We start from the raw sequence: 50,271 nt of genomic DNA on the forward strand, positions 1-50,271 counted from the left end.
GTTCCTTACACATCATCGATTATCAAAATCTTGTTCAGTTTTCAAAGATCTAATCTTTTTTGCCATCGCCTTAACGACAACTATTTAATAATATCATTTATATTTCTTAATGTCAATAAGTTTTTTTACTTTTTTAACATTTAAATATTTAAGTGATATGCACATTTAACAGCGCAAGTAATAATATACCGTGTATTTGAAAAAATGTCAACAAAAAAAGGAAATTAATTGAAATTAATTTCCTCTTTTATTTATTCATCTTCTTCAGGCCTCATAGTTGGGAATAATAAAACATCACGAATGGATTGTGCATCTGTTAGTAGCATAACTAAACGATCAATTCCAATTCCTAAACCACCTGTTGGAGGCATACCATATTCTAGTGACTCAACAAAGTCATTATCTATTGGTTGAGCCTCATCATTACCTTGTGCTTTTTCGGCAGCTTGAGCTTCAAACCTAGCTTTTTGATCAATTGGATCGTTCAACTCAGTAAATGCATTAGCATATTCCATACCCAACACATATAATTCGAAACGATCAGTAAATCTTGGGTCATCAGCATTTTTCTTAGCTAATGGTGAAATTTCTAAAGGATGTCCATAAATAAATGTTGGGTTCTGAATCTTAGGTTGTACAAGATCTTCAAAGAATGCATTTATAATGTGGCCAACTTTCCAGTATTCTTCATATTTAACATGGTGTTCATCAGCCAAACTTCTGGCTTCTTCTAAACTCATTTCTTTCCAAAAATCTACACCAGTATATTGCTTGATAGCATCTACCATGTGAAGACGTTCGAATGGTTTGTTGAAGTCAATTTCATTGCCTTGATAAGTAATCTTACCATCATCAGAAACAACTTTAGCAGCAGCTTTAAAGATGCCCTCAGTTTCGTCCATAACATCATGGAAATCAAAGTATGCAATATATGATTCTAATTCAGTAAATTCAGGGTTATGGTCTGTGTCCATTCCTTCATTTCTAAAAACTCGACCAATTTCATAAACTCTTTCCATTCCACCTACGATTAATCGTTTTAAGTGAAGTTCAAGTGCAATTCTTAAATATAAATCGATATCTAAAGCGTTATGGTGAGTAATAAACGGACGTGCACTAGCACCACCAGCTTGGTTATGCAATACTGGTGTTTCTACTTCAGTACAATCCATTTCATTATCTAAAAAGTTTCTAATAGCTGAAATAATTTTGCTACGTTTTTGGAAACGGTCAAAACTATCACGATTAGAAATTAAATCTAAATAACGTTGACGATATTTTTGTTCTTTATTTTGTAAACCATGAAATTTATCTGGTAAAGGACGTAAAGCTTTAGAAAGGAATGTAACAGAACTTACCTTAACTGTTAATTCTCCCATATCAGTTTTAATAACTTGGCCTTCAATACCTAAATGGTCACCTAAATCTGAACGTTTGAAAATATGATATTTTTCTTCACCAATAACATCTTTTCTAACGTAAATTTGCATACGTCCAGAACGATCTTGAATATCGGCAAATCCAACTTTACCTTTTCCACGTTTAGCAACCATTCGACCAGCAATTTTAACGTGTTTATCTAATTCTTCTAATTTTTCTTTAGTTAAATCGTTATAACTATCATGTAGTTGTTGTGCTAAATTAGTACGTTCAAAACGATGACCAAAAGGATCAATTCCCTCTTCACGTAATTCGTCCATCTTTTGACGGCGGACACGGAGTTGATCATTCATTTGCTTTTCTTGTGCCACACTAAAACCTCCATAAGTTATTAAATTGTTATATTAATAATCATACCATAAAAATTACTAACAACATAAAATAGAATTTTAACTAATTATTTCTATCCATACGTTTTTGATTTTTTTCTAAAAACTTATCAAAAATATCTATCATTGCTTGTTCAGTATCTGCGCTATTCAAGGCTGCTCTAGTTCTAGCCGAGTGAGATATTCCTTTAAGATAATATGCAGCTTGTCCACGAAATTCTCTTGGGCCAACATTTTCACCTTTAACACCAACTAAACGATGCAAATGCTCTTTAGCAGTAGCTATCTTAGATTCTACACTAGGTTCTGGCAACATTTCACCTGTTTCTAAATAATGCTTAGTTTGTGTAAGCATCCATGGATTCCCTTCAACTGCCCTACCAATCATAACTGCATCCGCTCCAACATCTTCTAGCATTGTCTTGGCATCTTGTGGCGTAACAACATCCCCATTCCCCATAAAAGGAATTGTTAAGTTACTTGCTACTTCTTTTAAAACATTCCAATCAGAATGACCTTGGTACATTTGTTTTCTAGTACGACCGTGCATAGCAATTGCCGAAGCTCCAGCTTTTTCTGCAGCTAAAGCATTCTTTACAGCATAAATGTGATCACTGTCCCAACCAATGCGCATTTTAACTGTAACTGGTTTTTTAACAGCATCGGTCACATATGAAACCATTTCATAGACTTTATCTGGATCTAATAACCATTTAGCTCCAGCATCGGTTTTAACAACCTTATTTACCGGACATCCCATATTGATATCAATAATGTCAGCCGATGTTTTTTGGTCAACGAACTTAGCAGCTTCAACCAAAGTTTCTTTAGTACCACCAAAAATCTGAATACTCATCGGATGTTCTTTAGGGTCAACGAACATCATATCCAAAGTCTTTTTATTCTTGTACATAATTCCGCGATCTGAAATCATTTCACAAACCACTAAACCTGCACCAAACTCTTTACATATAATTCTAAAGGCCGGATTAGTGACACCAGCCATAGGTGCTACTACCAAACGGTTAGGGATTGTAACGTCTCCTATTTTCCATTCCATAATATTTTACCTCACTATTTTATTTTTCTTAATCTTTTGCAACTTTTCGTTTAGAGTCAGCGATGACTTTCATTGCTTTCAAATCATCTTCGCTATAATCATAAACATTTTGACAGAAATTACATACTACTTTGGCACCATGATCTTCTTTAATCATTGCATCAATTTCTTTAGCACCTATTCCAATAATTTTATTAGCAAATTTTTGTTTACTACAATCACATTTGAATTGAACCGGCATGTTATCCAATATTTTTAAATTGTCTTCGCCAAAGATAAGTTTTAAAACATCTTCAGGTTTTTGGTTAGATAAAATTAGTTCAGAAATCATTGGTAATGATTTTAAACGTTTTTCAAGCTTAGCAATAGCATCATCTGAAGCACCAGGCATAACTTGAATTAAATATCCACCAGCAGCTCCAATATTATTATCATCATTTACGTATACTGACACCCCAACTGCTGAAGGAATTTGTTCAGACTGTGCTAAGTAATAAGTGTAATCATCACCTATTTCACCGGATACCAATTGAACTTCACTAGTATAAGGTTCATTGCCACCTAAGCTCTTCATAACCTGCATGAAACCATTTTTGCCAACCGCTCCACCAACATCTAGTTTATGATGCTTATTTAATGGTATATCGACATTTGGATTGTGCATATATCCTTTAACATTACCGTTAGCATCAGCATCAACAACTATCATTCCAGTGGGACCATTACCATTAATCTTGATAGTCATAGTTTCTTTACCTTTTAAAACTGATGAAGCTAACAGCACACCACCAACAAGGCTTCTGCCTAATGCGGCTGAAGCAGTTGGCCATGTCTTATGTCTTTTTTGAGCTTCTTGAACTGTATCTGTAGCAGTAATTGCATACGCCCTAAACATTCCATCATTAGTTACACTTTTAGTTAAATAATCACTCATAATTATCCTTCTTTCGTTTATAGTCGTAAAAAAACGTGAGTGAAAGATTCGCCCACGTTTTTTCTTTAGTCCTTATCGGATTTATTATTTTCATCTTGAACGTCAGAACTAGAATTTTCTTGAGCTTTGTAATTTATGTCTTTAGCTTCTGAATCTTCACGTTCTTTTAATTGTTCTTTAGATTCTTCAAATGTTGCAGCATGTTCACTTGGAAATTCAGATTTATCATCATCTTCTGGCATTTTACCATCGTGATACAAGCTCAATATTTGCTTTTCATCTAAAGTTTCATACTTAAGCAATGCCTTAGCGATTAGTTCATGTTGCTTACGGTGAGATTCAATAATTTCACGTGCATTTTCATGAGCTTCGTTAATAATACGACGAACTTCTTCATCAATTTCAGAAGCAGTACGTTCCGAGTATTTTCTTCCAGAATATGGATCTTGAGAAGGACTTTCTAATTGAACAGTTCCAATTTTTTCACTCATTCCATATTGAGTAACCATTGCTCTAGCTAAATTAGTAGCTTGTTCAAAATCGTTAGATGCCCCTGAAGATTCTGAATTGAATATAATTTCTTCAGCAGTTCTACCACCCATCAAACCAGCAATTTGTTCCATAGCATTTTTCTTAGACATTAATTGTTGGTCTTCGCGAGGTAGCATGATTGCGTAACCTCCAGCACGTCCACGCGGAACTATTGTAACTTTATGAACTACTCGAGCATCATTCAATACTAGTCCAACAATGGTATGACCAGCTTCATGATAAGCAACTGTTTTTTGTTCTTGTGAATTAACAACTCGACTCTTTTTAGCTGGGCCCGCAATTACACGATCTTCAGCTTCATCAAGTTCATCTGGCCCAATTTCAGATTTGTCTCTACGTGCAGCTAACAATGCAGCTTCATTTAATAAGTTAGCTAAATCAGCACCAACAAATCCAGGAGTTTGTTTAGCAATTTCCTTTAAATCAACATTATCAGCTAATGGTTTAGACTTAGCATGTACTTTTAGGATTGCTTCTCTTCCACGTACATCCGGACGTCCCACTAAAACTTTACGGTCAAAACGACCTGGTCTAGTTAAAGCTGGATCCAAAACATCAGCACGGTTAGTAGCCGCAATAACAATTACGCCTTCGTTGCCACTAAATCCATCCATGTCAACTAATAATTGGTTTAGGGTTTGTTCACGTTCATCGTGACCACCGCCCATTCCAGCACCACGTTTTCTACCTACTGCATCAATTTCATCAATAAAAATAATTGCAGGGGCAGATTTTTTAGCTTGTTCGAATAAATCTCTAACTCGACTAGCACCAACACCGACAAACATTTCAACGAAATCAGATCCGGAAATTGAGTAAAATGGTACTCCTGCTTCACCAGAAACCGCTTTAGCTAGAAGTGTTTTACCAGTACCAGGAGGTCCCTCAAGTAAAACACCATGTGGAATTTTAGCACCTAATTTGGAAAACTTCTTAGGGTTTTTCAAGAATTCAACAACTTCTACTAATTCTTGCTTTTCTTCTTCTTCTCCTGCAACATCTGAAAATCTTACATTATTGTCTTTACTAGTTGTTGGTTTGGCCTTGCTCTTGGAGAACTTCATAATTCCACCTTGACCACCTTGACCGCCAGCTTGACTCATCATGTAAAAGAAGAATACAAAAATAAGTACTAAGGGAAGAACTGATACTAAAAGATTTACCCAAAAACCGTTAGTTTCAGCTGCTTTAGCTCCCATTTTTATGTTATTTTTTCTGGAATAATTGGTAATTTCAGAAATAGTACTATTGTTTTTCAAAACAGTAGTAGTAAACGAAGAAACTTTGGTAGTACTTCTAGAATTACCTAAGGAAAAGCCATAATTCTTACTTGATTCAGCGTTTTGTTCAGTTCTGTATTGTCCAGAAACCTCATATACGCCACCCGAAGGTTGAACAGAAAAGTTTTTAACTTTGTTATTCTTTAAATCATTAACGAATTGGCTTGATTGAATTGCTTGACTTTGACCAGAACTATTTCTACCACCAATGGCAAAAAAGACTCCCATCAAAATTAGCAAACAAACAATATAGAAAAGACTATTCCTGAATATTCCTTTCCCTTTATTATTCATTAACTGCCTCCTCTAAAAAGTGCTGACATTGCAAAAATCAGCACGTAATTTATTATCATCATTATATCACGATAAAAGTGATACGTTATATTATGATATACAATATCATAACAAAAACAAAGAAATTGAATTAATTTTTATTGGTCTGAATAAATTTTTGGCTTTAATACACCAACATAAGGAAGATTACGATATTTACCGTCATAGTCCAAACCATAACCAACAACAAATTCATTAGGAACTTCAAAACCAACATAATCAGCTTTTACTTCCACAACTCTACCTTCTGGTTTGTCCATTAAGGTACATACTTTGATAGAATTAGCACCTCGGTCGGCTAATAATTCTTTTAGGTACTTTAATGTACGTCCTGTATCAATAATATCTTCCATAAAAATAACATCTTTACCATTAACGTCAACATCAATGTCTTTAATTAATTTTACGGAACCAGAAGATTCAGTGCCACCATTGTAACTAGAAACGTCAATAAAATCTAATTTAGTATAAATATCCATTTCACGAACAATGTCAGTCATAAAGAAAATAGCACCTTTTAAAACTCCGATAACAATAGGTGTTTTCCCCTTGTAATCTTCAGAAATTTGCTGACCAAGCTTTTGACAAGCTTGTTTTATATCCTCTTCGCTATAAAGTGTCTTAAGAATATCGTTATTCATGTTCTTCCCCTTTCAAATTTATCCCTTTAACTACTAGAGTATAACGTTTATCAGAATAATTTAAAATAGTTGATTCACTATATCCAATTATTGATAAAACTTTTCCATCACTAGTTAGCAATGTTTGTGCACGCTTTCGAAAAATACTAAGTATTTTTTTGTTAATGAAAATTCGCTTAGCAGATTGATGGCCTCCACTTTTTAAAGTAATTTTATCATTTTTATTAGTTTGTCGCACTACTAAAGGCAATTGTTTATCGCTCAAATAAAAAGTGGATTGTCTATCAATAGAACCAACATTTTCAAATTTAAATTTATCATCGAAAATTCCAAATGAAAAACCGTTTACAGATTTATACCACTTATTAATTAAAAGTTTAAACGGTTTAGATACTTCATCAATATTTTTATCGCTAATACACTCAATTCTAAACACATTATAATTTTTAACTAAGTAAGTATTATTAATTAAATTAATCTTAGCCTGTGGTTTTCGAGAATTATGCAATAAATTTAAAATTTCAGACACAATTTTAGGTTTTAAACCATTAATTTTTTTAACTGAAAAAATTAGGTAAGCAATCAACGATTTTTGTACATAATTTGGATATAATAAAAATTTTGAAATAGTTATATTGCCCTCATCATCCGAAATAATATTTAAATTTTGTCTAAGTAAAAATTCATTAGTATTTTTCAAGTCAGATAATTCACTAGTAAACTGTCCGATATGTTCTACCGCGTTTTTATTTTCTTGTTGCATAAGTGGTAATATAACATTTCTAAAACGATTTCTTTGGACATCCAAATCCTTGTTAGTAGCATCCTCAAACCAAGTAATTTGGTTATCTATAGCAAATTGCTTAATTGATGGTTTATCAAAATTTAAAAGTGGACGAACTAAGTGGCCTTGATAAAAATTTCTTTCAACATCAATTCCAGACAAGCTAGCTATATAATTTCCTCGTATCAACTTCATCAAAACCGTTTCAGCTTGATCATTAGCATGGTGGGCAGTCATCAACACTTTAGAATTATATTTTTTCATAACATTTCTAAAAAATTCATATCTAAACTTTCTACCAGCTGCTTCAATTCCAGCTTTAGGATGTTGCTGCTTATCCCAAATTGATAATTCAAAGGTTAAATTATGTTTTGCACAATAATTTTTAATAAAAAGTTGTTCCTCTTCACTTTGCTCTCTTAACTTATGGTTTACATGTGCAACAATTATTTGGGGTTTGCAACTACTGGGCAATTTAGTTAATAAGTTCAAAAGTACCATTGAATCAACACCTGTAGAAACTGCCACTACAACTGGCTCACCCAATTTCCAATATCTATTTGTTTTAATTTGATTGATAAAATCGTTTAAAATTTGACTGCTTTTATTCAATTCAAAACCCTCTTCAAAAAATTGTTAAAATAAAAATGATTAAGGAAATTCCCTAATCATTTTTGGTTTTAACTACGACGGCCACCACGACCACCACGTTTACCTTCGGTGTTCTTTTTAATAGTAGCTAATCTGTTTTCACTTTCTTTTAGAAAGCTATTCATTAAATCATCGAAGTCTTTTTTCTTATGTTCGCCACCGTTATTATGACGATATTCTCCCTTAGAATGGTTGTTAAAATGACTGCTGCGATGGTGACCTTCACTATTACCCTTGTTAAATTCTTTCTTTTCAGAAGGAGCTTTTGCTTTTCTAATTGAAAGAGCAATCTTTCCATCATCACCAACTGAAATAACTTTAACAGTCACTTCATCACCAACTTTTAAAACATCGTGAATATCTTTGATAAATCCATCTGAAATTTCACTAATGTGAACTAGTCCAGTCTTATGATCACCTAAATCAACAAATGCACCAAAATTAGTAATTCCAGAAACCTTACCGGAAACTTTTGTTCCCACTTCAATAGCCATAAATAAAGAATATCCTCCTATAAAAATAAGTAATTTTAGTATATCACTTAATAATTAATTATTGTATATAAATAATTAATTTTGTGTAACATCCTTAGAAACATCTCCAGGCAAGCTATATACTGTTTCACCTTTTTTGGTGTAGTAATATCGCTCACGAATAAGTTGCTCCAAGTAATCATTATTATACAACTGTTTTACTTTCAAACGTAAGTTGCTTCTTTCAGCTTTTTGCTGATTTAATAATTGTGTTTGCTTTTTTTCTTGATTAATTAATTTCTGAGTTTGCATTTTAGTGTGAATAATTTGCACTATAAACAAAGTAAAAACAATTAGAAAGAATGAAATTATGATAATTGCGCGTTTTTTACGAGCTTTCATTAAACCGGCGCTGCGAATTTTTTTATTTCTAGTATAAGCATTATTTAAATGGCTAATTTTATTAGAACTCATTTTTCATTCCTCCATTGAAATCTTACATCTGTGAATAGTCATGTTCATAACTTTCATCTAAAACGCTATACATACGAGAAGCATCTGCTTTTTTGGTTGTTTCTAAAACTTCGTGTACCTGAATGGTTAAAGTCTTATTACCAAATTTGATAACAATTTTATCTTCTGGGTGAACATCAGTGGAAGACTTTGCAATTCTTTCATTAACTAAGATTCTACCCTTGTCGGATATCTCTTTAGCAATCGTACGTCTTTTAATAATTCTAGCTGTTTTTAAAAATTTATCTAGTCTCAAATTAACACCTCATTTATTCTTTAAATATTTACCTATAAATGGCATCGTGGCACATTCTTCACTGGTCAAAAGTTTCAACTTTATCGTAGTTATAAAATATAATAACACTCCTAGAGGTACTAATACTGCTAAAATCGACGTTGAAATTAAGCGATGTGAATTAATATTAACAAATAAGTTAATTAATTTTAAACTACAAATTTCAAAGATATACATAATCATTAAATTCAAGATTAGCTTAAAAGTATAACCTAAACCAAATACACTAGCATGAAGTTTTCTAGCAGACATACACCAGCTAACCAAAAATGCTAAAATCAATGCAATTAAAGTTGAAATACTGCCACCAATCAAACCAAATTCTACTACCATTAATTTGGTCATAATTATTTTGGCAAAAATTCCAAAAGTAATAGAAAACATTATTAATTTAAAATTACCAAAGCTTTGTAAAACACTACTATAAACTATAATTAAAGTCGCAAAAATAATGCTTAGACAATAAGTTCCAATGACAAAGCTACCTTGGGTATTACCAAATAAAACTGTATTTATTAATGGCATTAAACTAAACATGCCTACTGCAACGGCTGACGTTAATACCATGCTAATGTGCAGCACGCTAGTTAAAATTTTCTGAAAATTTCTAGGATTATCCTTATTTAAAACTAACGTTGGTAATAAAGCCGAAGCAAATGCCATCCCTATAACTAGTCCTAATTGCACCATGGGCTGAGCACGGTCATAAATCCCCTTAGCCATTTGCGAATCTATTGTAGACATTCCAAAGCCAATCAGATTTTTGCGTAGCGTAAATGAATCTACTAACTGCATTAACACCATAATTGAAGATGCTAAACAGATTGCTCCACCCTCTAGAATCATTATTTTAATTAATTTGGCATATGGAATAACCTTCTTTTTAGTTAACGATATAAATTGTTCTCTGCGATAAAAATAAAATAACGTTGCAATTGCAAACAATGCTGCAATTATAACTGACAACATAGCATATTGGTTCATAGTATATGGATCAAAAATACCTTTAGTATATAAGTATGCGACCAATAAAATAATTGTAACCCTAATGACCTGTTCAATAATTTGTGAATATGCAGTTGGATGCATTTCCATTTTTCCTTGAAAGTAACCTCTTCCAGTAGATAAAAATGGCATCGCTAAAAACATCCAACTAATGGATTTTATACCTGAACCTAGTCGCACATCCCCCATTGCAATCGCTATTGCGTTTGCAAAAGCATTTAAAACAATAAATACTATTATGCCTAAAATCGCTAATATTTTGAAAATTTGGATATTTAAAGCAACTTTATCGTTATCATCCTGCTGCCTAGCAATTAATCTAGAAATCAAAATGGGCAATCCACTAAGGGTTAAAGCTGTACCAATGCCATAAATTGGATATACCTGTTGATAAACATAAAAGCCAATATTGCCGACCATATTTTGAAATGGTACCCGATAAAAGGCACTTAATATTTTTGAAATAAAGGAAGCAATGGTTAATAGCATTGCTCCCTTCATTAAAACGTTCATTTGATTATTTTTCATTATTAGTTTTACCAATTTCCTGTTCAAATAAAGTTATCAACTCAACCAACCCATTGAGCCAATCTTTTAAGCTACTGTTGGGTTGGATAATAAGTTTAACTTGTATTTTATTATTATGGTCACTAATTGTCGACCTAAAATTGGTCTGTGAAATAAATTTTAATAATGTTTTATTATTTAAAGCATCGGTACCAGCTTTTGAAAAATTAATAATAATGTTATTACCTTGATGCTTTATTTGTTCAATTAGCGCAACATCAGCTAACATTTTTAATTTCCCAATTGATAATAAATTACTTACTGCTGTTGGATATTCACCAAATCGATCAATTAAGTCATCTTGAACTTCCATATATTGATCATTATTTTCCATTTGACGAATACGCTTATATAACTCAATTTTTTGTTGAGCATCACTAATATAATCTGATGGTAAGTAAGCTTCAATACCAAGCTCAATGGTTGAATTAACTTTATAAGGTAATTTTTTACCACGTTTCTTAGCTACTTCATCTGACAACATCTGTGTATATAAATCATATCCTACTGAATCTACAAAACCAGATTGTTGCTTACCTAATAGATTACCAGCTCCACGCAATGACAGATCACGCATCGCAATTTTAAACCCTGAACCTAGTTCTGTAAAATCACGAATAGCTTCCAATCTATTTTCAGACACTTCAGTTAAAACTTTATTGGGTTTGTACATAAAGTAAGCATAAGCTAAACGATTAGAACGACCAATTCGACCACGAATTTGATACAGCTGTGATAATCCCATATGGTCAGCATTTTCGACAAATAATGTGTTGGCATTCGGAATATCAACCCCGGTTTCAATAATGGTAGTAGTTACCAAAACATCATATTCACCATTAATAAAATCGTATAAAATCGTTTCTAGTTGATTTTCAGTCATTTGACCATGGATATAAGAAATTCTTGCATCAGGCAACAAAGCTTGTAAATGACTAACCGTTTCTTCAATGTCATTCACTCGATTATGCATATAGAAAACTTGCCCACCTCGTTGCAACTCACGTGTGATGCCTTCTCGAATTGCTCCAGCGTTTTCTTCCATTACGTAAGTTTGAATTGGATAACGATTAGCTGGCGGGGTTTCTATAACTGAAAGGTCACGTACTCCCATCATTGACATGTTTAAAGTTCTTGGAATTGGTGTTGCGGTTAGTGTTAAAACATCGACATTATCTTTTAACTGTTTGATTTTTTCTTTATGCTTAACTCCAAAACGTTGCTCTTCATCAACCATTAATAATCCTAAGTCATTAAATTTGATGTCTTTAGATAAGAGTCGATGCGTTCCTACAACGATATCAATGCTACCATCTTCAAGGCTCTTTTTAGTTTCATTGACTTGCTTACGACTTCTAAACCTAGATAAGACAGATATATTAACCGGAAATGATTCAAAACGATTTAACATCGTTTCATAATGTTGATGCGCTAAAACCGTTGTTGGTACCAAAAAGGCTACTTGTTTACCTGCTTCAACCGCTTTAAAAGCTGCTCTTAGAGCTACTTCAGTTTTTCCGTATCCAACATCCCCAACCAATAATCTGTCCATAGGATGTGGTTGCTCCATATCATGCTTAATTTCTTCAGCACTTCTTAATTGATCAGGAGTCTCTTGATATGGGAATTCGTCTTCAAACTTTTGCTGATATTCATCATCTTTAGGAAAGGCAAAACCCTTTTCAGCAGACCTTTTTGCATATAACGCAATCAAGTCATCTGCAATATCTTCAATTTTACTTTGAACTTTGTTTTTAGTTTTTTGCCATTCTGAACCGCCAAGTTTATTTACACGTGGATGTCGGTCTTCTGAAGATACATATTTTTGAATTAAGTTCAATTGCGTTACTGGAATGAATAATTGTGCATTATCACGATAATCAATCGTCATATAATCTTGGTGCTTACCATCAACTTCCATGGTTTGCATTCCCTTATATTGTCCAATTCCATGGTTAACGTGTACAACATAATCGCCCTGTTTTAAATCCGAATAGCTTTTTATGCGTTCCGCATTTGAAAAGGTTTGTCGACGTGGTTTTCGCTTGTTAACTTTAGCAAACATTTCAGACTCAGTAATTATAGCCAGTTGGGCGGCTTTAATTTCAAAACCGTTGTTCAAACTTTCAGGAATTATCTGAACTGTATGTTCTAAGATTTTGTCAGCGCTAGTCTGGACTGCTTTAATTTCAAAATCTTCTAATGTTTTATTAACCTTATCAATTCTAGCAACATCCTTGACCATTATAACTACTGTGTCTTTTTGCTTTTTCCAACGGTCAATTTCAGTTTTTAACATTGGCATTTGCCCAAAGAACTTTTGCATGGGTCTAACTTTCAAATCAACAATTTGAGCTAGTTTCATGCGTCCTAAGCCTTTTTGAAACATTGATAATAACATTTCTGTTTGCTTTATACGCTTAAATAGTTTTAAAAAATCCCATCCTAGGTTCAAATTAGGTAAAACTTCAGCATTTTCAATTTTCATTTTCAACCAATTCTGTTCATCAGCTACTAGCTGACGATTAGAATCTAGTAAACGACTATAGTCATCAAAAACAACTAATCCACCATCTGCTAAGTATTGAAAAATAGAAGCTGATTTGGAAAATAAATATTTAGAGAATAATAATGCTTGCGAACTAACAATGCCTTTTTTCAAGTCACTAATTATTGGCTGAATATTATTGTTTAATTGATGGGATAAATTATCATCTTGCATATCATCTAACTGATTTAACAACTCAGTTTCAATATTTTTAGCAGCCCGTTTTTTCTCAATATCTTTAAATATAAAATCACTAGCTGGAATCACTGAAAATGAATCCAAATTATCAACACTTCGCTGGTTGGAAGCATCAAAAAAGCGTAGTGAGTCAATTTCAGTATCGAAAAAATCAATTCTGATTGGATATTCACTATTGAGTGGATAGATATCAACAATAGAACCTCTAATTGAAAATTCACCGGGTGCGGAAACCATTTTTTGTGGAATATATCCCAAGTCAAATAATTCGCCACGTAGTTTAGTGATGTCGTAATCACTACCAACTTTCAGATGAAGACAAGCATTCTTAAAATCTTCTGCAGCGGGTAAGTAACGCCTCGTTCCTGATATAGAAGTAACTATGATTGCCGGCCTATTACTTTGTAAAGCCATCAAAGCCTCTACTCGTTGCAATTTAAACTGAGGCGAACTAGTAGCAATTTCAGCGGCTAATAATTCTTCAACTGGAAATTCAAAAACTTCATTTTCCGGTAATAAGTTTCTTAAATCTTCCGACAAGCCATTAGCATGTGCCAAAGTGTCAGTAACTACTACCATTTGTTTTTTAGTATCCTGCATTAAATTAGCTAAAAACATGGTCTTAGCAGAACCGGATAATCCAGTAACTAATTGTCGCTGTTCAGGTTTTAGTTCGCTTTTTATTTTTTTATAATCTGCTAATTCTGTGAAAAATTGACCCAGTTTCAAATTAAAAGCTCCCTTTCACCAAAAACTTAGTTATAAGTATTTTCTAACTTATTAAAGTCAACCGCATCTACCCAATCTAATAAAGCCTTGTTAGCTTGAACTTTAGCTTCATCGAAATGTGGCTTTTGTTCGGTTGTAAATTTACCTAATACATAATCAACCACACTTTGTTGCTTAGGATGGTCAGTTCCAACTTTAATGCGGTAAAATTTATCAGTTTGTAAATGTGCAATTAAACTTTTAATGCCGTTATGCCCACCTGCTGATCCATGACTTCTAAGACGAATTTTACCAACTGGCAAGTCCATATCGTCATAAACAACAATTAAATCTTCAATATCTAATTTATAAAAATCCATCAAAGGTCTAACAGCTCGACCGGATTCATTCATGAAGGTAGTTGGTTCAACTAAAATAACTTTTTCACCATTAATCATCCCAGAACCTACCTTAGCATTCATCTTAATAGTTGATAAAGTTATATTATTTTCCTCTGCAAAATCATCTACAACTGAAAAACCAGTATTGTGTCTGGTTCCATCATATTGTGGTCCAATATTTCCTAATCCCACAATCATTTTCATAATAAAACAATCTCCTTTGCATTTAAGTAATTAACTGTAATTATAGCATAATCAAAATTAGCTACTAACTAAGCTAATTAAAGCTGGACATGGTATAAAAACTAAAGTTTAATTCAACGATTTAAATACAAATCCTTTAGAATTTATAATTTCATGATATAATTTTTATTGGAACTTTAAATTTGATTTTGAAGGGATGGTTTATTGTGGCTTTAAAACATCAAAAAGTCGTTTTAGTTGGTGACGGTGCCGTTGGTTCATCATACGCATTCGCTATGATGCAACAAGGAATCGGTGAAGAATTCGTCATCGTTGATATTATCAAAGATCGTACTGAAGGGGACGCATTGGATCTTGAAGATGCTCAAGTATTCACTGCTCCTAAGAACATCTACTCAGGTGATTACAGTGATTGTAAGGATGCTGACTTAGTAGTTATTACTGCTGGTGCACCTCAAAAGCCTGGTGAAAGTCGTTTAGACTTAGTAGGTAAAAACTTAAAGATTTTATCTTCAATTGTTAAACCAGTTGTTGATTCAGGCTTCCAAGGTATCTTCCTTGTAGCTGCTAACCCAGTTGACATCTTAACTTATGGTGTACAAAAACTTTCAGGTTGGCCAAAAGAAAAAGTTGTTGGTTCAGGTACTTCATTGGACACAACTCGTTTCCAAGTTGCTGTTGGTAAAAAGTTAGGTGTTAACCCTGCTGATGTAAATGCATACATTATGGGTGAACATGGTGACTCAGAATTTGCTGCCATTGACGAAGCTACTGTTGGTTCACGTCCATTATTAGACGTTGCTAAAGAAGCTGGTCTAAGCAAAGATGACTTACTAAAACTAGAAGACGAAACTAGAAACAAGGCATACACTATCATCAACAAGAAAGGTGCTACTTTCTACGGTGTTGCTACTGCATTAATGAGAATTTCTCGTGCTATTTTACGCGATGAAAACTCAGTATTACCAGTTGGTGCACCTATGAATGGTGAATATGGCTTGAACGACATCTACATTGGTACTCCAGCTGTAGTTAACGCTTCAGGTATTGCTAAGGTTATGGAAGTTCCATTAAGTGAAGATGAAAAAGCTAAAATGGCTGCTTCAGCTAAGACATTAAAAGAAACTGCCGAAAAAGGTATGGATTCTTTAAAATAATAGATAATAGTTAATTTAATAACTGTTAACTAACAAAATAACCGAGCTATCTGATTAGGTAGCTCGGTTATTTTTATTTAAAAATACAGGTGAAAAAAATGTTACATAATCGAAATTTTAATTACTTATGCATAGTAATAAGCTTTATAGCCATGCTAATTTTAACCGCGGCTTCCCCTATTTTTAAAATTAATAGTGCTTGGGATGCTAATATGATGTTTACAGTGGGTAAAAGTATTTGGCACGGAATGTTGCCATATAAAGATTTATTCGATCAAAGAGGTCCGCTTATTTATTTCATGCACAGTATTGCTGCGTTAATTTCATATAAATCTTTCTTGGGAATTTATATTTTTGAATCCATTGCACTATCTATTGATTTAATTTATATTCATAAAATTATACGAAGCTTTTTCAAAAATAATTTCGCAAAATGGACCACTTTTTTAATAATTCCCATTATGTTTAATTCTTACTTTTTTGAAAATGGTGATTTACCAGAAGAATTTATCACTCCCATGATTATAATCATGATATATCAAAGTTTAAAATACGATATAGATACCATGCCTAATCACCTATACATTTTACAAGCAATGTTTGTAGGAATTGCTTTTTGGACCAAATATACTTTAATTGCACCCTGGATTGGCTTTTTTGGATATATATTTATGTATTTTTTAATTCATAAAAAATATAAGAAAATAATCAAAATAATATATAACTTTTTAGTTGGATTCTTAATAATTACTACCCCTATAATATTATTTTATTGGTTCAATAAAGCCCTGCATAGTTTGTTTTATGTTTATTTTTATTTGAATTTAAATTACTACCATAAAAACTCTTTTACTCCAATCAATGTTATTAAGAACACGATACTCTTTCCATTTGGAGGTAAAGAAAATGCGATAATGGCTATTTTATTTGTGATTGGCATTTCTTATGTAATAATCAATCACAAAAAAATCAATAATTTATGTTTAATATTATTAACCTTAGCTACTGACTTAATTGTTATTATGGGGGCCAGTAACAACTATCGATATTATTTAGTTGGTCTAGGTGCATATTTGATTTTCTTTATTTTAGCTTTAGCACATTTTTCAACAACATTGTCATTTAAATTAACTAAATTTAAAATAATAATGTTTATATTAACATGCCTTGTTTTAACGACTATAACCAATAACTCACTAAATTTGGCAATTAAACAATTTCAAGGTAAAAATACTTTTCAATTAAAATATGCAAAAATTATCAATCAAAGTTCTGATAAATCACTATTAAATTATGGTAATTTAGATGTCGGAATTTATACAGCAGCTGGTATCATTCCAAAAGACAAATATTTTTCACAAATTAATATGACAGCTTACAAAGTAGTCCATAACAGCCAATTAAAATATTTAAAACACAAAAAAGATAACTTTGTTGAAATAACTGAATCAGTAGATGATAAAAATAATTTTAATGTAGAAGCAAGTCCTTATCTAATAAAGAATTACCAATTAGTCGCACAAACAACTTCTAGCTTTGAAAATAGTAATTTCAAAAATAAATTATATAAATTAAAATATTAGAATTATTTTTATGATAGAATGTGTTTATGAGAAAATTTCTAATTTAAGGAGTAATGTCTATGTTAATGAAATCGTTGGTCAAACCTAAAAGTCGATTAACTACCCTAAATGAAAATGCAACTTTAGAGGAAGCTTTAAAAGTTCTAGAAGATTCAGATTTTAGATGTGTTCCAGTCTTAGATACAACCGGAAACATTTTTAGAGGTAATATTTATAAAATGCATATTTACCGCCACAAATCACGCGGTGGTGATATGCAACTACCAGTAACTACTTTATTAAAAAATGCTACTAAATTTGTAAATATTAATTCAGCCTTTTTCTATGTCTTTTTCTCCATTAAAGACTTACCATATATTACAGTCTTAGATAATAATAATAATTTCTATGGGATTCTCACTCATACAAGATTATTAGATATGTTATCACAATCCTGGAATGTTAATATAGGAAGTTATGTGGTTACAGTATTATCACATGGTGATCGTGGAGATTTAGAAGGTATGTCTAAGATTATTAGTAAATATACTTCAATTGCAAGTGTCATTAGCTTAGATGCTCAAGAAGGCGAACTAGTTCACCGTGTAATGTTTACATTACCAAATTCAGTCGATAAAGAATTATTAAGTCGTATTACCGCGGCACTAGAAAGAAAATCATTTAGAGTGGCTGAAATTGAAGATTTACATGACGAATATTAATTAAAGAAAAGAGAGCTCGCTAATGCGAACCCTCTTTTTATGTATAAGATTATTTTCTTCTACCTAAACCGACGCTCAAACTGAGCGAATTATCAATTAATTTCATTGTTTTCTCGTCTAAATTAGCAACTTTATCATGCAATCTTTGTTTATCAATGGTTCTAATTTGCTCTAATAAAACAACTGAATTTTTTTCAATTTTAGTCTTTTTAGAACTAATTCCAACGTGTGTAGGCATCTTAGGCTTTGATATCCTAGCTGTAATTGCTGCAACAATAACAGTAGGACTATAATGATTTCCAATATTATTTTGGATAATCAAAACCGGACGCATTCCACCTTGTTCCGAACCTACTACAGGTGACAAATCTGCATAAAAAATATCGCCACGTTTTATTTCTACTTTAGACATCGTGACATCCCCTGTCTAGTTTAATTCATTTTTTCGATATTTATCTAATTTTATTTCAGCATCATCTTCACAATCATTAAATTCAGAAACTATTTCTTTGTTCAAAGAAGCCATTTCTAAGTAACCTGTTATCATAGACTGTATAATTTCATCATCAGTAAAATATGACTTCTTAATAAGAACTTTAACATTACTATCAAAGCTGAAAGATAAATCATTAACAAAATTATCTAATTCTTTAGAAATATTTTCATTAAATACTACTGAGAAACTATTTTTGTTATTGAATGTCATATTTTAAGTACTCCTAAACAAAATATTATTAACTAATGTAAATGAGCTATACATAAAATCGTGGCAAACGATTACTCAAATTACAGGATACTTCATAATGGATAGTATCACAATACTGGGCAATATCAAATAGCGTAATGGTTTCATTATTACTACTACCTATTATAACAACTTTAGTGCCTGTGTTCACTTGGTAAGGCAATTTAACCATAAACTGATCCATACATACTCTTCCAACAATTTTACACTTAATACCATCTATTAAAACATAAAATCCTTGCATCTTACGACTAAATCCGTCAGCATAACCAATCGGCACCGTCCCTATCCACTCATCGCTTTTAGTCGTATAAGTAGCTCCATATCCAATTGAATATCCTTTGGAAACCAATTTACAATGAACTATCTCAGATGTCAATGACAAAGCTGGATTTAATGGGTATGGCAAATCTATATCATTACCAGATGGATTCAATCCATATATTGCCACTCCAAAGCGAATCATATTTCCGTTACATTCACTATGCCATAGGCTAGTTGCTGAATTAGAAACATGGACGTATTTAGGATTGAAGTTAGTTAGTAAAAAAGATTTCATTTCGTTAAATCTATTTAATTGCTTATCAAAATAACTGCTATCCTTGGAATCAGCTGTCGAAAAATGAGTAAAAATACCTTCAACGTTAAGATCAGAATGCTGTTTTATATATGAAACAACAGTTTCTAATTCTGACACACTTTGAAAACCAATTCTACCCATTCCAGTATCTAAAGCTAAATGTAACTGCAATGAACCCTTAATACACTCAGCTTTCATCAATTTTTCGGCTTCTTGTAACCACTTTAGAGAAGATACTGCAACGGAAATGTTGTTTTCAACAATTATCTTAACATCTTCAACACGACTAATACCTAGCACTAAAATTGGTTCACTGATGCCAGCTTCACGAAGCTCTAGGGCTTCATCCAAAATAGCTACGCAAAATCCGTCAGCACCCGCTTTTTTGGCTACGTTAGCAACTTCTATTGCGCCATGTCCGTAAGCATTGGCCTTAACTACCGCAAATAGGCTAGTATCAGCATTTAATTTATCTTTTTCAGTTTTAATATTTTTAAATATAGCATTTTTATTAATGACAATTTGAGCATTTCGATGCAATCCAACAGCCATAATATTACCTCACAATTATACGTAATAACATCTATTGTAATTCTATGAAACAAAAAAAGCTATTAATTTATTAATAAATTAATAGCTTTTTAATTAGTCTTTATGCTTAATTGTAAAAGACTTGTTAGGGCGTTTTGAATTATTATTCTTGTTGTTTCTATGACTATTATTGTGGCTATCACCATTGTTCTTAGAACGACGATCATTATGACGTCTGTTGCCACCGCCATTACCATAGCGTTTATGGAAACCGCCTCCACCGCGACGTTTGTTTCTACCAAACTTATTGTGACCACCCTTGCGGTTTGGTAAAGGACGTTCAGGAGTTATGTGAACCTTAACTTGATTTCTAGTCATTTTACTTAAAAGTAATGCCACTAAATCTTTAGCATCATATTCTTCTAATAATTCATCAGCAGTCTTAGAAAATTTATCTACTGATAATTTTTTAAGTAGTGAGCTGATTTCTTTACTTGCTACAGAAAGTTGTCCACTAAGAGCTTCATCAGCCGAAGGTGGCTTAAGTGGCATCATTCTCACTTTAGTAAGTTTTTCAACATCTCTTAGATAGCTAATTTCATTAGGTTCAACAAAAGTCATTGAAACACCATGGTTTCCGGCTCTACCAGTACGACCAATACGGTGAACATAACTTTCAGAATCTTGAGGAATATCATAGTTGTATACGTGAGTAACTCCGGATACATCGATACCTCTAGCTGCGACATCAGTTGCAACTAAAACATCAATTTTTTCATTTTTAAATTCACGTAAAATTTGAGAACGACGATTTTGAGTTAAATCACCATGTAAGCCTGCAGCAGAATAACCTCTTAAAAGAAGTCCCTTAGCTACTTCGTCTACACGACGTTTAGTACGACAAAATACAATCGTTACCTTTGGTGCTTGAATATCAAAGAAACGAGTCATTACATCAAATTTTTCGAATTGTTTTACTTTAATGTAGTATTGATCAATTAAGTCAGTTGTAACTGCCTTAGCTTTGATAGTAATTTGTTGTGGGTCTTTCATGAACTGTACACCAACACGTTTAATTGGTTGAGGCATAGTAGCTGAGAATAACAATGTTTGTCTTTCTTCAGGTACTTGTTTGATGATACTTTCAATATCATCCAAGAATCCCATATCTAACATGTCGTCAGCTTCATCTAAAACTAATGTTTTAACATGACCTAATTTTAAAGTACGACGGTTAATATGATCTAACAGTCTACCAGGAGTACCAACAACTACTCTTGGATGTCTTTTTAACGTGCTAATTTGTCTTCTAATGTCAGAACCACCGTATACGGCAGCAACATCGATACCCTTAAACTTACCAAACTTCTTGATTTCACCTTGAGTTTGAATGGCTAATTCACGAGTTGGTGAGATAATTAATGCTTGTACGTTAGGGTTGTCTAAATCGATGTTTTCAATGATTGGCAAACCAAAAGCTGCAGTCTTACCTGTACCAGTTTGGGCTTGTCCAATAACATCTTTACCCTTTAGGGTTAATGGAATGGTTTCCGCTTGGATTGGAGTAGCTTCCTTAAATCCCTTTTCTTCAATTGCTTTTAATAAATCTTCAGATAATCCTAATTCTCTAAACTTCAAATATGTTTCCTCCTAAACGAAACATTTCTGAACAATACCATAACTAGCCTGAAAAAAATCCGTTTTCCAATAAAGCACTAGTTATTTGATTGAACAAAATCTATAATTGTAAAACACGTAACTAAAACATATTAAACCTTTTACTACAAATAAGCAAATAAACTATTTTTTATTCGTTAAATGGTTCAATACTTTTTCCAAATGAATTCCATGACTAGCTTTCAATAAAAGTTCATCATCTTTAGAAACATTTGCATCTAAATCATCATTTAAATCTTTTAACTGATTTTTATCATAATAAATTACCATACCATCTGGATACATTGGCTTTAGTCTATCATAAAGTAATTTAATATCATTACCTATCAAGTAAACTTTATGAATTGATTTAACGTCAAAACTATCAGCTAAGGATTCATGCAATTCTTTAGATTTACTTCCTAATTCTAACATATCACCTAAAACAACGATTTTATTTTTATTGGAATCATTTTCGGTAAATGCTTTTAAAACTTGCCTAACTGCGGTTGGGTTGGAGTTATAAACGTCACTAAGGATTTTTTCCCCTTTATTTCCTTCAACCCATTCTGCTCGGTTTTCGGTAACTTGTAATTTATCTAAAGCTTGTTGCAAATTATTAGTTTGAATATGATACAAATCACCTACGACTAGAGCTGCTAAGGCGTTGTTAACATTATAACTGCCTAACATGTTAATGTTAAACTGTGTATCTTCCCATTTGTTAGCCTGAAACTTAATAGATTGGTCAGAGTTGTCGATAGATTCAACATAGTAATCATTATCATGACCGTTACCAAAGGTGAATTTTCTAAAGTTCAAATTGCTAGCACGTTCGCTTAATAAGGGTTCGTCACCATTATAGATAAAAGTTCCGTCAGCTTTTAAACCATGTGTAATCTCCATTTTAGCATCAGCAATTTTATCACGAGTACCAAAAAATTCAATATGAGCTTCACCTATCATCGTAATAACTGCAACATCCGGCTGAACTAAACGACTTAAGTAATCTAGTTGACCTGGACGATCCATACCTATTTCAATTACTAACATTTCAGTGTTTGGTTCCATCGATAACACCGTAATTGGAACTCCAATTTCATTATTAAAATTGGCATGTGTCTTAGTAACATTAAATTGAGTTGATAAAATTGAAGCTATCATATCCTTAGTAGTAGTTTTACCATTACTTCCAGTTACTGCGATAACTCTAGGATTAATCTTAGTCAAGTAATATTTAGCCAACTCTTGCAAAGCATCTAGAGTATCATCAACTTGTAAAACTGGAAAGTCTAATGGTAAATGCTCATGATTGTTTTGCCATAAGGTTGCAACAGCACCATTTTTAATGGCGTCATTAATATAATCATGACCGTCATTATTATCCACCAATGGAACAAATAATGCTCCCGGCTTTAAATTACGACTATCAAACGCAACACTCGTAACTTCAATTTCTTGATATTTACTAACATCGCTTTTTGAGTCCACCGCTCGATTAATTTCAGCAAGTGACATTTTCATAACAAATAGAACTCCTAATTTTAAATATTTTATACAGTCAAATTATTAAATAATTATATCATGAAAAACGTAGTATTTTAAATCTGCGTATTTCTTGGAACTTTAGAAAAGATAGTTTAAGTCAATTGATTCAAACTGAACCGTTATGTTTAGCTTCCAAGTGGAATGATTAATATCATAATCCAAACTACCAATTTTAATAGCACTATCATAAAAACTGTTAACATCATTCCAAGTATATTGATACTCTGATCTATCTTCTAAAAATAAAGGTATATGATAAATTCGATTTTTTTCACTAGCAAGATCAAAAGCCACTAAAATTCCATCGTTACTTAGTTTAACCAATTTTAAAATAATATCATTTGGAACGTCTTTTACCACAAGCGGTCTAATAAATACGCGCTTACCGTTGTGGGTATAACGTAAATGACGTTTTAAACTAACATCTAGCACATGATTAAAATCAGAAAACTTACGGTAAAAAGTTTTTACTAAATTATGCCTAATATCCATGTATATATATCTGTTTTGTAACTTAGAAGAAAAAGGATAAAGCATTGGAACTTCCATATGTCCTAAGTAAAGCAGACTGGCAATTTCGCTATCTAACATAGAATCTAAATCATCGGCACTCTTAAAGTCAATTATTTTTTTATTCGTTATTTGTTTATTAAGAAAAAAACTTCTTACAGCACTTTTACCTGTAATGGTACTAAAACGTGTATGACTATTAATACTATTGGCATTTTCTCGATCATCATTTAAAAGCAAAATATTGTCAGGCATTTCATCAATCCCGTTAACAAAGTCAGCCGAATTAATACCATGAGAAATAACCATATTGCGCACAAGATTAGAATTAATATAAATAAAATTACCGCGCATAATTTTCCACTCTTTCTCAAAATTTCACAACTATTATTTTACTACTATATTAAAATAATTTCTTAAAAAGATTATTTATTGTGCATAAATTTTATCAATACTACTTTTAGAATATTCCGTAATATCCACTAAAGTACCTCTAATCATCAACCTACCCACACCGGTAGCATCACAAGTTATAAGTGTTACAATTTTATTTTTAGTATCATTTATAACTGACAAATCAGTAGCTTTAATAAACTTTCTTTGATAAATACGATACTTATAAATTTTATTCATATCAGTTAAATAAACATATTGTCCAACTTTAGCTTTGTAATAAAGTGGGCTAAATAAAACTTTTTTATCTTCCATGTGATGACCAGCTAATGGGAAATTGCCGATTCCCATTTTCTGATTATCACGCATAGTACCAGCAGCCAAAGCTAGCGTATTATTATCAACACCCTTGCCTATCGGTAAATCAATGCCAATTTTTGGAATAATAATTTTACCGATAACTTTAACATTAGATTGATTTAGTTTAGCTTTAACTACTCTTGGAAAGTCAACTGATTTAGCTTTTGAAAAATCAAAATTAGCTGGTTTGTTAATATTTTTTTGTACAACTGATTGGGTAATAGTTGGGTGATAAGTTTTTGTTATTAAATTACTAATTTGGCTGTTAAAAATTAAAATTAAAGACAATACTACTATTAAAAATAATAGTGACACTTTTAAAATCTTTTTCATACAATCACCTACTAAATTTGGGTACAAAAAAAGAATACCAAGTCGTAAAACATGATATTCTCACAAAAATTATTTGTTTGTAAATCCATATTTTTTGTTGAAACGGTCCACAGCACCATCGGCTTGTGTGAATTTTTCACGGCCAGTGTAGAATGGATGTGAATCTGATGAAATTTCAACACGTACTAATGGATAAGTATTACCGTCATCCATCTTGATAGTTTCGTCAGAGTTAACAGTTGAACCAGCCATAAATTTAAAGCCAGTACTTGAATCTTGAAATACTACTTGATGGTATTCTGGATGAATTCCTTTTTTCATAATTATATCGCTCCTTTGCCCTGAATCATTGGCTGAAACAGAGATTATCGATTAGTTAACTTAACTTAAGTAGTTTAACACTATTATAAAATTCTATCAATACCTATTAACAATTTAGTCTATTACATATCATCATTCAGTAGCTCTACATCAGCATTTAATTCCGTTAATTTATCTACAATATTATCATATCCACGCAAAATATTATCGGCATTATAGATTGTAGTAGTTCCCTCTGCCATAATACCTGCAATAACTGCTGCAGCACCCGCACGAATTTCTCCTGCAGATACTTCTTGACCAGTTAATTTATCAGTATGTTCAATGACAATTGAACCATTTCTATATTTAATATTAGCGCCCATTTTAGACAATTCAGGAATATGCTTAGTTCTTTCTGGATAAATGGTATCTGTAATAATACTACGACTATTGGCTTTTAATAATAATGGAGTTATCGGTTGTTGTAAATCAGTCGCAAAACCTGGATAAACCATTGTTTTAATTTCTGTGCCTTTAAAATGGTCACACTTTGGTACGAAAATACTGTCTTCGTTAACTTCTAAATCGACACCCATTTCCAGTAACTTAGCAATAAATGATTCTAAGTGTTCTGGAATCACATTGTGTACTGTTACGCCATCACCACAAGCAGCTGCTAATGATAAATAAGTACCTGCTTCAATCCGATCAGGTATTACAATATGTGTATTTTTAGCTTCTAATTTTTCAACACCTTCGATGCGAATAACATCAGTACCGGCACCTCTAATTTTAGCTCCCATGTTGTTTAAAAAGGTTACGATATCAATAATTTCAGGCTCTTTAGCAGCGTTTCTAATAACTGTAGAACCTTTAACCTTAACCGCTGCTAAAATAGCATTTATAGTTGCTCCTACTGAAACTAAATCTAAAAAGATTTGAGCACCATGTAAGCCGTTTTTACCAGCCTTTATATGAACCGTACCGTTATTGTTAGTAACATCCGCTCCTAAAGCTTCAAACGCTTTGATATGCTGGTCAATTGGTCTAGGCCCAATATTATCTCCACCTGGAAAGCTAAGCGTAGCTTCACCAAATTTACCTAATAAAGCCCCCATAAAGTAATAAGAAGCTCTTAAACTTTTAATCGCCTTACTAGGCAAAATATTTTCAACAATATTAGTCGGATCAATCGTCAACATTCCATCAGCAAACTCAGAACGCACATTCATCGATTTTAAAATTAACATTAAATTGTGAACATCTAATATATCTGGAACCATATTCAATTGTACTGGGGTATCAGCTAAAATAGCAGCAGGGATTAGTGCTACCGTGCTATTTTTTGCGCCACCAATTGTAACATCCCCTGATAAACAAGTACCCCCGTGAATTATCATTTTAGTCATGCTCAAATTCCTCACTTATGTTTTTACCAAAATATAGCAAACATTATAATCATAAATAAATAATGGCTAAAATACAATAGTTTATAGTAAATTCATAAAAATGTAATAAAAAAATCGTAAAACAAATTTACGATTTTTTAGAATTATTATTCACCATGTTGTTCAAATGCTGCATCAACGAATGCCTTAAATAGACCTTCTGGTTTATTTGGACGAGATAGGAATTCTGGATGATATTGACATGCAACAAAGAATTTGTTCTTTGGAATTTCAACAACTTCTACCAAATGATTATCTGGAGAAGTACCAGCAATAACTAAACCGTTAGCTTCCATAGGTTCTCTATAAGCATTGTTATATTCGTAACGGTGACGGTGACGTTCAGAAATTTCTTTTTTGTTACCATAAGCAGCAGCTGTAACTGTACCTGGTTTTAACTTACATGGGTAAGCACCTAAACGTTGAGTTCCACCCATTTCGTTCAAGTCAGCTTGATCAGCCATCAAATCAATAACTTTATGCTTAGTATCTGGATTTAATTCAGTAGAGTTAGCATCAGCATAGCCTAATACGTTACGAGCAAACTCAATACTTGCAATTTGCATTCCTAAACAAATACCGAAGAAAGGTACGTTGTTTTCACGAGCATATTTAACTGCTGTAATCATTCCTTCAGTTCCACGGTCACCAAATCCACCTGGTACTAAAATACCATCAGCATCTTTTAGTTTTTCTTTAACGTTGTCTTCTTTAATAGTTTCAGCATCCATCATCTTAAGGTTGATTTTAGCATTTAATAAATAGCCAGCATGCTTAAGTGATTCAGCAACTGAGATGTACGCGTCCTTTAAAGCAACGTATTTACCAACTAATGTAATATTAACTTCTTTATCAAGGTTTTGAACTTTAGTTTCCAAGGCCTTCCATGCTGACATATCAGCTGGTGCAGATTTAATACCAAAGTGATCAACAATTTGTTGATCCATACCTTGTTTTTGTAACATTAATGGAATTGAATATAGCGTTGGTGCATCTAATGATTCCACTACTGCTTCTGGCTTAACATCACAGAACAAAGCAATCTTTTTACGCATTGATTCATCGATTGGTTGTTCACTTCTAACTACTAGCAAGTTAGGTTGAATTCCCAAACCGCGAAGTTCTTTCACACTGTGTTGAGTTGGTTTAGTTTTCATTTCACCAGCGGCTCTTAAATATGGAATTAAAGTTGTGTGAATGTAAAATACATTATCGCCACCAACTTCAGCTTTCATTTGACGAATAGCTTCTAAGAAAGGAAGAGATTCAATATCACCAACAGTTCCACCAATTTCAGTAATAACGATATCAGCATCTGAAACTTTAGCAGCACGCATAATTTTTTCTTTAATCATTCCAGTAATGTGTGGAATAACTTGAACCGTAGCCCCTAAATAATCACCACGACGTTCTTTTTTCAATACTTCTTCATAAATTTTACCAGTAGTTACATTAGAATATTTATTTAAATCATTGTCAATAAAACGTTCATAGTGACCTAAATCAAGATCAGTTTCTGTACCATCATTAGTAACAAACACTTCACCATGTTGGTAAGGACTCATTGTCCCAGGATCGACGTTAATGTATGGGTCAAACTTTTGGATTGTGACATTTATGCCACGATTCTTTAATAGACGACCAAGTGAAGCAGCAACAATTCCTTTTCCTAGTGAAGAAACAACCCCACCAGTAACAAAAACATATTTAGTCATTTATATAACTCCTCATAAAATTTATTTAGGGTAGAATATTTTTAAATCAAAAATATAAAAACTCCCTATTCATCGAGAATAGGGAGCCAATGATTAATTTTTTCGATCAATTGTCCTCACAAATTAAATTGTGAAGCGCCCAAAGAATATAATACATAATTAAAAATAATTCGTCAAGATTTTTTATGATATTTTATTCATCGTCATCGCTGTTTAATTCTGATAAGTCGCCTTCAATACCATCGGGTAGTTCAGAGTCGTCATCATTAATATCATCTAAATCTTTATCATATTTATTATCAACATCGTCATCAATGTCTGTATCTTCAAAATCATCATCTTGATCTTCAGGATCATCGTCATCGTAATCAATAACGTCATCATCATCTGAAGCATCTGCCAAGAATGCGTTAACTTTACGTCTTTTTTTAGTTCTAGGACGATCAATATCTTCATCTTCTGGGTGAACAGTAGCTTCATCGATAGATTCATAAGGGTACCAAGTTCTTAGTCCCCAGAGATTATCACCTAAAGAAATAAAGCTACCGTCGACGTTCATATCAGTATAAAACTGAACCAATCTTTTACGAATTTCTTCGTCAGAATCGCCAAGATATTGTTGGATTTCGTTTGCTATATCAGCAAATGCCATAACGTCACCACGTTCCTCAAGAATAGCATGAGCAACTTCAACCATGGATAATTCTTTTTTATCTTTACCTTCCAAGGATTTTAATTTCAAATTGGTACACGTCCTTTCACAAATCTAATAAATATAATACTCGCTTAGACCGCAAATTGCAATCTAATCTTATAACGACCTAGTATATCATGATGGTCAGATATTATATAGTCAATCGATAAACTTCCTTTTTCACTTTCATCTTTAAATTCTAAATGCGACGTAAATACTTTAATATCTATTTTCCCATAAGGTGTCAAATATTTAGTTGGAATAACTTGGCCTTGATTAAAAAACAACTTAGTATGCGTTCCTGCAGCTTTACGTGTTAACTGAATAGCTTCACTATTACGTGGAATTTTAATCGTTACGGGAACTGATGCGTTATTATTTTCATTATATCTAATATACAAAGCGTCATTAATCTCAACGATACTACCATTTACTTCAAATTCAAAGGTGTTGCTTTCACTATTTTGTTCAATTTGTGTACTCAAGTTAATTTTAATTTGTTGGTTTCTAGAACGGTGCATTAATACCCTTCTTTCACATCAATAGTCTACTTAATTATAAGCTTAGTCCATTCTATATGCATTAATTTTAGTAGTCAATACAACGTTTTACATATAAATTTTGTTATAATGTTATGTAAAATAATATATCTTAAGGAGGTATTTGTTTGGCATATAAAGACCGATTGCTACCTCGTGAAAAAGTTTTTAGAGACCCCGTGCATAATTACATATTCGTTCAACATCATGTAATTCTAGACTTAATTAATACTCCGGAATTTCAAAGATTAAGACGAGTAAAGCAATTGGGGCCCACCTCATACACTTTTCATGGTGCTGAGCATTCTAGATTTTCACATTGTTTAGGTGTTTATGAAATAACACGCCGCATATGTGATATTTTCCAAAGAAACTTTCCTAGTAAACAAAATAATGATGGATTATGGGATGATTCTCAACGATTAGTTGCACTATGTGCAGCTTTACTGCATGACTTAGGACATGGTCCCTACTCGCATACCTTTGAACATATTTTTCATACAAACCACGAAGATATTACACGTCGAATTATTACTTCACCTAACACTAACGTTAATCGAGTGTTAAAAACAGTTAGTGCAGATTTTCCAGAAAAAGTAGCGAGCGTCATCAATCATACTTATCCTAATCCACAAGTTGTACAAATGATTTCTAGTCAATGTGATGCTGACCGTATGGATTATTTATTAAGGGATGCATATTATACTGGTGCTCAATATGGGACTTTTGACTTAACAAGAATTTTAAGAGTTATGCGTCCCTATGACGGTGGAATTTGTTTTGATATATCTGGTATGCACGCGGTTGAAGACTACATAATTAGTAGGCTTCAAATGTATATGCAAGTTTATTTTCATCCCGTTTCAAGATCGATGGAAGTAATTTTAAGTCATTTATTATTACGCGCAAAAGAACTGTCAAGCAAGCTGCCAACCGATTCACCTAGTACTCCTTATATGTTGATGCCATTCTTTAATCATCATTTTGATTTAAAAGACTATCTGAAATTAGATGACGGCGTTTTAAATACTTATTTCTTACAATGGTGTGATAATCAAGATGCTATCTTATCTGATTTGGCTCATCGCTTTTTAGATCGTAGGCCTTTTAAATCCACTAAATATAATGGACAAAATAAATATTTAATTAAATCTATGAAAGAAATCATTAAAAAAGTTGGCTATGATGTAAAATATTATACTGCCACGAATAACAGTTTTGATTTACCATATGATGCATATGATCCAAAAAAGAAGCATCACACTACTCAAATTGAATTAAGACAAAAAGATGGTTCTCTAGTCGAATTATCGACTATCTCACCTTTAGTAAAAGCCGTTACTGGAAAACAATTAGGTGATGAACGCTTCTTCTTCCCTAAAGAATTATTGAGTACTGATAACAATATTGAAATTTTCCAACCCTACTACGAAAAATTTCAAAGCTTTATTAAAAATGACCATATAATTAATCAAAAAGGAGAACGATAATGGATATTAAACTAATCGCAATTGATATTGATGGAACATTATTAAATGAAGAAAATCAATTAACTACTGAAACTATTAAAGCTGTCCAAGAAGCTAGAGACAATGGCATCAAAGTTGTTTTGTGTACTGGCAGGCCTTTAACCGGAGTAAAACCCTACCTTAAAAAGCTAGGTATCTCTGGAAATCAAGAATACGCTATTACTTTTAACGGATCACAAGTTCAAGATAGTAACGGGCGCGTTATCGAAAAGTATGCTCTAAAGCATTCTGACTTTAAAGAAATTGAAAAATTAAGTCATGAACTAAAAACAAATTTTCAAATTGAAACTAATGATTACATTTACGCTACTAACCGCGACTTAAGTCCGTTTTCAATTACAGAAAGTTATTTGGTTAACATGCCCATCAGAGTAAGAACCCCTGAAGAAATAACCGAAGATTTTGACATTATTAAAGCCATGCTAATCGCTAATCCAGATGTTATCGATAATGCTATGGAAAACATTCCTGATGATTTAACTGAAAGATTATCAATGGTTAGATCAGAGCCTGTATTTATTGAATTTATGAATAAAAACGCCACTAAAGGTAAGGCTTTGCATAAGTTAGCACAAGACTTAAATATTACTTCTGAAAATGTTATGGCAATTGGTAATGAAGGTAATGATATGTCTATGATTGAATATGCTGGAAAAGGTGTAGCAATGGGTAACGGTATTCAAAAAGTAAAAGACGTTGCAGACATTATCACTAAATCTAATAAGGAAGATGGCGTTGCTTATGCTATCCGTAACTATGCATTAAAATAAATATAAATGAAAAAGCGCAACTACATTTGTAGTTACGCTTTTTATTTATATTGTAATTAGAACACTTAATACAGACAAGTATAAACCTGATAACAATAATATAGTATCTAACCTACCAATTCTAATCGGTTTATTTTTTAAACGACCTATCTTATTATAAGGAATTTTTTCATTTTCATTTCTAACGTTATCACCCTTCCGATGAAATACACGCCAGCCGGTAAATAATCCACCATGAAAAACAATTATGCATAAAGATACGATAATTAAAAACATTCCTAACATAAAATAAAAATTACTAGTAAAAAGTGTTATTCGAGAAACAAAACGAGCCAAGATAGCAAATAAAGTAGTTAAGATGAATAAAATAGTTAAAAAGTAGCGTTTACCTTTGATTACTTATCATCCCCGCGAAATCTATTGCTAAATAATGGACTAACTGGTTTGTTTTCGTTAACTCTGATAATAGCATCTCCAATTAATGGAGCTACTGATATTTGCTTGATTTTATCAATTTGTTTTTCTTCAGGTAAACGAATTGAGTCTGTAACCACTAATTGCTTGATTGGTGATTTTTCAATACGTTCAATTGCTGGACCAGATAATACTGGATGTGTACAACAAGCATATACTTCTTTAGCTCCAGCATCAATCAACGCTTGAGCACCTAAAGTAATAGTTCCAGCAGTATCAATCATATCGTCAATCATTAAACATGATTTGCCCTTTACATCACCAATAATGTTCATAATTTCAGCCACATTAGCTTGAGGACGACGTTTGTCAATAATAGCAATTGGAGATTTCAAGAATTCGGCTAAAGCTCTGGCACGAACAACTCCACCATGGTCAGGTGACACAACTACATCATCTGAATTCCAACCGTTATTCATAAAGTAATCAGCTAATAGCGGTGCTCCCATTAAATGATCAACTGGAACATCGAAAAAGCCTTGAATTTGAGCTGCATGTAAATCTAATGCCACTACACGAGTAATACCATCAGTTTCTAGCATGTTAGCAACTAACTTAGCAGTAATCGGTTCGCGTGAACGAGCTTTACGGTCTTGACGAGCGTAACCATAATAAGGAATTACCACGTTGATAGTTTTAGCACTAGCACGTCTTAAAGCATCAATCATAATCAATAGTTCCATTAAATTATCATTTACTGGAGCTGAAGTAGATTGGATAATATAACAATTATCACCACGAATACTTTCTTCAATGTTGATTCTAATTTCGCCATCGCTAAATCTATCGACTGAAGTTTCAACTAAGTCTACACCAACGCGTTTAGCAATTTTTTCAGCTAAAGGACGATTGGAATTTAATGCAAAAATCTTCAATTTAGGGTCAGAATATTTTTCAGACATAAGTTCCTCCAACTATTATTCATTGTTTTTTTACCATTAATCGCTGACTAACAGATATAATTCTACATCAATTCTACACTAAAAACATAACTTTTTCATGCAAAAATTATAACATTTATAACTTAGAATTATTAATTATTATATGGTAGCTTTTTAAAGTAACCAGACTTATTAGTTTGTCTTTGTCTAGCTATAGCCATGTCATATTGTTTAACGTCATCTGTGATGGTAGAACCAGCTGCTATAAAGGTGTGGTCTTCTATTTCTACTGGGGCAATTAAATTAGAATTACTACCAATAAAACTATCATCACCAACATTAGTTTGATGTTTATTGGCACCATCATAGTTAGCAAAAATAACTCCACAACCAACGTTGATATTTTTACCAAGATGAGCATTACCAACATATGTTAAGTGTCCAACTTTAGTACCCTCATCAATTTGAGCTTTTTTAACTTCTACAAAGTTACCTAAATGAACTTTTTCACCAATAACTGTTTGTGGTCTTAAATGACTATATGGTCCAATATCAGAATTATCCATCATTTCAGATTTTTCTAGTAATGAAGATGTAACGGTAACGTTATTATGAATATTGCAATCTATAATTTCAGAGTTAGCTCCAATTTTACAATCATTGCCAATTACTGTATTACCATGAATTTGCACCCCTGGTTCTACTACTGTATCTTGACCAATTTTAACCCCTAAATCAATATATGTGTTTTCAGGATTAATAATTGAAACACCATTTTTCATATGATAACTATTAATCCTATTTTGCATAACTCTGGTTGCATTTGATAAGGCAACTCGATCATTTACTCCCATAGATTCGCTAAAGTCATCCGTTTCATATGCAGACACTTTTAAGTCATTAGCTTTAAAGATTTCAATTACATCAGGTAAATAATATTCACCCTGTGCATTGTAATTTTTAACATCTTTAAGTGCATTAAAAAGTTGACGATTGTCGAATATATAAACTCCCGTATTAATTTCATGAATCTTTTGTTCATCATCGTTAGCATCTTTTTGTTCTACAATTTTTTCAACATTTCCATTGTCACTACGTACAATTCGACCATAACCAAAAGGATTAGGAGCGTGGGAAGTCAATATCGTAGCAGTTGCTTTTTGTGATTCATGATAGTTAAATAATTTATCAAATGTTTCAGATTTAAATAGTGGTGTGTCACCACTAACTACCATGGTAGAACCATCTAAGTCGGCCAATAAGTCAGCTGTTTGTTTCACAGCATCCCCGGTTCCCAGTTGCTCCTTTTGTAATACATATTTGGTACGGTTACCTAATGTTTTTTCAACGTCTTCAGCCCCATACCCAACAACTGTAACTATATTGTCCATGTTGTTAGCTTCTACCTGGGTCAAAACGCAATCAACCATCGTCTTACCACAAACTCGATGTAAAACTTTATACAGTTTTGATTTCATACGGGTCCCTTTACCCGCAGCTAAAATAATCGTATTTCTAGTATTCATTATTAATAATTAATTCTCCTTGTTATCCAAATATCCATATACCTTATTATCATAATTACCTTCAGACACACTAATCTTGTCATTTTCAGTATTAATTTTAAATATTGAAGTGTATTGATCAGCAGATATCTTTCTTTCTCCATTATAAACACCTTCAGCAAAGAAAGAAATTCCTACCACGTTACAATTGAACTCTTTTACTAAATCTGATAGTCCAGCGGCACTACCACCACCGCGTAAAAAGTCGTCAACAATTAATACGTTAGAACCTTCCGGCAAACTTCTTTTAGATAAAACCATTTTTTCGATTCGACGATTTGAGCCAGAAACGTAGTTAACACTTATAGTCGAACCATCAGTTATTCTGGAATCGTGACGTGCAATCACAAATGGCACATTTAACAAGTTTGCAATGCTTTGTGCAATTGGAATTCCTTTTGTTGCAACTGTCATTACCGCGTCAATATCATGATTTAAGTATTGAGTAGCAATAATTCGACCAATTTGTCTCAAAATATATGGTCTGCTTAATAAATCTGCCATATAAATATAACCACCTGGCAGCAATCTTGATTGGTCATTCAACGCCTGTTTAATTTCATTTACAAATTGTTCAGCTTCTTCTTTTAAAATATATGGAATGAACTTGCTACCACCAGCAGCCCCAGGAATTGTTTCTAACAATCCAATTCCTCTATCTCTAAAAGTTTGTCTAACGATTGTTAAATCTTCACTAATTGATGATTTTGCTGAACTATAACGCTCAGCAAAAAAAGTTAATGGAACTAGAGTATGTGGATTTTCCATCAAATATCTAGTCATATCAATTAGCCTTGCACTTCTTTTACTTTTCAAATTGTTCACCTCATAATAATTCGTGTCATCAATAAAATCACATCTAAATACTATCATAATGTTCGGTTTTTATAAAACATTTTTCTAAAAATACCGTAATTTTTTAGACAAAAGCCACTGATAATTAAATTATAATGAGTGAACAAGATATACTTCCGAACAAAATCCTCTGATACTATTAAAAATATGCTTAGCACTTTGTTCCGTTTTGCAAACTCCAAAAACGGTTGGACCAGTACCACTCATTTGAGCATTATCAGCTCCATAAGCCAACAATTTATTTTTTATTTTAACTATATCATGGTACTTTTTAGCAGAAATAGGTTCTAATACATTGAACATGTTATCAACGACTTTTTGGTAATTGTCTTGATCAATCGAATTAACCAGCTTATCTACACTTTTATGATTTATGATTTTATAGTCAATTTTTTTAATAATTTGTGGCGTAGAAATACTAATTTGCGGTTTAACGATTACAAAATACATCGAAGGTAATTTATGTAAAGTTTCAATATTAGCTCCTCTTCCGCTCACTTTAGCAGTTTGACTAAAAATGCAGTATGGAACATCAGAATCTAATTGTAAAGCCAACTCAGCTAATTTATCTAAACTAATGTTTAATTTCCACATTTGATTCAAGCCACGCAAAACAGCAGCAGCATCAGATGAGCCACCACCTAACCCCGCAGAAACTGGAATATTTTTTCTAATGGTTATATCCACGCCTAAATCAATTTTAAATTCACACTTTATTAATTCAGCAGCTTGATAAGCTAAATTTCGATGGTCTTCTGGCAAAAATAAACTATCTGACTCAACAGTTATTTTTCCACTATCGTTATCAACAATTCTTACATAATCGGCCACATCAATCGAGGTCATCACCATGTTCCACTCTGGTTCACCATCGCTGTGTTTATAGGGAGTATCTAAAGCTAAATTTATCTTAGCCGATGCTTTTTCTATGATTTCCATACATATCGCTCCGCTTCATCGCAATATTTTATATGTATTATACTAAAATAATAGTTAAAAGTCAGTTTTCCGAGATATTAAAAAAGGATTAGACAAACGTCTAATCCTCATAAAATATTAAACTTCTTCAGTAATATCATTTTCGAATTCTACATCGATATTTTTAGTTAAAATATCTGTATAGCTATATGAAACTCGTTTCAAGTTCTCATCTTTTTCTAAATCGATAACGAAGACGGCAGGAAATGTTTCAGATAAAACACCATGTCTTTCTACAATCTTGTTACGTCCTGCTTGGACGGTCACCATGACTTCTTGGCCAAGACGATCATCCAACTTACTTTTGATATCTGTCAAGCTAGTTGGCATAATCTGTCACCTCACTATAGCTATTATACAACTATAATGAAAATATTTCAAATTATATCATAACATAATTTATAATTCAACATCTTTTTAAAGCATTTGCTTATCATGAAAATAATTTGCTAATTCTACATACTGCTCAATTGCTAGCCTTTCGGGTCTGATGCCTGCATCAATATTAAATTCTTGTAAAGCTAATTTTAACGCTTGTTTAATTTCCGGAGTCTTTCCAAATACTCCCTGTAAATTATTCCAAAAAGTCTTACGACGATGTGCAAAACACCCCCTTACAAATCCGCAAAACTTATCAAAATCAAATACTGGATTATCAATACTATCTTTACTTGATAGTGAAACAATTGCTGAATTAACTTTTGGAGCTGGGATAAATGATGTTCTAGGCACTTCGAAAGCAATTTCAGTATTATTCAAATATTGAATAATGATGGAAAGTGAGCCATAGTCTTTACTACCCGGCTTAGCAACTAAACGATCTGCAACTTCTTTTTGCATCATGACAACGATTTGATCAAAACTAGCATTGCCCTTAAGTAAGTCTAAAATAATCGGCGTTGTGATGTAATATGGTAAATTAGCTACTACTTTAACTGGATTTTCCTTTTCAAATTCATCTTCAATTACTTGGGGTAAGTTAGCTTTTAAAATATCCTGATTAATTATTTTAACGTTATTATATTGAGAAAGTGTATCATCTAAAACTGGTAATAAGTTTTGGTCAATTTCAAACGCTAAAACTTTTTTAGCATTTTTAGCTAGTTGTTCAGTTAAACCACCTATTCCTGGGCCAATTTCAATAATGTTATCAGAATCACTAATAGAAGCTGCTTCTACAATTTTTTGCAATATATTTAAGTCAGTTAAAAAATTCTGACCTAGACTTTTCTTAGCTGCTAAATGGTAGCGGTTTAAGATAGCTTGCGTTCTAGCTGGTGTTGCTATATCTGGAGTGTTAGGCATGTAAATTTCCTTCCATATCAATTTTTTCTAAAGCTGTATTAAATTCTTCTTTTGATACGCCAAACATTCGTAGCCTTTTGCTTAACTGTTTGGCATTAACATAACCAATTTGTAAAAACGCACATAATTTCTCACGACGAATTTTAGCCTGGTCGTCATTAATTAAACGTGCTTGCATCAAATCGTTACGACTAATTTGCTCATCTGCTTGAGTATTCTCAGTATATAAATTGCTTAATGATTCACGAATAGTTTCAATACTGGCATGTTCCACCCCTAAAGAACCATCTAATTTGGTAGGAACAGATTTATTGCGAGCTACAAAAGCATGTTTAGCATTTGGAACTGCCTGTGAAACGATTCGTCTAATTCTTTCACCTGAAAAATCAGGGTCTGTAAAAATAATTACGCCCCGCGTTTTAGCTAGTTTTTGAATCAACTTAATCGTTTCTTCAGAAACGGCTGAACCTCTAGTTTCAATAGTATCGGCATTGACCGCCATTTTTATGCGTTTAGTGTCGTCACGTCCCTCAACGACAATCACTTCTTCAATTTTTTTCATTAGTCTTTAATTCCAAACAATTTTAGAGTGTTGTTATAGGTTGCTTTAGCAATCTTATCAGGATTTTCATCCCTAAATCTAGCCACCGCTTCCAAAGTATATAATGTATAAGCTGGCTCGTTTTGATGTCCTCTAAGTGGTTCTGGAGCTAAATAAGGTGCATCCGTTTCAACTAACATACGATCAATAGGGGTTGCCCTTACTGCATCATGAACTTCGTGTGTCTTTTTAAAACTAGCTACCCCACTATAAGAAACATACATTCCTAAGTCCATAAATTTATTCAACCAGTCAACATCTCCATTAAAACTATGAATAATCCCGCTATTAGCATGCACATCTTCAGCTTTAAGAATATTATAAGTATCTTCAAATGCATCTCTATTATGGACTGAAATTGGTAAATTCATCGCCTTAGCAATTTTAATTTGTCTACGAAATACTTTCATTTGTAGTTCTCGCGAAGTTACATCTTGATGATAGTCTAAACCGATTTCACCTAATGCCACTATTTTAGGGTCTTTTAACTGTTCCTTTAGAATAGCTTCTTGCTCATCGTTATAATCAAGTGCATCTTCTGGGTGCCAACCAATAATAGAATAAAGATTGTCATATTTATGCGCTAATTCTAGAGATAATTGGTTTAGTTTGGCATTGGAACCAACAATGGCCATTTTACACACACCTAATTTTTTAGCATGTTCAATATACTTATCTACATCATTAATAAATGCATTATCGTTCAAATGTGTATGTGAATCAAAAATTTGCATTTTATATCCTTTCTCCAATAAAAAAGCCATTAATAAAATAATTAATGGCTTTTTATCGTTTAAATTAATTATTATTCTAGTAAAGAACCGTTTTCGAATTGTTCGCCAACTGTAACTAATTCTACATTGCCATCATCATGTTCCACAGATAATAACATACCTTGACTAACTTCGCCACGCATTTTTCTAGGCTTCAAGTTAGCTACGGCAATTACTTTTTTGCCAACTAATTTTTCGTAATCAGGGTACCACTTAGCAATTCCTGACAAGATTTGTCGGCCTTCGCTAGTTCCATCATCTAAACTAAATTTTAGTAGTTTATCAGCGTTTTTCACTTTTTCAACTGCTTTAATTTGAACAACTCGTAAAGCTACTTTTTCAAAAGCGTCAAAGCGAATTTCTTTGCTGTCATCTTTAGACTCTTTCGATGCTTGTTTAGCAGCTTCAAATTGCTTTTTAGCAGCAGCTTCCTTAGCAGCACGACCTTTTTGCTTATCAGATTTTTGCATTTTATTCTTAATATATGCAACTTCTTCATCATGGTCTAAACGAGGGAAAATTGGAGTTCCCTTAGCTGCAACCTTACTACCACTTGGTAATTCAGCAATGTTTAAGTTAGTTAAATCAAACTTACTATCATCTAAACCTAATTGATTAAAGATTTCATGTGGTGTCTCAGTCATAATTGGACTAATTAGCAATGAAATCAATCTTAAACTAGCTGCCAAGTGCGACATAACTGAAGATAATTGTTCTTTGTCAGCTTTTTCGTCACTTTTAGCTAAAACCCAAGGAGTAGTTTGGTCAATGTATTTGTTACTTTGTGATACTAACTTCCAAATACTGGATAATGCATCCGCAAAATAAGTCTTATTCATATCTTCGTTATATGCTTCGACTACTTGTTGGGCAACCTGTTCAAGTTCCTTATCTGCATCACACATTGGTGCCTTATATTCGGGAACTACCCCATTTTCGTACTTGTTAATCATGGCAACCGTACGATTTAACAAATTACCTAAGTCATTAGCTAAATCATAATTTACACGGTCAACAAAATCTTCTGGCGTAAACATGCCGTCATTACCAAATGGAACTGCTCTTAAAAGATAGTATCTAACTGAGTCTAAGCCATAACGTTCAGCTAAAACATCGGGATAAATAACGTTACCCTTAGATTTAGACATCTTACCGTCTTTCATAGTTAACCAACCATGTCCAACAATATGTTTAGGTAATGGTAAACCTAACGCATGTAAAATAATTGGCCAGTAAATAGTATGGAAACGTACAATTTCTTTCCCTACCATTTGTACGTCAGCTGGCCAGAATTTATTAAATAAATCTTCATTATCACTACCATAGCCTAATGCAGTAATATAGTTAGTCAAGGCATCAATCCAAACATATACAACATGTTTAGGATCAGACTTAACCGGCACACCCCAAGTAAATGAAGTTCTAGATACTGCTAAGTCTTCTAGTCCTGGCTTAATGAAATTATTAATCATTTCATTCATTCTGGATTCTGGTTGAATGAAGTCTGGATGTGCTTTGTAGTAGTCTAGTAGCCAGTCAGCATATTTACTCATCTTAAAGAAGTAAGATTTTTCATTAACTAGTTGCACTTCGTGACCACTAGGAGCTTTACCACCAACAACTTTACCACTATCATCACGATAAACTTCAGCTAGTTGTGATTCAGTAAAGTATTCTTCATCAGAAACCGAGTACCATCCTGAATACTCACCCAGATAAATGTCACCTTGGTCTAATAACTTTTGAAAAATCTTTTGAACTGCTTTTTCATGATATTCATCAGTCGTACGAATGAATTTATCATTTGTAATATCCAAAGTTTTCCATAATTTTTTAATTTGGTCTGCCATGTCATCAACATACTTTTTAGGAGACATGTTTAATTTTTCTGCTTTTTGTTCAATTTTCAAGCCATGTTCATCAGTACCAGTTAAGAAGAACACATCATAACCATTTGAGCGTTTAAAACGAGCTAACGCATCACAAGCAATCGTTGTGTACGAATTACCAATGTGTAAACGTCCAGATGGATAGTAAATTGGAGTTGTAACATAAAATGTTTTATTATTATCTGCCATTTATATCATCCTTAATCTGTTTAAAAATTATTGTAACAATTATATCATATTTGTTTAGCTTGATTTTAATTATCAAAACAAGCTTAGTTGCCTATCTGATAAGCCTTTAAAATGTAGGTTCAAAATATCAATTAACTTTAAAGCATTCGGAGCAGCATCTTTACCAGAATTATTATTAAAAATAATACATACTTCTTTTGATTTTTTATCTAGTTTATCAATAATTTTAGCTAAATTAGATAGTTCTTCATCCGAATATCGATATAAAGTACGTTCTTTACGCCAGTTCTTACTGCGATTATTCCATCCCTGATTATTACGACCATGCAGTCTAATCATCGTTAAATTAGAATTAGTTATTACTGGATAAAATGGTACTCCTGTGTTAAGACTATGCGGTTCATCAACTATCACTTCAGTAAAATTTAGCTGCCGCAAAGTTTTAGTCGTAATTAAACGATTGTTTTTATGGTACCAACTACTGTTTCTAAATTCGACAGTAATTGGTAAATGCGGCATTAGTTTTCTAATATCAAACAAGTAATCCAAATTTTCACGATTAAGATTAAAAAACGGTGGAAATTGAAATAAGATAGTTTTTAATTTATTTGAGCTTATTAATGGTTCAATTGAATGAACAAAATTATCAAAAGTTGAGTGTCTCGCTAAAGTACTAATCTCATGAGAGCCTCTTAAATCGTGTTTAGTCATAAACTGATTCGCTTTAATAATAAATTGAAAACTACTCGGAACTTTTTTGACCCAGTCGATAACTACAGATACTCGTGGAACCCCATAAAATGAATTATCAATTTCTACCGTGGGAAAATAAGCTGCATAGGCATTTAAACTAACCGGCATGTTACCATCGTTTAAAATAGGATGCTCACTCCAAGTGGTTAAACCTATCGTAATCAAAATAGCATCTCCAAATTAATTGATTTTTAACTGCTTAAAGAATTCAGAAGCGTCCGTTTGCAGCATCATAAATGGAAAAGCAAAGTTTAACTTTTCCTTATTAATTGCAATTACTTGGGCTTGTGGATTACGGTAATCTAGTAATCCAGCAAATGGATACACCCGCATTGAAGTTCCAACAATTACTATTAAATCGCTATTTTCCATTAACTTGACACTATGCATAATGTTTTGTTCATTTAAACCTTCATCATACAAAACAATGTCTGGACGCAATATTCCACCGCAATTTTCGTGCAATGGATTCTTTAAATATGCTTGCCAATTAACACTTTGATGGCATCGATCACATGAAACGTTATATAGATTACCGTGAAACTCAATCAAATTTTGGGCACCAGCAACTTTATATAAATTATCTACATTTTGCGTAATAATTGAGGCTTTGCCCTTTTGAGTTAAGGCCGCTTGCTTATCATGAATTATATTTGGTTTAGCATCTGGAAAATACATATTTGTTTTCACAAAGTCGTAAAAAGTATCCGGTTCATTAACTAAACAAGCGTGACTTAAATAATATTCCGCCGGTTTGCCTTTTTCAGATGACGAATATAACCCGTTTTTAGAACGATAATCGGGAATCCCTGAAGGCGTCGAAACGCCGGCACCAGTTAAAAACACAATATGTTGTGCATTATCAAAAATCGATTGAATTTCACTATCCATATAAACATTCCTCCTAAACATTATTTATTTTCTAATAATATAAGGCATTTGTAAGTCTTCAAATAGTTCTTTTACACTTTTATCATATATTTTTTTAAAGTAAGCTGGGCTATCTTCCATACCAGTTGGGGCAGGAATAACAAATGAGTTTTGGTTATCCGTCTTATTAAATCCTACATATGCACGACGCTGAGTTTTCATTTCATGCAAGTCTGAATGGAATATTTCAAATAATTGATTAACTTTCAAACCTAATTGACGTTCAGATAAAACGCTTGAAACAGTAGTAAAGTCATTGTTATGCAGTGCAGGTAGTCCCCATGCTTTTAATTGTTCATCAAAAGCTCTAAATAATTTAACAACGTTTCTACGTAATCCAAATGGTGAATCAGTAGGCTTTTCTGTAATCATTTTATAAATTTCATCAGCAGCCTTAAGTGAAACTGGATAGTCTTTTTCTAAAACTTTACGCACTTTTTCGTCAAATTTATCGCCATAGAATACATGCGCATCAATTAAAGTTAATAGGCGCAACTCCATCTCATTGTCTAATTTTTCTGGCTCTGGTCTAATTGTATTTTGGATACCCTTTAAGTACATATCCTCAATGTTATCGTCAATTAAGCCATGCTTTCGTTGTTCTGATACCACTACAATATGTGAGACAATATCAAATAATTCAGTCCCCATAATTTGGAGCTGTTCATCGAGTTTTTCATCCCCTGAGGTCAAACTAAAGAAAATTTGTGGAAAACCTCTTAATGTCATTAATACGTGTAATAGCTCATGTGAAGCGGTGTAATTAGGTGCTGATAAGTCAGAAACTTGAATGTAGATATTTTCACCATCTTGAACTACTTGAGCTTGATCATGACGAACATAACCAGCTTGTAATTGTCCAACGAATTGAACCGTTACCTTACCTGGAAAGAATCTATTTACGACATTAATTAAACTTTGTGTATCTTGATTTAAATCAATATTCATTTATTATTCACCTTCATTAATTTTTTGTATTATATGTTTTGCATCGTTAATATTTGGATGTTGCATTTTTCTTAATTTATTAACAACCATACTAACTTGATTAGCTTTTGCACCAGCAGTCATTGCTAGTGACTTTAATTGTAAATGCATATGACCTTTTTGAATTCCTTCAGTTACCAAAGCCTTTAAAGCTGCCAAATTCTGTGCTAAACCCACACTAGCAGTAACTGACATTAATTCTTTGGCTGAAGTTATTTGCGATATTTTATGGTTGAGTTTTACTTTTGAAAATACTTTAGTAACTCCTCCAACATAACCTAATGCTAGTGGAAGCGTCATTGTCCCAATTAGTTTTTTTCGTTCGTTGTCTACCATCCAACGACTTAATCCCCGATATTGACCGTCTTTAGCAGCATAAGCATGCACCGAACTTTCCACAGCTCGCCAATCATTTCCCATCGCAATCGTTACTGCATCAATTCCGTTCATGATTCCTTTATTGTGGGTAGTAGCACGATATTGATCAATTTGAGCAATGTGACTCGCTTCGACTATTTTTTCGGCTATTGCAGCACCGTTGGTTTTAGATAAATAGTTGAAACTAACGACACCGTTAACTGTAACTAAACTGTCTGTCGCATAATTAGATAGAATACTCATCAAAATATCATCACCATAGCGGTTTCTTAAAAAACTAGCTACTGCTTCTAACATCGTATTCATAATGTTAGCACCCATTGCTTCACCCACATCAACCGATAGGTCTATTGAACAATAGTTATCATCTAAACGACGAATATTTAATTTTTTAGCCCCACCGCCATATTTAATAATTGAGGGATGCGCGGCATTAGCTATCTTTATAATGTCTACGACATGATTATTAACGTAACCGTATAATAAATTATAATTATCAGTTTTTATAATTATTTGACCAGTTAACATTCGATTAGGCACAATTGATTCAATCCCATCACCCGAACTCAAAAGATTAGCCCCGTTACTAGCTGCCGCAATCACAGATGGTTCTTCAGTAACCATTGGGACTACATATTGTTTACCGTCAATTTTTAAATTAACGCAAATTCCCTCTGGTAATGAATAATCTGTTAGATAATTTTCAATTAAGTTATTATTTAACTCACTAAAATCAACATTATCTTGCGCGTAAGTAATATCAATGTTGGAAAACTTACTTATCAAATCTAATCTATCATTGTAACTTTTCATATAAAAATGTCTAAATTCTTGCATACGCCAAACGCACCCCATCACATACTTAATATAGGCTAATAATAACATTTATATGTTAATAATACTTAAAAAGACTTTTAATTCAAATTGAACTAAAAGCCTAATTTAGTTGTGTTTATAATACTTATTAACATATTCGTTAATTAAACCTTCTCGCACTCCACCATCTGAAAATACAATTCTTCTAGAATCTAATTCATCAATTAAGGTTATTAACGGCAGTAATCCACCAACTATAATATCAGCTTTATCTTTTTCTATTCCTGGTACAGATTGCCTGCTATGATAGTCTCTACTTAAAAGATTTTCATAGGTCGTAAAAATCTGATGTTGGTTAAGATGATAACCATTTAAATTATCATTATAACCAAAATGTTGACGATAACGATTTACTCTAGCTAAAGTTCTAGCCGCTCCACCTAAAACTACTAACTGATAATGACTAGCTTTTTGTAGCCACGGAACTTGATGAAAAACCCTTTTCAAAAAACGTTGTGCACTGAATAAATCTGCTGCTGAAGGCATTTCATTTAAATGAAATCGTTCAGAGATATTAACCGCTCCAATGGGCAAACTAATTAGATTTTTACGTTTTTTACTACGTACTCTGACTAGTTCAATACTAGCTCCACCAATATCAACTAATAAGTAATCATTCATCTTTACACGATTGATAACACCTAAATAGTCATAATAAGCTTCTTCATTACCAGATAAAACTCTAATTTTTAAGCCAAGCTGTTTTTCCACTTTATTTAAAAATATTTTTTGATTACGTGCCTGTCTAACAGCTGCTGTGGCTATCGACAAAACTGTAATATTTTTCATTCTTTTATATACATTTTTAAATGAATGAAGAGCTTGAATGGTTCTATTAATTGCGGCAGGCTTCAAAATTTTACCAGATCCCATATTTTCGGAAAGACGACTATCACTTTTCATCCGCTTTATTTCCTGATAGTATCCATATCTATTAATTTGATAAATAGACATCCTTACGGAATTGGAACCTACATCCACAACTACTAATTTATCCATCCAATCCCCCTCTCTAACCACTAAAAATTAGTTAAAATAGTTAATTCCAATTGCGTCTCTAACTTCTTGAAGTGTTTTATTAGCTACAAGATTAGCTTTGGCACTACCTTGTTTTAAAATTTCATAGACAGCTGCTTCATCTTTAGCATACTCTTCACGAAGTTCTCTAATAGGTTTCAAGTGAGCTTGAAGCACTTCATTTAAGTACTTCTTAATTTTGACATCACCTAAGCCACCATGACGATATTGAGCCTTTAGATCACTAACTTTATCCTTATCTTCCGCAAAAATATCAAGGTAAGTAAAAACTGTATTGCCTTCAACTTTACCAGGATCTTCAATATGAATATGATTGGGGTCAGTATACATGGACATTACTTTTTGTCTAATTTTATCTTCGTCATCAGACAGGTAAATGGCATTATTCAAAGACTTACTCATTTTAGCATTACCATCTAACCCTGGGATACGACCCATCCCCTTAGGTGGGAAATAACCTTCTGGCTCTACTAAGATATCTTTACCATATATTCCATTAACGCTTCTAACAATTTCACGAGTTTGTTCCAACATTGGTTCTTGGTCTTCACCAACCGGAATTGTATCGGCTTTAAAAGCTGTAATATCAGCTGCTTGACTTACTGGATAAATAAAGAAACCAGCAGGCACACTTTGACCAAATTTCTTTTGTTGAATTTCATTTTTAACGGTTGGATTTCTACCCAAACGTGAAACGCTTACTAAATTTAAATAATGCATCGTAAGCTCATTTAGTGCTGGAATTTGTGATTGAACTAAAATAGTAGATTTTTTAGGATCAATACCTACTGCTAAATAATCCAATGCCACTTGAATTAAACTATGTCTAATTTTTTCAGGATCACGAGCATTATCAGTTAGCGCTTGCATATCAGCAATCATAATGTAAGTATCATAATTTCCAGAATTTTGTAATTGCACTCTGTTTCTTAATGAACCTACATAATGTCCGATGTGTAACTTGCCAGTTGGACGATCACCTGTTAAAATAACTTTTCTGTCTGTCATATATATCATCCTTTCATAAAAAGAAAAACGCCCTATGGAAATAAAACCAATAGGACGTTTAAAACGCGGTACCACCTAAATTGCAAAATATATTTTGCCACTTTCGTGATAAGGGAACTACCCTTTTAATAATCTCCAATTCATGTTGCCAGATTATTTTTCAGCTATCAATAATCTCTCTGTTCGATTGGCTTCACTACTACATAATCATTTACATTTTACTGGATTTGATTATTGATGTCAAAGCAATAATTATTGACATATCAAGTTTTAATAACTACAATAATTTGTCGAATTTAATAAATCAATGGAGGTATTAGATGAATTCTAACGAAATTAAACTGGAACAAAATAGAGTTAACGCAGTCGTTAAAAAAGTTAACGCAAAAATTGAAGATACCAGTAAAGAATATGAAAAAGCTAAACAAGAAACTAAAAACGTTCAAACTAATTATAGTAACAATACCTCTGTTAACTATTTTGAAGTTGATGATCGAATTGAAACATCAGCAGAATTACAACAACAACGTGGATTAGTAAATCGAGTTGTTGAAAATGAAAGTATTATCAATAATCAATTAAAAAAATTAAAAGACCTAGCTGATTCTCCCTACTTTGGCAGAATTGATATTAAAGATGATGATGAACCAGAAATTGAAAAACTATACATTGGAACTTCTTCCTTTGTAGATAAAAATCAAGAATTTTTAGTTTACGACTGGCGAGCACCAATTTCTAGCATTTATTACAATGGAACACTTGGTAAAACTAGTTATCAAACACCAGTTGGCAATCAGCAAACTGAACTAAAGAAGAAAAGACAATTTTCAATTAAAGCTGGTCAAATCAAAAATATGTTTGACACCAATGAAACTGTTGGTGATGAAATGCTACAAAATGTTTTAGGACAGCATAATGATGAAAAAATGCAGAATATAGTTTCTACAATTCAAAAAGAACAAAATGACATTATTAGAGATACCAAAAGTGATTTATTAATTGTTCAAGGAGCTGCCGGCTCTGGAAAAACATCTACTCTACTTCAAAGAATTGCCTTTTTGCTTTATCATAGTCGTGATTCATTGGATGCTGATCAGATAGTTTTATTTTCTCCTAATAGATTGTTTGCTAGATATATTTCTGATGTATTACCTAGTTTAGGAGAAAGAAATATGCAACAAGTAACTTTTTCAGAGTTTGTAGCTCATCGATTGGAAGGCTTAAACGTTGAAACAATCTTCGATAAGTACGAAATAAGCAGTTCAGACCATGAATTAAAAAATGATGTATCTGAAATAAAGGGAAGTAATCAATTTATCAAAGCTATTGAAAACTATTGTAATAAAATTGACGGATCTGAAATTGCTTTTAACAACATTAGTCTAGATGGTGAAATTTACTTCAGTAAAGAACATATTGAATCTATATATGATGAATTACCAAAACTAATGCAGTCTAAAGACAAATTTTTACAAACTAAAAATACACTAATAAAAGAACTAAAGAAAATAATTAATGATTCTGTAAGTAAGCCCTGGGTTGATAAGGCTATCGATAATTTAAATTCAGAGCAATATCATGATTTACTGAAAGATTATAAAATTTCAATGTTTCAAGATGAAATTGACGAAAGAAATTATATTGCTAAAACTATTGTAAAAAATAAATTGCAAAAGGTTTACGATGCTATATTCAATGGAAACTTTTTTGACCCATACATTCAATATATGAATTTTTTAAATAGCTTAGATGAAAAAATCATACCAAATAAAGTTATTAAAGAATTCTCTCAAAACCTCGAGTTCCATAAAATATCATTAGACGATGTTGCTCCGCTATTATATTTAAGATCTATTTTAACTGGAGATGGACAAAATCAAAAAATAAAATATTTATTTGTCGATGAAATGCAAGACTACTCAATAGCCCAGTTAACTTATATCAAGCATGCTTTCCCTAACGCAAAATTAAACCTAATGGGCGATAGTGAACAAGCTTTATTTAAAAATGTAGAAACTCCTGAACAGCTTTTACAAAAATTAAATAATGCGTTTCCAACTAATCACTCCAGGCTGATTAAATTAAATCGTTCTTATCGTTCAACTTATGAAATAACTAATTTTGCAAAATCCATTTTACCTAAAAACAATGATATAGAACCATTTAACCGTAAAGGAAAAATGCCTAAAATACTAATAAGAAAAAATGAAAATCAAGCTATCGATAGTATTTTGAAAGAAATCAAAAGTTTAGGCAATAAAAACAAAGCCATTATAACTAAAAATATGCAGGAAGCAAAGTATCTATATAGACATCTATATAACACAATAAATGTTACCTTAATGTCTGATAAAGATAGATCTATACCTGAAGAAAGTCTAATAATTATACCCGTATATTTGGCAAAAGGACTTGAGTTTGATTCTGTAATAGCATGGAATGTATCACAGGAAAATTACAGTTATAGTAATAAGCTATTAGGAACTCTGTACACAATAATAACTAGAGCAATGCATCAATTAACTTTGGTAAGCATAGGAAAAGTTTCTAATATCATTAGTAGTCATGAAAACAAGGTAATTATTGATTATAAAATATAAAAGAGGTTCTCTAAAAATATTAGAGAACCTCTTTTATTTAAGCCGTTTCCGGGATTTGAACCCGGGACCTCTTCCTTACCATGGAAACGCTCTACCTCCTGAGCTAAAACGGCGTGTATTACACAAAAAGCTTTCGAAATAAATCGAAAGCTTTTTTCAATGAGCGTGGCAACGTCCTAC

46 protein-coding genes and 1 tRNA gene are annotated in these 50,271 nt (G+C 32.5%); 6 read left to right on the forward strand and 41 right to left on the reverse strand.

Annotation, left to right across the window (positions count from 1 at the left end; all coding sequences use genetic code 11):
- Positions 1-251 precede the first annotated feature (251 nt).
- The 12 genes from lysS to pth all read right to left on the reverse strand — a co-directional run bounded on the left by lysS (position 252) and on the right by pth (position 14,916).
- Positions 252-1,733: a lysine--tRNA ligase gene (lysS, locus tag FD06_RS01725; protein ID WP_156403071.1), complete on the reverse strand. Its 1,482-nt coding sequence runs from the start codon at positions 1,731-1,733 to the stop codon at positions 252-254.
- Positions 1,734-1,833: 100 nt separating this feature from the next.
- Positions 1,834-2,829, reverse strand: coding sequence for a tRNA dihydrouridine synthase DusB (dusB, locus tag FD06_RS01730; RefSeq protein WP_054658694.1), 996 nt, complete (start codon positions 2,827-2,829; stop codon positions 1,834-1,836).
- A gap of 28 nt (positions 2,830-2,857) precedes the next feature.
- On the reverse strand, positions 2,858-3,763 hold the full coding sequence (hslO, locus tag FD06_RS01735) for an Hsp33 family molecular chaperone HslO (RefSeq protein WP_054658692.1): 906 nt from the start codon (positions 3,761-3,763) through the stop codon (positions 2,858-2,860).
- Between the two features lie 65 nt (positions 3,764-3,828).
- On the reverse strand, positions 3,829-5,889 hold the full coding sequence (gene ftsH / locus FD06_RS01740) for an ATP-dependent zinc metalloprotease FtsH (RefSeq protein WP_056965724.1): 2,061 nt from the start codon (positions 5,887-5,889) through the stop codon (positions 3,829-3,831).
- 137 nt (positions 5,890-6,026) lie between these two features.
- On the reverse strand, positions 6,027-6,569 hold the full coding sequence (hpt, locus tag FD06_RS01745; RefSeq protein WP_054658690.1) for a hypoxanthine phosphoribosyltransferase: 543 nt from the start codon (positions 6,567-6,569) through the stop codon (positions 6,027-6,029).
- Entirely contained in the window at positions 6,562-7,965 is a 1,404-nt protein-coding gene (gene tilS / locus FD06_RS01750) for a tRNA lysidine(34) synthetase TilS (RefSeq protein ID WP_056965725.1), read from the reverse strand. Before tilS ends, hpt begins: the two co-directional genes overlap by 8 nt.
- Positions 7,966-8,033: 68 nt before the next feature.
- Positions 8,034-8,498, reverse strand: coding sequence for a S1 domain-containing RNA-binding protein (locus tag FD06_RS01755; RefSeq protein ID WP_056965726.1), 465 nt, complete (start codon positions 8,496-8,498; stop codon positions 8,034-8,036).
- A 75-nt stretch (positions 8,499-8,573) separates the two neighbouring features.
- Positions 8,574-8,951 (reverse strand): FtsB family cell division protein, encoded by a 378-nt coding sequence (locus FD06_RS01760; protein ID WP_056965727.1) that lies wholly within the window; start codon positions 8,949-8,951, stop codon positions 8,574-8,576.
- Between the two features lie 22 nt (positions 8,952-8,973).
- Positions 8,974-9,246: an RNA-binding S4 domain-containing protein gene (locus FD06_RS01765; RefSeq protein WP_056965728.1), complete on the reverse strand. Its 273-nt coding sequence runs from the start codon at positions 9,244-9,246 to the stop codon at positions 8,974-8,976.
- 9 nt (positions 9,247-9,255) lie between these two features.
- Positions 9,256-10,818, reverse strand: a complete 1,563-nt coding sequence (locus FD06_RS01770; RefSeq protein ID WP_054658682.1) for a putative polysaccharide biosynthesis protein — start codon at positions 10,816-10,818, stop codon at positions 9,256-9,258.
- Positions 10,808-14,332: a transcription-repair coupling factor gene (gene mfd, locus FD06_RS01775; protein WP_056965729.1), complete on the reverse strand. Its 3,525-nt coding sequence runs from the start codon at positions 14,330-14,332 to the stop codon at positions 10,808-10,810. The genes FD06_RS01770 and mfd overlap by 11 nt, the downstream gene beginning before the upstream one ends.
- A 26-nt stretch (positions 14,333-14,358) precedes the next feature.
- Positions 14,359-14,916 (reverse strand): aminoacyl-tRNA hydrolase, encoded by a 558-nt coding sequence (gene pth / locus FD06_RS01780; protein WP_056965730.1) that lies wholly within the window; start codon positions 14,914-14,916, stop codon positions 14,359-14,361.
- 206 nt (positions 14,917-15,122) lie between these two features.
- Here pth and FD06_RS01785 point away from each other — a divergent pair, with 206 nt between their 5' ends.
- The 3 genes from FD06_RS01785 to cbpA all read left to right on the forward strand — a co-directional run bounded on the left by FD06_RS01785 (position 15,123) and on the right by cbpA (position 18,357).
- The gene (locus FD06_RS01785) at positions 15,123-16,073 is read left to right on the forward strand and encodes an L-lactate dehydrogenase (RefSeq protein ID WP_054658698.1); all 951 of its coding nucleotides are present in this window, start codon (positions 15,123-15,125) and stop codon (positions 16,071-16,073) included.
- Between the two features lie 152 nt (positions 16,074-16,225).
- The gene (locus FD06_RS01790) at positions 16,226-17,656 is read left to right on the forward strand and encodes a glycosyltransferase family 39 protein (RefSeq protein WP_237757219.1); all 1,431 of its coding nucleotides are present in this window, start codon (positions 16,226-16,228) and stop codon (positions 17,654-17,656) included.
- Positions 17,657-17,715: 59 nt separating this feature from the next.
- The gene (cbpA, locus tag FD06_RS01795) at positions 17,716-18,357 is read left to right on the forward strand and encodes a cyclic di-AMP binding protein CbpA (protein ID WP_056965732.1); all 642 of its coding nucleotides are present in this window, start codon (positions 17,716-17,718) and stop codon (positions 18,355-18,357) included.
- A 49-nt stretch (positions 18,358-18,406) separates the two neighbouring features.
- On the opposite strand, the gene FD06_RS01800 is transcribed toward cbpA, so the two are convergent.
- The 12 genes from FD06_RS01800 to FD06_RS01855 all read right to left on the reverse strand — a co-directional run bounded on the left by FD06_RS01800 (position 18,407) and on the right by FD06_RS01855 (position 29,694).
- On the reverse strand, positions 18,407-18,769 hold the full coding sequence (locus tag FD06_RS01800) for a type II toxin-antitoxin system PemK/MazF family toxin (protein WP_056965733.1): 363 nt from the start codon (positions 18,767-18,769) through the stop codon (positions 18,407-18,409).
- Positions 18,770-18,784: 15 nt separating this feature from the next.
- Positions 18,785-19,063 carry a hypothetical protein gene (locus tag FD06_RS01805; protein ID WP_054658428.1) on the reverse strand — a complete coding sequence of 93 codons (279 nt, stop codon included), beginning with the start codon at positions 19,061-19,063 and terminating at the stop codon, positions 18,785-18,787.
- A 46-nt stretch (positions 19,064-19,109) separates the two neighbouring features.
- On the reverse strand, positions 19,110-20,234 hold the full coding sequence (gene alr, locus FD06_RS01810) for an alanine racemase (RefSeq protein WP_056965734.1): 1,125 nt from the start codon (positions 20,232-20,234) through the stop codon (positions 19,110-19,112).
- Positions 20,235-20,327: 93 nt separating this feature from the next.
- Positions 20,328-21,851, reverse strand: coding sequence for a degradosome RNA helicase CshA (gene cshA / locus FD06_RS01815; RefSeq protein ID WP_056965735.1), 1,524 nt, complete (start codon positions 21,849-21,851; stop codon positions 20,328-20,330).
- 162 nt (positions 21,852-22,013) lie between these two features.
- On the reverse strand, positions 22,014-23,393 hold the full coding sequence (locus tag FD06_RS01820) for a UDP-N-acetylmuramoyl-tripeptide--D-alanyl-D-alanine ligase (protein ID WP_054658430.1): 1,380 nt from the start codon (positions 23,391-23,393) through the stop codon (positions 22,014-22,016).
- A gap of 102 nt (positions 23,394-23,495) precedes the next feature.
- The gene (locus FD06_RS01825; protein WP_054658432.1) at positions 23,496-24,281 is read right to left on the reverse strand and encodes a hypothetical protein; all 786 of its coding nucleotides are present in this window, start codon (positions 24,279-24,281) and stop codon (positions 23,496-23,498) included.
- A gap of 75 nt (positions 24,282-24,356) precedes the next feature.
- Positions 24,357-25,013, reverse strand: a complete 657-nt coding sequence (locus FD06_RS01830; protein ID WP_056965736.1) for a class A sortase — start codon at positions 25,011-25,013, stop codon at positions 24,357-24,359.
- A 69-nt stretch (positions 25,014-25,082) separates the two neighbouring features.
- On the reverse strand, positions 25,083-25,334 hold the full coding sequence (locus FD06_RS01835; protein ID WP_056965737.1) for a type B 50S ribosomal protein L31: 252 nt from the start codon (positions 25,332-25,334) through the stop codon (positions 25,083-25,085).
- A 122-nt stretch (positions 25,335-25,456) separates the two neighbouring features.
- Positions 25,457-26,725: a UDP-N-acetylglucosamine 1-carboxyvinyltransferase gene (locus FD06_RS01840; protein ID WP_054658434.1), complete on the reverse strand. Its 1,269-nt coding sequence runs from the start codon at positions 26,723-26,725 to the stop codon at positions 25,457-25,459.
- A gap of 146 nt (positions 26,726-26,871) precedes the next feature.
- Positions 26,872-28,479: a CTP synthase gene (locus FD06_RS01845; protein WP_056965738.1), complete on the reverse strand. Its 1,608-nt coding sequence runs from the start codon at positions 28,477-28,479 to the stop codon at positions 26,872-26,874.
- A gap of 193 nt (positions 28,480-28,672) precedes the next feature.
- Positions 28,673-29,176: a DNA-directed RNA polymerase subunit delta gene (rpoE, locus tag FD06_RS01850; protein WP_420834748.1), complete on the reverse strand. Its 504-nt coding sequence runs from the start codon at positions 29,174-29,176 to the stop codon at positions 28,673-28,675.
- Between the two features lie 89 nt (positions 29,177-29,265).
- Positions 29,266-29,694 (reverse strand): YwiB family protein, encoded by a 429-nt coding sequence (locus tag FD06_RS01855; RefSeq protein WP_056965740.1) that lies wholly within the window; start codon positions 29,692-29,694, stop codon positions 29,266-29,268.
- A 146-nt stretch (positions 29,695-29,840) separates the two neighbouring features.
- Between FD06_RS01855 and FD06_RS01860 the strand changes: the two genes are divergently transcribed.
- Together FD06_RS01860 and yidA are read left to right on the forward strand one after the other, a co-directional pair.
- Positions 29,841-31,202, forward strand: a complete 1,362-nt coding sequence (locus FD06_RS01860) for an HD domain-containing protein (RefSeq protein ID WP_056965741.1) — start codon at positions 29,841-29,843, stop codon at positions 31,200-31,202.
- Entirely contained in the window at positions 31,202-32,011 is an 810-nt protein-coding gene (gene yidA, locus FD06_RS01865) for a sugar-phosphatase (RefSeq protein ID WP_054658438.1), read from the forward strand. The genes FD06_RS01860 and yidA overlap by 1 nt, the downstream gene beginning before the upstream one ends.
- Before the next feature lie 45 nt (positions 32,012-32,056).
- On the opposite strand, the gene FD06_RS01870 is transcribed toward yidA, so the two are convergent.
- From FD06_RS01870 to trpS, 16 genes are all read right to left on the reverse strand, one after another.
- Complete coding sequence (locus tag FD06_RS01870) at positions 32,057-32,347, reverse strand: DUF3899 domain-containing protein (protein ID WP_269147726.1); 291 nt, start codon at positions 32,345-32,347, stop codon at positions 32,057-32,059.
- A 59-nt stretch (positions 32,348-32,406) separates the two neighbouring features.
- Positions 32,407-33,387 (reverse strand): ribose-phosphate diphosphokinase, encoded by a 981-nt coding sequence (locus FD06_RS01875; protein WP_056965743.1) that lies wholly within the window; start codon positions 33,385-33,387, stop codon positions 32,407-32,409.
- Positions 33,388-33,518: 131 nt separating this feature from the next.
- Positions 33,519-34,892, reverse strand: coding sequence for a bifunctional UDP-N-acetylglucosamine diphosphorylase/glucosamine-1-phosphate N-acetyltransferase GlmU (gene glmU, locus FD06_RS01880; protein WP_056965744.1), 1,374 nt, complete (start codon positions 34,890-34,892; stop codon positions 33,519-33,521).
- Between the two features lie 9 nt (positions 34,893-34,901).
- Entirely contained in the window at positions 34,902-35,747 is an 846-nt protein-coding gene (gene purR / locus FD06_RS01885) for a pur operon repressor (protein ID WP_056965745.1), read from the reverse strand.
- 129 nt (positions 35,748-35,876) lie between these two features.
- Entirely contained in the window at positions 35,877-36,725 is an 849-nt protein-coding gene (gene ispE, locus FD06_RS01890) for a 4-(cytidine 5'-diphospho)-2-C-methyl-D-erythritol kinase (RefSeq protein ID WP_056965746.1), read from the reverse strand.
- Between the two features lie 117 nt (positions 36,726-36,842).
- Positions 36,843-37,094, reverse strand: coding sequence for a Veg family protein (locus tag FD06_RS01895; RefSeq protein WP_056965747.1), 252 nt, complete (start codon positions 37,092-37,094; stop codon positions 36,843-36,845).
- 87 nt (positions 37,095-37,181) lie between these two features.
- On the reverse strand, positions 37,182-38,069 hold the full coding sequence (rsmA, locus tag FD06_RS01900; RefSeq protein ID WP_056965748.1) for a 16S rRNA (adenine(1518)-N(6)/adenine(1519)-N(6))-dimethyltransferase RsmA: 888 nt from the start codon (positions 38,067-38,069) through the stop codon (positions 37,182-37,184).
- Positions 38,062-38,631, reverse strand: a complete 570-nt coding sequence (rnmV, locus tag FD06_RS01905) for a ribonuclease M5 (protein ID WP_056965749.1) — start codon at positions 38,629-38,631, stop codon at positions 38,062-38,064. Before rnmV ends, rsmA begins: the two co-directional genes overlap by 8 nt.
- A complete protein-coding gene (locus FD06_RS01910; protein ID WP_056965750.1) occupies positions 38,631-39,404 on the reverse strand; it encodes a TatD family hydrolase in 774 nt (257 codons plus the stop codon). Before FD06_RS01910 ends, rnmV begins: the two co-directional genes overlap by 1 nt.
- Before the next feature lie 71 nt (positions 39,405-39,475).
- The gene (gene metG, locus FD06_RS01915; protein WP_056965751.1) at positions 39,476-41,521 is read right to left on the reverse strand and encodes a methionine--tRNA ligase; all 2,046 of its coding nucleotides are present in this window, start codon (positions 41,519-41,521) and stop codon (positions 39,476-39,478) included.
- Between the two features lie 72 nt (positions 41,522-41,593).
- A complete protein-coding gene (locus FD06_RS01920; protein WP_056965752.1) occupies positions 41,594-42,439 on the reverse strand; it encodes a DUF72 domain-containing protein in 846 nt (281 codons plus the stop codon).
- 15 nt (positions 42,440-42,454) lie between these two features.
- Complete coding sequence (locus FD06_RS01925) at positions 42,455-43,165, reverse strand: NAD-dependent protein deacylase (protein WP_056965753.1); 711 nt, start codon at positions 43,163-43,165, stop codon at positions 42,455-42,457.
- A 24-nt stretch (positions 43,166-43,189) separates the two neighbouring features.
- Positions 43,190-44,152, reverse strand: coding sequence for a hypothetical protein (locus FD06_RS07560; protein WP_056965754.1), 963 nt, complete (start codon positions 44,150-44,152; stop codon positions 43,190-43,192).
- A 3-nt stretch (positions 44,153-44,155) separates the two neighbouring features.
- Entirely contained in the window at positions 44,156-45,406 is a 1,251-nt protein-coding gene (locus tag FD06_RS07565) for a hydroxymethylglutaryl-CoA reductase, degradative (RefSeq protein ID WP_056965755.1), read from the reverse strand.
- A gap of 105 nt (positions 45,407-45,511) precedes the next feature.
- The gene (locus FD06_RS01940; protein WP_056965756.1) at positions 45,512-46,444 is read right to left on the reverse strand and encodes a Ppx/GppA family phosphatase; all 933 of its coding nucleotides are present in this window, start codon (positions 46,442-46,444) and stop codon (positions 45,512-45,514) included.
- A 27-nt stretch (positions 46,445-46,471) separates the two neighbouring features.
- Entirely contained in the window at positions 46,472-47,491 is a 1,020-nt protein-coding gene (gene trpS / locus FD06_RS01945; RefSeq protein WP_056965757.1) for a tryptophan--tRNA ligase, read from the reverse strand.
- Positions 47,492-47,811: 320 nt separating this feature from the next.
- Between trpS and helD the strand changes: the two genes are divergently transcribed.
- Entirely contained in the window at positions 47,812-50,091 is a 2,280-nt protein-coding gene (helD, locus tag FD06_RS01950; protein ID WP_056965758.1) for an RNA polymerase recycling motor HelD, read from the forward strand.
- A gap of 40 nt (positions 50,092-50,131) precedes the next feature.
- On the opposite strand, the gene FD06_RS01955 is transcribed toward helD, so the two are convergent.
- Positions 50,132-50,204: transfer RNA gene (locus FD06_RS01955), tRNA-Thr, on the reverse strand.
- Between the last annotated feature and the right edge of the window lie 67 nt (positions 50,205-50,271).

The sequence above is a fragment of the Apilactobacillus ozensis DSM 23829 = JCM 17196 genome (genome assembly GCF_001435995.1).
In the GTDB taxonomy this organism is placed as follows: Bacteria; Bacillota; Bacilli; order Lactobacillales; family Lactobacillaceae; genus Apilactobacillus; species Apilactobacillus ozensis.

Bases quoted from the DNA above. Each gene is read 5' to 3' on its own strand.
- FD06_RS01825 (WP_054658432.1), bottom strand. From the start codon at position 24,281: ATGCGCGGTAATTTTATTTATATTAATTCTAATCTTGTGCGCAATATG.
- rpoE (WP_420834748.1), bottom strand. From the start codon at position 29,176: ATGGTTGAAGTTGCTCATGCTATTCTTGAGGAACGTGGTGACGTTATG.
- trpS (WP_056965757.1), bottom strand. From the start codon at position 47,491: ATGACAGACAGAAAAGTTATTTTAACAGGTGATCGTCCAACTGGCAAG.
- hpt (WP_054658690.1), bottom strand. From the start codon at position 6,569: ATGAATAACGATATTCTTAAGACACTTTATAGCGAAGAGGATATAAAA.
- FD06_RS01840 (WP_054658434.1), bottom strand. From the start codon at position 26,725: ATGACTAAAATGATAATTCACGGGGGTACTTGTTTATCAGGGGATGTT.
- FD06_RS01830 (WP_056965736.1), bottom strand. From the start codon at position 25,013: ATGAAAAAGATTTTAAAAGTGTCACTATTATTTTTAATAGTAGTATTG.
- FD06_RS01875 (WP_056965743.1), bottom strand. From the start codon at position 33,387: ATGTCTGAAAAATATTCTGACCCTAAATTGAAGATTTTTGCATTAAAT.
- FD06_RS01925 (WP_056965753.1), bottom strand. From the start codon at position 43,165: ATGGATAGTGAAATTCAATCGATTTTTGATAATGCACAACATATTGTG.
- rsmA (WP_056965748.1), bottom strand. From the start codon at position 38,069: ATGCCTAACACTCCAGATATAGCAACACCAGCTAGAACGCAAGCTATC.
- FD06_RS01845 (WP_056965738.1), bottom strand. From the start codon at position 28,479: ATGACTAAATATGTTTTTGTTACTGGTGGGGTTGTTTCTTCACTAGGA.
- cbpA (WP_056965732.1), top strand. From the start codon at position 17,716: ATGTTAATGAAATCGTTGGTCAAACCTAAAAGTCGATTAACTACCCTA.
- FD06_RS01805 (WP_054658428.1), bottom strand. From the start codon at position 19,063: ATGACATTCAATAACAAAAATAGTTTCTCAGTAGTATTTAATGAAAAT.
- FD06_RS07560 (WP_056965754.1), bottom strand. From the start codon at position 44,152: ATGAATATTGATTTAAATCAAGATACACAAAGTTTAATTAATGTCGTA.
- FD06_RS01760 (WP_056965727.1), bottom strand. From the start codon at position 8,951: ATGAGTTCTAATAAAATTAGCCATTTAAATAATGCTTATACTAGAAAT.
- FD06_RS01820 (WP_054658430.1), bottom strand. From the start codon at position 23,393: ATGAAAATGTCACTTGCTGAAATTAATCGAGCGGTGGACTCAAAAAGC.
- FD06_RS01910 (WP_056965750.1), bottom strand. From the start codon at position 39,404: ATGCAAATTTTTGATTCACATACACATTTGAACGATAATGCATTTATT.
- FD06_RS01855 (WP_056965740.1), bottom strand. From the start codon at position 29,694: ATGCACCGTTCTAGAAACCAACAAATTAAAATTAACTTGAGTACACAA.
- hslO (WP_054658692.1), bottom strand. From the start codon at position 3,763: ATGAGTGATTATTTAACTAAAAGTGTAACTAATGATGGAATGTTTAGG.
- FD06_RS07565 (WP_056965755.1), bottom strand. From the start codon at position 45,406: ATGCAAGAATTTAGACATTTTTATATGAAAAGTTACAATGATAGATTA.
- FD06_RS01895 (WP_056965747.1), bottom strand. From the start codon at position 37,094: ATGCCAACTAGCTTGACAGATATCAAAAGTAAGTTGGATGATCGTCTT.
- helD (WP_056965758.1), top strand. From the start codon at position 47,812: ATGAATTCTAACGAAATTAAACTGGAACAAAATAGAGTTAACGCAGTC.
- yidA (WP_054658438.1), top strand. From the start codon at position 31,202: ATGGATATTAAACTAATCGCAATTGATATTGATGGAACATTATTAAAT.
- FD06_RS01940 (WP_056965756.1), bottom strand. From the start codon at position 46,444: ATGGATAAATTAGTAGTTGTGGATGTAGGTTCCAATTCCGTAAGGATG.
- glmU (WP_056965744.1), bottom strand. From the start codon at position 34,892: ATGAATACTAGAAATACGATTATTTTAGCTGCGGGTAAAGGGACCCGT.
- ispE (WP_056965746.1), bottom strand. From the start codon at position 36,725: ATGGAAATCATAGAAAAAGCATCGGCTAAGATAAATTTAGCTTTAGAT.
- pth (WP_056965730.1), bottom strand. From the start codon at position 14,916: ATGAAAATGATTGTGGGATTAGGAAATATTGGACCACAATATGATGGA.
- FD06_RS01790 (WP_237757219.1), top strand. From the start codon at position 16,226: ATGCTAATTTTAACCGCGGCTTCCCCTATTTTTAAAATTAATAGTGCT.
- alr (WP_056965734.1), bottom strand. From the start codon at position 20,234: ATGGCTGTTGGATTGCATCGAAATGCTCAAATTGTCATTAATAAAAAT.
- ftsH (WP_056965724.1), bottom strand. From the start codon at position 5,889: ATGAATAATAAAGGGAAAGGAATATTCAGGAATAGTCTTTTCTATATT.
- FD06_RS01755 (WP_056965726.1), bottom strand. From the start codon at position 8,498: ATGGCTATTGAAGTGGGAACAAAAGTTTCCGGTAAGGTTTCTGGAATT.
- FD06_RS01800 (WP_056965733.1), bottom strand. From the start codon at position 18,769: ATGTCTAAAGTAGAAATAAAACGTGGCGATATTTTTTATGCAGATTTG.
- rnmV (WP_056965749.1), bottom strand. From the start codon at position 38,631: ATGAAAAAAATTGAAGAAGTGATTGTCGTTGAGGGACGTGACGACACT.
- metG (WP_056965751.1), bottom strand. From the start codon at position 41,521: ATGGCAGATAATAATAAAACATTTTATGTTACAACTCCAATTTACTAT.
- FD06_RS01770 (WP_054658682.1), bottom strand. From the start codon at position 10,818: ATGAAAAATAATCAAATGAACGTTTTAATGAAGGGAGCAATGCTATTA.
- lysS (WP_156403071.1), bottom strand. From the start codon at position 1,733: ATGAATGATCAACTCCGTGTCCGCCGTCAAAAGATGGACGAATTACGT.
- dusB (WP_054658694.1), bottom strand. From the start codon at position 2,829: ATGGAATGGAAAATAGGAGACGTTACAATCCCTAACCGTTTGGTAGTA.
- FD06_RS01835 (WP_056965737.1), bottom strand. From the start codon at position 25,334: ATGAAAAAAGGAATTCATCCAGAATACCATCAAGTAGTATTTCAAGAT.